49 protein-coding genes (1 of these 49 running past the window's edge) are annotated in these 57,671 nt (G+C 71.5%); 23 read left to right on the top strand and 26 right to left on the bottom strand.

All coding sequences use genetic code 11. The features are described 5' to 3' along the window. From K377_RS35700 to K377_RS35685, 4 genes are all read right to left on the bottom strand, one after another. A protein-coding gene (locus K377_RS35700) for a bifunctional nitrate reductase/sulfite reductase flavoprotein subunit alpha (RefSeq protein WP_258395248.1) crosses the window boundary here: on the bottom strand, window positions 1-3,587 show its 5' portion. It extends 475 nt beyond the left edge of the window; only the first 3,587 of its 4,062 coding nucleotides appear in the window; the start codon lies at window positions 3,585-3,587; its stop codon lies off the left edge, out of view. Between the two features lie 156 nt (window positions 3,588-3,743). Beyond that, a complete protein-coding gene (locus tag K377_RS35695) occupies window positions 3,744-4,400 on the bottom strand; it encodes a hypothetical protein (RefSeq protein ID WP_111667780.1) in 657 nt (218 codons plus the stop codon). A gap of 93 nt (window positions 4,401-4,493) precedes the next feature. Then, window positions 4,494-5,360: a class I SAM-dependent methyltransferase gene (locus K377_RS35690; RefSeq protein WP_111667779.1), complete on the bottom strand. Its 867-nt coding sequence runs from the start codon at window positions 5,358-5,360 to the stop codon at window positions 4,494-4,496. Continuing rightward, on the bottom strand, window positions 5,357-6,367 hold the full coding sequence (locus K377_RS35685) for a carboxymuconolactone decarboxylase family protein (protein WP_111667778.1): 1,011 nt from the start codon (window positions 6,365-6,367) through the stop codon (window positions 5,357-5,359). The genes K377_RS35690 and K377_RS35685 overlap by 4 nt, the downstream gene beginning before the upstream one ends. A gap of 225 nt (window positions 6,368-6,592) precedes the next feature. Here K377_RS35685 and K377_RS35680 point away from each other — a divergent pair, with 225 nt between their 5' ends. The 15 genes from K377_RS35680 (at window position 6,593) to K377_RS35610 (ending at window position 22,341) form a co-directional block, all read left to right on the top strand. Continuing rightward, window positions 6,593-7,753, top strand: coding sequence for a sensor histidine kinase (locus tag K377_RS35680; protein ID WP_111667777.1), 1,161 nt, complete (start codon window positions 6,593-6,595; stop codon window positions 7,751-7,753). Next, the gene (locus K377_RS35675) at window positions 7,750-8,499 is read left to right on the top strand and encodes a response regulator transcription factor (RefSeq protein WP_258395247.1); all 750 of its coding nucleotides are present in this window, start codon (window positions 7,750-7,752) and stop codon (window positions 8,497-8,499) included. Before K377_RS35680 ends, K377_RS35675 begins: the two co-directional genes overlap by 4 nt. Then, a complete protein-coding gene (locus tag K377_RS35670) occupies window positions 8,496-9,152 on the top strand; it encodes a DUF4232 domain-containing protein (RefSeq protein ID WP_111667776.1) in 657 nt (218 codons plus the stop codon). The genes K377_RS35675 and K377_RS35670 overlap by 4 nt, the downstream gene beginning before the upstream one ends. Before the next feature lie 76 nt (window positions 9,153-9,228). Next, a complete protein-coding gene (locus K377_RS35665) occupies window positions 9,229-9,636 on the top strand; it encodes a cold-shock protein (protein ID WP_111667841.1) in 408 nt (135 codons plus the stop codon). A 262-nt stretch (window positions 9,637-9,898) separates the two neighbouring features. Next, a complete protein-coding gene (locus K377_RS35660) occupies window positions 9,899-11,509 on the top strand; it encodes an ABC transporter substrate-binding protein (protein WP_258395246.1) in 1,611 nt (536 codons plus the stop codon). Window positions 11,510-11,559: 50 nt separating this feature from the next. Continuing rightward, complete coding sequence (locus tag K377_RS35655) at window positions 11,560-12,513, top strand: ABC transporter permease (RefSeq protein WP_111667840.1); 954 nt, start codon at window positions 11,560-11,562, stop codon at window positions 12,511-12,513. A gap of 5 nt (window positions 12,514-12,518) precedes the next feature. Further along, the gene (locus tag K377_RS35650; protein WP_202455240.1) at window positions 12,519-13,385 is read left to right on the top strand and encodes an ABC transporter permease; all 867 of its coding nucleotides are present in this window, start codon (window positions 12,519-12,521) and stop codon (window positions 13,383-13,385) included. After that, window positions 13,382-14,407, top strand: coding sequence for an ABC transporter ATP-binding protein (locus K377_RS35645; RefSeq protein WP_111667773.1), 1,026 nt, complete (start codon window positions 13,382-13,384; stop codon window positions 14,405-14,407). Before K377_RS35650 ends, K377_RS35645 begins: the two co-directional genes overlap by 4 nt. Continuing rightward, on the top strand, window positions 14,404-15,426 hold the full coding sequence (locus K377_RS35640; RefSeq protein ID WP_111667772.1) for an ABC transporter ATP-binding protein: 1,023 nt from the start codon (window positions 14,404-14,406) through the stop codon (window positions 15,424-15,426). Before K377_RS35645 ends, K377_RS35640 begins: the two co-directional genes overlap by 4 nt. A gap of 8 nt (window positions 15,427-15,434) precedes the next feature. Then, a complete protein-coding gene (locus tag K377_RS35635) occupies window positions 15,435-17,243 on the top strand; it encodes a gamma-glutamyltransferase family protein (protein WP_111667771.1) in 1,809 nt (602 codons plus the stop codon). A 108-nt stretch (window positions 17,244-17,351) separates the two neighbouring features. Then, window positions 17,352-18,215 (top strand): inositol monophosphatase family protein, encoded by an 864-nt coding sequence (locus tag K377_RS35630; RefSeq protein ID WP_111667770.1) that lies wholly within the window; start codon window positions 17,352-17,354, stop codon window positions 18,213-18,215. Between the two features lie 101 nt (window positions 18,216-18,316). Next, window positions 18,317-19,735, top strand: a complete 1,419-nt coding sequence (locus K377_RS35625; RefSeq protein WP_111667769.1) for an NAD(P)/FAD-dependent oxidoreductase — start codon at window positions 18,317-18,319, stop codon at window positions 19,733-19,735. Further along, window positions 19,732-20,259, top strand: coding sequence for an O-acetyl-ADP-ribose deacetylase (locus tag K377_RS35620; RefSeq protein ID WP_111667768.1), 528 nt, complete (start codon window positions 19,732-19,734; stop codon window positions 20,257-20,259). The genes K377_RS35625 and K377_RS35620 overlap by 4 nt, the downstream gene beginning before the upstream one ends. A 99-nt stretch (window positions 20,260-20,358) precedes the next feature. Continuing rightward, on the top strand, window positions 20,359-21,825 hold the full coding sequence (locus K377_RS35615) for an AlkA N-terminal domain-containing protein (protein WP_111667839.1): 1,467 nt from the start codon (window positions 20,359-20,361) through the stop codon (window positions 21,823-21,825). A gap of 12 nt (window positions 21,826-21,837) precedes the next feature. Further along, the gene (locus tag K377_RS35610; RefSeq protein ID WP_111667767.1) at window positions 21,838-22,341 is read left to right on the top strand and encodes a methylated-DNA--[protein]-cysteine S-methyltransferase; all 504 of its coding nucleotides are present in this window, start codon (window positions 21,838-21,840) and stop codon (window positions 22,339-22,341) included. Here K377_RS35610 and K377_RS35605 read toward each other — a convergent pair. The 5 genes from K377_RS35605 to K377_RS35585 all read right to left on the bottom strand — a co-directional run bounded on the left by K377_RS35605 (window position 22,338) and on the right by K377_RS35585 (window position 27,287). Continuing rightward, window positions 22,338-23,087, bottom strand: coding sequence for a Sir2 family NAD-dependent protein deacetylase (locus tag K377_RS35605; RefSeq protein ID WP_111667766.1), 750 nt, complete (start codon window positions 23,085-23,087; stop codon window positions 22,338-22,340). The genes K377_RS35610 and K377_RS35605 overlap by 4 nt on opposite strands. Before the next feature lie 15 nt (window positions 23,088-23,102). Continuing rightward, window positions 23,103-24,545, bottom strand: coding sequence for an MFS transporter (locus K377_RS35600; protein ID WP_111667765.1), 1,443 nt, complete (start codon window positions 24,543-24,545; stop codon window positions 23,103-23,105). Further along, on the bottom strand, window positions 24,542-25,489 hold the full coding sequence (locus K377_RS35595) for a nucleoside hydrolase (RefSeq protein WP_111667764.1): 948 nt from the start codon (window positions 25,487-25,489) through the stop codon (window positions 24,542-24,544). Before K377_RS35595 ends, K377_RS35600 begins: the two co-directional genes overlap by 4 nt. 146 nt (window positions 25,490-25,635) lie before the next feature. Continuing rightward, entirely contained in the window at window positions 25,636-26,130 is a 495-nt protein-coding gene (locus tag K377_RS35590) for an NUDIX hydrolase (RefSeq protein ID WP_111667763.1), read from the bottom strand. A gap of 80 nt (window positions 26,131-26,210) precedes the next feature. Beyond that, entirely contained in the window at window positions 26,211-27,287 is a 1,077-nt protein-coding gene (locus K377_RS35585) for an ADP-ribosylglycohydrolase family protein (RefSeq protein WP_111667762.1), read from the bottom strand. Window positions 27,288-27,507: 220 nt separating this feature from the next. Here K377_RS35585 and K377_RS35580 point away from each other — a divergent pair, with 220 nt between their 5' ends. After that, window positions 27,508-28,659, top strand: coding sequence for a glycerate kinase (locus K377_RS35580; protein ID WP_161195070.1), 1,152 nt, complete (start codon window positions 27,508-27,510; stop codon window positions 28,657-28,659). A 496-nt stretch (window positions 28,660-29,155) separates the two neighbouring features. On the opposite strand, the gene K377_RS35575 is transcribed toward K377_RS35580, so the two are convergent. Continuing rightward, complete coding sequence (locus K377_RS35575) at window positions 29,156-30,367, bottom strand: helix-turn-helix domain-containing protein (protein WP_111667761.1); 1,212 nt, start codon at window positions 30,365-30,367, stop codon at window positions 29,156-29,158. Between the two features lie 238 nt (window positions 30,368-30,605). On the opposite strand from K377_RS35575, the gene K377_RS35570 reads away from it, so the two are divergent. The 5 genes from K377_RS35570 (at window position 30,606) to K377_RS35550 (ending at window position 35,585) form a co-directional block, all read left to right on the top strand. After that, window positions 30,606-31,442: an ABC transporter ATP-binding protein gene (locus tag K377_RS35570; protein ID WP_111667760.1), complete on the top strand. Its 837-nt coding sequence runs from the start codon at window positions 30,606-30,608 to the stop codon at window positions 31,440-31,442. Window positions 31,443-31,545: 103 nt separating this feature from the next. Then, a complete protein-coding gene (locus K377_RS35565; RefSeq protein ID WP_111667759.1) occupies window positions 31,546-32,337 on the top strand; it encodes an ABC transporter ATP-binding protein in 792 nt (263 codons plus the stop codon). After that, window positions 32,334-33,224: a branched-chain amino acid ABC transporter permease gene (locus K377_RS35560; protein WP_111667758.1), complete on the top strand. Its 891-nt coding sequence runs from the start codon at window positions 32,334-32,336 to the stop codon at window positions 33,222-33,224. Before K377_RS35565 ends, K377_RS35560 begins: the two co-directional genes overlap by 4 nt. Continuing rightward, complete coding sequence (locus tag K377_RS35555; protein WP_111667757.1) at window positions 33,217-34,323, top strand: branched-chain amino acid ABC transporter permease; 1,107 nt, start codon at window positions 33,217-33,219, stop codon at window positions 34,321-34,323. The genes K377_RS35560 and K377_RS35555 overlap by 8 nt, the downstream gene beginning before the upstream one ends. Continuing rightward, window positions 34,320-35,585 (top strand): ABC transporter substrate-binding protein, encoded by a 1,266-nt coding sequence (locus tag K377_RS35550; protein WP_181512730.1) that lies wholly within the window; start codon window positions 34,320-34,322, stop codon window positions 35,583-35,585. The genes K377_RS35555 and K377_RS35550 overlap by 4 nt, the downstream gene beginning before the upstream one ends. A gap of 67 nt (window positions 35,586-35,652) precedes the next feature. On the opposite strand, the gene pssA is transcribed toward K377_RS35550, so the two are convergent. The 9 genes from pssA to K377_RS35500 all read right to left on the bottom strand — a co-directional run bounded on the left by pssA (window position 35,653) and on the right by K377_RS35500 (window position 46,794). Continuing rightward, window positions 35,653-36,435, bottom strand: coding sequence for a CDP-diacylglycerol--serine O-phosphatidyltransferase (gene pssA / locus K377_RS35545; RefSeq protein ID WP_111667836.1), 783 nt, complete (start codon window positions 36,433-36,435; stop codon window positions 35,653-35,655). A gap of 58 nt (window positions 36,436-36,493) precedes the next feature. After that, a complete protein-coding gene (locus K377_RS35540) occupies window positions 36,494-37,150 on the bottom strand; it encodes a phosphatidylserine decarboxylase (protein WP_111667756.1) in 657 nt (218 codons plus the stop codon). A gap of 195 nt (window positions 37,151-37,345) precedes the next feature. Beyond that, complete coding sequence (locus K377_RS35535; protein ID WP_111667755.1) at window positions 37,346-38,551, bottom strand: acyl-CoA dehydrogenase family protein; 1,206 nt, start codon at window positions 38,549-38,551, stop codon at window positions 37,346-37,348. A 2-nt stretch (window positions 38,552-38,553) separates the two neighbouring features. Continuing rightward, window positions 38,554-39,063: a MaoC family dehydratase gene (locus K377_RS35530; RefSeq protein ID WP_111667835.1), complete on the bottom strand. Its 510-nt coding sequence runs from the start codon at window positions 39,061-39,063 to the stop codon at window positions 38,554-38,556. Window positions 39,064-39,068: 5 nt separating this feature from the next. Further along, window positions 39,069-40,034, bottom strand: a complete 966-nt coding sequence (locus K377_RS35525) for a CoA ester lyase (RefSeq protein ID WP_111667754.1) — start codon at window positions 40,032-40,034, stop codon at window positions 39,069-39,071. Next, window positions 40,031-42,079 carry a protein meaA gene (locus K377_RS35520; RefSeq protein WP_111667753.1) on the bottom strand — a complete coding sequence of 683 codons (2,049 nt, stop codon included), beginning with the start codon at window positions 42,077-42,079 and terminating at the stop codon, window positions 40,031-40,033. The genes K377_RS35525 and K377_RS35520 overlap by 4 nt, the downstream gene beginning before the upstream one ends. Window positions 42,080-42,101: 22 nt before the next feature. Next, complete coding sequence (gene ccrA / locus K377_RS35515; protein WP_111667752.1) at window positions 42,102-43,439, bottom strand: crotonyl-CoA carboxylase/reductase; 1,338 nt, start codon at window positions 43,437-43,439, stop codon at window positions 42,102-42,104. 618 nt (window positions 43,440-44,057) lie between these two features. Beyond that, a complete protein-coding gene (locus K377_RS35505) occupies window positions 44,058-44,909 on the bottom strand; it encodes a TetR family transcriptional regulator (RefSeq protein WP_111667751.1) in 852 nt (283 codons plus the stop codon). An 85-nt stretch (window positions 44,910-44,994) separates the two neighbouring features. Further along, on the bottom strand, window positions 44,995-46,794 hold the full coding sequence (locus K377_RS35500) for a 3-hydroxyacyl-CoA dehydrogenase family protein (RefSeq protein WP_111667750.1): 1,800 nt from the start codon (window positions 46,792-46,794) through the stop codon (window positions 44,995-44,997). A 359-nt stretch (window positions 46,795-47,153) separates the two neighbouring features. On the opposite strand from K377_RS35500, the gene K377_RS35495 reads away from it, so the two are divergent. After that, entirely contained in the window at window positions 47,154-47,726 is a 573-nt protein-coding gene (locus K377_RS35495) for an adenylosuccinate lyase (protein WP_111667749.1), read from the top strand. A gap of 19 nt (window positions 47,727-47,745) precedes the next feature. Here the strand turns inward: K377_RS35495 and K377_RS35490 are convergent, their stop codons facing one another. The 3 genes from K377_RS35490 to K377_RS35480 form a co-directional block, all read right to left on the bottom strand. After that, entirely contained in the window at window positions 47,746-49,323 is a 1,578-nt protein-coding gene (locus K377_RS35490) for an alpha/beta hydrolase (protein ID WP_111667748.1), read from the bottom strand. A gap of 186 nt (window positions 49,324-49,509) precedes the next feature. Then, on the bottom strand, window positions 49,510-50,535 hold the full coding sequence (locus K377_RS35485; protein WP_111667747.1) for a 2-oxoacid:ferredoxin oxidoreductase subunit beta: 1,026 nt from the start codon (window positions 50,533-50,535) through the stop codon (window positions 49,510-49,512). Further along, window positions 50,525-52,420 (bottom strand): 2-oxoacid:acceptor oxidoreductase subunit alpha, encoded by a 1,896-nt coding sequence (locus tag K377_RS35480; RefSeq protein WP_111667746.1) that lies wholly within the window; start codon window positions 52,418-52,420, stop codon window positions 50,525-50,527. The genes K377_RS35485 and K377_RS35480 overlap by 11 nt, the downstream gene beginning before the upstream one ends. Window positions 52,421-53,030: 610 nt before the next feature. On the opposite strand from K377_RS35480, the gene K377_RS35475 reads away from it, so the two are divergent. Beyond that, window positions 53,031-53,687, top strand: coding sequence for a response regulator transcription factor (locus K377_RS35475; protein ID WP_309252260.1), 657 nt, complete (start codon window positions 53,031-53,033; stop codon window positions 53,685-53,687). A gap of 572 nt (window positions 53,688-54,259) precedes the next feature. On the opposite strand, the gene K377_RS35465 is transcribed toward K377_RS35475, so the two are convergent. The 4 genes from K377_RS35465 to K377_RS35450 form a co-directional block, all read right to left on the bottom strand. Beyond that, window positions 54,260-54,697 carry a DUF6069 family protein gene (locus tag K377_RS35465; RefSeq protein WP_146614817.1) on the bottom strand — a complete coding sequence of 146 codons (438 nt, stop codon included), beginning with the start codon at window positions 54,695-54,697 and terminating at the stop codon, window positions 54,260-54,262. A gap of 104 nt (window positions 54,698-54,801) precedes the next feature. Continuing rightward, window positions 54,802-56,385 carry an FAD-binding oxidoreductase gene (locus tag K377_RS35460; RefSeq protein WP_111667742.1) on the bottom strand — a complete coding sequence of 528 codons (1,584 nt, stop codon included), beginning with the start codon at window positions 56,383-56,385 and terminating at the stop codon, window positions 54,802-54,804. A gap of 158 nt (window positions 56,386-56,543) precedes the next feature. Continuing rightward, a complete protein-coding gene (locus tag K377_RS35455) occupies window positions 56,544-57,218 on the bottom strand; it encodes a DsbA family protein (protein ID WP_202455233.1) in 675 nt (224 codons plus the stop codon). A 39-nt stretch (window positions 57,219-57,257) separates the two neighbouring features. Further along, window positions 57,258-57,671: carboxyl transferase domain-containing protein (locus tag K377_RS35450; protein ID WP_272920600.1), on the bottom strand; the 414-nt coding region annotated here is incomplete at its 5' end.

Below are 57,671 nucleotides of genomic sequence, written 5' to 3'. Positions count from 1 at the left end.
GCCGCCTTCACGTGGACCGGGACCGCGGTGCCCGGCGCGGCGTCGGCGAGGAACGGGGAGCACACTCCTTGGCGCGGCTGCCCGGCGGCGTTCTCGTAGCGCACGACGGAGACCGTCAGGGAGACGAGGTGTGGATCGGTGAGCGGACTCGACGAGATGGAGTACAGGCGCGGCTGGAGGCGTCCGAGGACGTCGGCCCACTCCTGCGCGTCGGCCTTCACCGCGTGCTCGGCGACGACGTCGACGGCCTGCCGGCCCCACGACCACTGGGCCAGACCGTCCTTGTTGTCCGGGCGCAGCAGCTTCTTCAACTCCCGCAGATCGCGGGCCCGTTCGGTGACGAAGCGCAGCAGGTCCGGGGTGATCCGGGTGATGTCCAGATGGCGCAGCAGGGCCTCGTCGAGGGGGACGGGGCCGATGTCCTTCAGGGTGACCTCGGTGTGCGCGGTGAGCGCGGTGACGGTCAGCCACTGCTCCACCAGGTCGGGGGAGTTGAGCGGCCGGACGCCGAGCGCGTCCCCGGCCTCGTACGCGAACGGGGTCTCGCTGTCCCGTGTGTCGAAGGTGAACCGGCGCACCTCCTTGCCCGAACCCGGGCCGCTCAGCAGCCGGTTGCCGGTGAGGCGGGCGGTGACCGGGGCGGGCCGGGCCGGGCGTGGCGTGCGGGGCTTCGGGGCTGCGGGCAGCGCGGGGCCGGGTTCCGGCGCGGATCGCGGCGCGGGTTTCGGCACGGTGGAGAGCGCCGCGAGGACGTGCTCCAGCCAGGCGTGCGCCGAGTCCTCGTAGTCGGGCTCGCAGTCCGTGCGCGGCGCGAGCTGCGAGGCGCCCAGTTCGCCGAGGCGTTGGTCGAGGCGGCGGCCGTGCCCGCAGAAGTCGTCGTAGGAGGAGTCGCCGAGGGCGAGGACGGCGTAGCGGCGGCCCTCCAGGCGCGGGACGTCGGGTGCGGCGAGCGTCTCCCAGAGCCCGGCGCCGTTGTCCGGCGCGTCGCCGTCGCCGAAGGTGCTGGTGATCAGCAGCAGATCGGCGCCGGCCGGCAGCGCGCCGAGGTCGGCCTGGTCCATGCCGACGAGGGACACGGCGTGCCCGGCGTCGGTGAGCCGCCGCTCGGTGACGCCCGCGAAGTCCTCGGCGTTCCCGGTCTGCGACGCCCACAGGACGACGATCTGCTGACGGGGCGACGCCGCGGCCGGCTCGGGCGCACGCGAGTACATCCCGGCGAGCACCCCGTTCACCCACAGCGCGTGCTCGGCGCCGAACGGCGCCGACGGCGGCAGCACCGGCACGCCCGGTGTCCCGGACGGGATGCCCGCGAGGAAGCCGACCAGATACTGCCGCTCCTGCGCGGAGAGCACCGGAGGCGGCGCGGTCTCCAGGCCGAACGGCCCGACGGCGGTGGCCACTTCGGGCCGTGGTGCCTCGGCCGGTGCGGCCGCCGCCACCTTCGTGAGCGACACCGCGCACACCTTGAACTCGGGCTGGAACGACAGCGGGTCGACGGCGTCGTTCGTGACGGCGTTGACGCTCAGGTACTCGCCGAACAGGTCGTTCCAGTGGAACGGTGCGAAGCAGCACCCCTGCCGCACCCGGTCGGTGACGACCGCGGGCAGCACCGCCCGGCCGCGCCGCGACGCGACCTCCACCGAGTCACCGTCCCGGACCTCCAGCAACTCGGCGTCGAGCGGGTGCAGTTCGACGAAAGGACCCGGATCGAGCTTGTTGAGCTTCGCCACCTTCGCCGTCTTGGTGAGCGTGTGCCACTGGTGCTGCACCCGCCCGGTGTTCAGTGTGAACGGGTAGTCGTCGTCCGGCATCTCCGCCGCCGGTATGTGGGGCCGGGCGTGGAAGACGGCGCGTCCGCTCGCCGTCGGGAACGTCGGCACACCGTCCTCGCCGACATAGCGGATCGGATTGCGTGCGGGTCCCTCCGCGTGCGCGGCGGGCCACTGCACGGGCGTCGCGCGCAGCCGCTCGTAGCTCGCCCCGCGCAGGTCCCAGCCCGTCACGGGATTCCAGGCCCGCTTGATCTCCTCGAAGATCTCCTCGGCGCTCGTGTACGAGAACCCGTCCGCGTACCCCATCTCCCGGGCGACGGCCGCGATCAGCTCCCAGTCCGCCCGCGCCTCGCCGGGCGGATCGACCGCGGGCCGGGCGAGCGTGAGGCTGCGCTCGCTGTTGATGAGGACGCCCTCGGTCTCCGTCCACAGCGCGCCGGGCAGCACCACGTCGGCGTACGCGTTCGTCTCCGTCTCGGCGAACACGTCCTGGGCGACGACGAACTCGGCGGTCTCCAGGCCCTCGATGACCGTGCGGCGATTGGCGACCGACGCCACCGGGTTGGTGCAGATGATCCAGCACGCCTTGATGTCGCCGTCGGCCATCTTCCGGAACATCTCCACGGTGCCACGGCCGACGCCGTCGGCGCGCAGGGTGCCCCGGTCGAGCTGCCACAGGTCCTCGACGAACTCCCGCTCCGCGTCGACGAGCACGGACCGCTGGCCCGGCAACCCCGGCCCCATGTAGCCCATTTCGCGGCCGCCCATGGCGTTGGGCTGCCCGGTCAGCGAGAACGGTCCGCTGCCCGGACGGCAGATCGCGCCGGTCGCCAGATGGAGGTTGATCAGCGCGTTGGTGTTCCAGGTGCCGTGCGTGGACTGGTTGAGCCCCATCGTCCAGCAGCTCGTCCACTCGCCCGCCTCGCCGATCAGCCGGGCCGCCGTGCGCAGGTCGTCCTCGGCGAGCCCGGTCGCCTCGGCGACGGCGGCGGGGGAGTAGTCGGCGAGGAACGGCACCAGCTCCTCCCAGCCCTCGGTGTGCCGGGCGATGAAGTCCGGATCCGTGTGGCCGTTCTCGTACAGCAGGTGGAGCAGGCCGTTGAGCAGCGCCAGATCCGTGCCCGGCCGGACCTGGAGGAAGAGGTCGGCCTTCGCGGCGGTCGCGGTGCGCCGCGGATCGACGACGATCAGCTTCGCGCCCGCCTTCACCCGCTCCATCATCCGCAGGAACAGGACCGGGTGACAGTCGGCGGTGTTGGAGCCGATGACGAGGAAGACGTCCGCCCGGTCGAGATCGTCGTACGAACCCGGCGGCCCGTCCGCGCCGAGCGACAGCTTGTAGCCGGTGCCCGCGCTGGCCATGCACAGCCGGGAGTTGGACTCGATCTGGTTCGTGCGCACGAAGCCCTTGGCGAGCTTGTTCGCCAAGTACTGCGCCTCCAGGCTCATTTGGCCCGACACGTAGAAGGCCAGCGCGTCGGGGCCGTGCGCGTCGACGATGCCCCGCAGCCGCCGCGCCGTCTCCCGCACCGCCGCGTCCACGGCGGCGGGCTCCGGCGCCGCGTCGCGCGCGGGGCGCACCAGCGCCGTCGTGAGGCGGCCGGGGGCGGCGAGCAGATCGGCGGTGGTCGCGCCCTTCGTGCACAGCCGCCCGCGGTTCGCGGGGTGCTCCTTGTCGCCGGACGCCTTCAGGACCGTACGGCGGCCGTCCGGGCCGCTCCCGATGTCGAGGACGAGACCGCAGCCCACACCACAGTACGAGCACACCGTCCGCACCTGCTCCGCACTGCTCTCCCGCGAGTCCGGCGCGGCCACAGGCACCCCGCCCCTTCATGATCGTTCCGCGCCGATCCGCTCGGCCGTCCGGTTCCGACCGTACGAAGGGTCCGTTACGCGGCTGTCTCCGCTGCCCGCCGACAGGGGTTACGTGGGACGCACAGGCGGGACGGGCGCACCGTGAGAGGCGGCCGGTCAGCCCGCCGAGCCGAGGCCGGCCACCGCGTCCCCGGCCGCCTTCCGGGCGCCCTTGATCACGGTGTCGTTCGCCGGTGCGCCCTTGGACTCGAAGTCGCTGCCGTTGTAGGTGACGGTCACCAGCACGTTGCCCTTGCGGACCGTCACCACCGACTCGCGGGTGTCCTGCTTGTCCTTCGTGGTGAGCGCGCTCGTGACCCGCGCCTCGTCCCCGAGACCCTTGAGCGGACTGGCCTTCGCGTCGCTGTTGTCCTTGTACGCCTGCTGCGCCAGCGCGTCGGAGCCCTTCACCTCGAAGGACACGTCGAGCCAGCGGTAGTCGTAGCCCTTCAGCGCGCTCCAGGAGCAGCCGCGGCGAACCGATTCGTCCGTGGCCGCCAGCTCCTTGCCCGCCGTCTTCGCCCCCGGCACCAGCGAGGAGACCGTCTTGGCGTCGACGGTGCCGCAGGGCTCGGGCGGCTTCGCGTACGACTTGGCCGCCACGCTCGCACTGGGACTCGAAGGCGCCGACGACGTCTGCGGCGCCGCGTCGTGCGTGTCCTTGGCCGCGGGCTCGGACATCGGACCGCTGGACCAGGCCCAGCCGACACAGGCGAGGACGCCGACGGGCAGCAGCCGGACGGCCAGGGTGACCGGGAGCGGGAGAGAACGCACGGTGTACGTCCCTTACGTCGGAGGCGGGGTGGGGGAAGCCAGTCTCACACGGGTTGCTGTGCGACCGATACCGCTACTTCTGTCACCTGGGCATCACGCTCGGGCATCGTCCCGGCGTACGGCCGTCACCAGCCACACCCCCGCGCGCGTGCGCACCCCGCGCGGCGTCGCGTACGGACGGAGCGTGTCCTCCAGCACGGCGCGCGTCGCGGCGGACACGCGGCGCGCGGGCGCGCGTGACAGCAGGAAGTCGACCGCGTCGGCGGGCGAATCACCCCAGTGGGTGTGGACGTCCACCGGATTGACCGCGATGCCGGTGAAGGAGCGGTGCAGCGCCGCGTGGATCCGGTAGGGCTCGGACAGCGAGGCCATCGCCGTGTGCGCGGCATGAGCGTCGTGGGCGTCGGGGTCCTGCGCCGCCGGGCCCTCGCTGCCCTCCGCGAGGCGCCGGGCGAACAGGGCGAGTGCCGTCGCCTCCTCGGAGTCCGGGCCGGGCCGGCGCGGGCAGACGAAGACGAGCCGGCCGCCCTCGCGCAGCGCCCGCGCCACGTTCGCGAACGCCGTCGGCCCGTCCTCGAAGAACATCACCCCGCCCCGGCTGATCGCCACATCGAAGCCGCCCGGCGGGAACGGGTGCGCCTGCACGTCCCCCAGCTCGTACGACGCGCCCGGCACCCCCTCCTCCGCGGTGCGGGCCCGCGCCCGGTCCACCAGCGGGGCGGAGATGTCCACGCCGACCGCGTGCCCCGGCGCCGCGAGCCGGGCCGCTGCGCGGGTCGTCGCGCCCGCGCCGCACCCGATGTCGAGGACCCGGTCGCCCGGACCGATCGCGGCGGCGGCGAACAGGGCCGCGTCGGCCTCGCCGAGCAGCGCGTCGAACCGCCGGTGCTGGGCGGCCCAGTGCCGGCCGAGCGGACCGTTCCAGGCATGGGCCTGCCGGTGATTGACGGTGAGGGTCATCGGGTCTCCAGGTGGTCGACGAGGGCGGCGGGCAGCGCGGACTCGATCCGGTCCACGGCGGCGAACGCCCCGTACGCGACCAGGTGCACCAGGCAGTGATCGGTGTACGGCGGCACCCGCCAGGCCGCGACGTCCGCGTCCGTGATCCGGTACGGCGCCAGCGCGGCGAGCAGCGCGAGGCGCGCGCCGGGCCGTTTCTCGCGGTCGGGCAGCTCGGGCCACACGGCGGGCGGATGCGAGCCGTCCCAGCGCGCGACCGTCTGCTGTACGAGGCCGAGGTCGGCGTCGTCGAGCAGCCCGGCGCCCTTCGTGGCGGCCGTGCGCAGCGCCGCGTAGGCGGGCCCGACCGGGCTGCCGGCCGCCCAGCCGGGACCGGGCTCCAGCGCGTCGAGCAGTGGCAGCGACGCCCCCGGCGTGTGCGCGGCCCGCACCGCCCCGGAGACGCCCCGGCCCACGAGGGCGCGGACCGGCTGCCAGCGCTGGGCGCCCGCGGGCAGCAGGTTCTCGGTGAGCAGGGCCGACACGATCCGGTTGACGAAGTGGAAGGTGAGCGCGGTGCCGAGCTGCGCGGCGAGCTCCGCGCGCGGGAACGGCGGCGGCGCGAGGCCGGGCGCGCCGGGGACCCGGGTCTCCCGGCCCCACCGCAGGATCCGCGCCGCCCGCTCGTCCCGCGGATTCGTGCCGCGGGCCACCGACTCGCCGAGCGCCGGGTCGCCGTGCGCGTGCAGCAGCACGGCGTGCGCGTCGACACAGAACGGGCACTTGTTCGCCTGCGACACCCCGGCCGCGACCAGTTCCCGGTCGGCGCGCGAACCACTGCCCGCGATCAGCGACTCGCGCAGCAACGACCAGGTGGGCGCGAGCAGTTCGGGCGCCGAGGCGAGGACGATCAGGGTGGCGGGCTTCGGGATGCCGAAGTCGGTGCCGGCCTGCGCGTAGACGGCGGCCGCGGTGCCGGTGGCGGACTTGGGGGAGGGCGGTTCGGTGTAGCGGTAGGGACCGGACATGAGGACTCCCGGAGGGTTCGGCTCGGCTGCTGCGAACGCGTCCCAGGCTCGCCCCGTGCCCCGGCCCCGGTCGTCGTACGGCGGAGCCCAACGCCGCCTACTCCCCGGGGAGTAGGCGGACCGCCGCTCCCGTCCTCGCGGTGGACGCCGATGTCGGTGGCGGCCTCTAGCCTCGGAACGAGCGGGGGACACGAGCGGGACCAGGGACGGACGAGGGGGATCCGGATGCGGATGTACGCGGCCGACGCGGCACTGGCCGTCGTCATCGGCACGGTGGTGATCCTCGGGGCGGCGCTCGGCGACGGCGCGACCCCGGCCGGGTACGCGCTGACGGCGGCGGCCGCCGCGACCCTGGCCGCCCATCGGCACGCGCCCCGCACCGTGCTGCTCGTGTCGACGGCCCTGACCGCGGCCCACGTCGTGACCGCGCACCCCGGGCCGCTCGCCGCGCTGCCGGTGATCGCTGCCGTGCACACCGCGTCCCGCGCGGGGCACCGGGGGCTCGGCGCGGGCTTCGCCGCAGGGTTCCTCGCCGTGTACGCCACCCAGGACGCCCTGGCCGCCGACGGCGCCACCGGCCGGGCCATGCTGCTCGCCGGCTGGTTCCTGTGCGCGGTCGTCACCGGCCTCGCCGACAAGAACTGGCAGGCGTACCTCCACCAGACCGAACAGCGCGCACTGGAGGCCGAGCGCACCCGCGAGGAGGCGGCCCTGCGCCGCGCCGGGGAGGAACGGCTGCGTATCGCACGGGAGTTGCACGACTCCCTCACCCACAGCATCTCCATCGTCAAGCTCCAGGCCGGGGTCGCGGTGCACCTGGCCCGCAAGCGCGGCGAGGAGATACCGGCCGCGCTGCTCGCCATCCAGGAGGCCAGCGGCGAGGCGATGCGCGAACTGCGGGCGACGCTCGACGTGCTGCGCACCGACGAGCCCACCGGCACCCCCGCGCTGCTCGTGGAGCGCGCCCGCTCGGCCGGGATCCCCGTCACACTCACCGTCACCGGCCGCGAGCGCGCCCTGCCGCCGCAGCTCGACCGCACGGTCTACCGCCTCGTGCAGGAAGCCCTGACGAACGTGGCACGGCACGCGGGCGGCGCGGCCCGCACCGACGTCCGGCTGGCCTACGGGGAGACCGAGGTGACCGTTCACGTGACCGACGAGGGCACGGCGGATCCGGCCCGCCCGGCCGCCGAGGGCACCGGCCTGACCGGCATGCGGGAGCGCGTCACGGCGAGCGGCGGCACGCTGACGGCGGGGCCGCGCGCCGGGGGAGGGTTCGAGATACGCGCGGCGCTGCCGATGGATCCGGCCGGCGCCGACGGCCCGGCCCCGGAGAGCCCCGGCGGCGCCGTTCCAGACCGCACACCGCTGGCGGCCGCCCCGTGACCGACCCCGTGAGCGCCTCCGTGACCGACGCCGCGCCGCACCGCCCGGCCGCCTCCGTCGTACGGGTCGCCCTCGTCGACGACCAGGCGCTGATGCGGGCCGGATTCCGGGCACTCCTGGAGGCCGAGGACGGGATCGAGGTCGTCGGGGAGGCCGGGGACGCCGCGGCCGGGGTCGCGCTCGTGCGGGAGACCGTGCCGGACGTCGTGCTCATGGACGTCCAGATGCCCGGCGAGAGCGGGATCGGCGCGACACGGCGGATCGCCGCCGACCCCGGACTGGCCGCCGTGCGCGTCGTCATGCTCACCAACTACGCCTTCGACGAGTACGTCTTCGAGGCGCTGCGCGCGGGAGCGTCCGGCTTTCTGCTCAAGGACAGCGAGCCCGACGACCTGCTCGCCGGGATCGCGGTCGTGGCCCGCGGCGACGCCCTGCTGTCGCCGTCCGTCACCCGCCGTCTCATCGGCGAGTTCGTCGCACGGCCGCCGGACCGCGCGACGGCCCCCGGTCTCGAACGCCTCACGCCGCGCGAGTGCGAGGTCACGGCGCTCGCGGCCCGGGGCCTGACCAACGAGGAGATCGCCGCGCACATGGTGATCAGCCCGTTCACCGCCAAGACGCACATCAGCCGCGCCATGACCAAGCTGGGCGCCCGCGACCGGGCCCAACTCGTCGTGTTCGCCTACGAATCGGGCCTGGTGACCGCGCGCGCCCGGAGCGCCGGGGAGCCTAGGATCGGCGCATGACGATCAGGGGGAGGGCGGCGCTCACGCGCGCCGCGGGGTTCACCGCCGTCGCGCTGCTCGTGGCGGGATGCGGAACACAGACGTCCGGCGCCGGAGCGCGCGCCGAACCGTCGAGCAGCGGCACGGGCCTCGGCCGGGTGCACCTCGACACGCTCGACCCCAGCGCGCCGCAGTACGGCAAGCTCCAGACCGCGCCGCCCACCACCGCCGCGCCGACCGGCCCCTGTCCCGACTCCGGTGTGCGCGTCACGGCGGGTGTGGCCGAGGCCGCCATGGGGCTGCGGGCCCTTCGGCTCACCCTCACCAACTGCGGCACGGGCACGGTCGCCCTCTCCGGGTATCCGCGGCTGCGGCTGGCCGAGTCCGACGGCACCCCGGTCGAGGGCGTCCGCATCCTCCAGGGCACCGAACAGATCACCACGGGGGTGAAGGACCCCTGCCCGCACCGCCTCACCCTGCGCCACGGCGAGAGCGCGGCCACCGTCCTCGCCTGGCGCAACACCTACACCGACACCACGCACCCGCCCGTCACCGTCGACCGCGTGACGGTCGCCCCGGGCATCGGCGGCGGCGTCCGGACCGTCACCCCCGACCCGCCGCTCGACCTCGGCAGCACCGGACGACTCGGCACGACGGCCTGGCACGAGCGCTGAGACCCGCCCGCTAGGATCCGCACGAAGGATGCTGAGAAGGCGGACGTCTGGTCCGCCGCGGTGGTTGGGGATCGACGTGGTGGCTGGTCGTGTGGTGCGCTTCGACGGAGCGCGGGGTTACGGATTCATCGCGCCGGACGACGGCGGCGAGGACGTCTTCCTGCACGTGAACGACCTCCTCATCCCCGAGTCCTATCTGCGCACCGGGCTGAAGGTCGAGTTCGACATCGAGGAGGGCGACCGCGGCCCGAAGGCGTCCTCGGTCCAGCTCGCCGAGGGCGCGTCCGCGCCGGTGGCGGGCGGCCGGCACGGCGCGGCCGACGGCGACGACGTGCTCTGCGACGTGCTGCGCGTCGACGAGTTCACGGGCGAGGTCACCGAACTGCTGCTGCGCGCCGCGCCCTCCCTGACGGGCGAGCAGATCCTGGCGATCCGCCGCGAGCTGGTGCAGAGCGGACGCAAGCACGGCTGGGTGGACAGCTGACCCGCCGCACCCGCTGAGACGCCCGGGCCCGGGCCGAGTCGATGGACTCGGCCCGGGCCCTGTCCGTTCTCGGCCTTCTTCGCCCTTGATGTCGGGCCCAGCCATTCAATCTTCACAGAAAGCGGTCCGGCATCCGGACAACCCTCTTGTCCTGCGGACTGTATGCGAAATACGTTCTGCGGTATTCCTTGATCGCCCACAGGTTTCCCGTGCTCACCCATGGATTCCTGCGGATCCTCTTCCCTGGCGGAGGTATGCCCTCGTGCGCCGAACAGCGGTTGCCTGCACGGCAGTTGCCCTGGTGATGTCCCTGACGGCGGGCTGCGGCTCCCTGCAGTCCTCGGCCACCGAGGTCGGCGGGGAGCGCATGACCGACGACCGCCCCGTACGCGACGGCGGCACCCTCACGGTCGCCCTCAACGCGGACCCCGACAAGCTGGACCCGACCCTCGCCCAGACCCTCGTGGGCCGCACCGTCTTCGCCGGCATGTGCGAGAAGCTCTACGACACCGACGCCGACGGCGAGATCGTCCCGCAGCTCGCCACGGCCGAGCCGAAGGTCTCCGCCGACGGCCGCACCGTCACCTTCGACGTCCGCAAGGACGCCACGTTCAGCGACGGCACCGAGCTGGACGCCGACGCCGTCGTCACCTCGCTGCTGCGCCACCGCGACCTCGCGGGCTCCGCGCGCGCCACCGAACTCGCGCCGCTGAAGTCGGCGAAGGCCACGGGCGCGTACAGCGTGAAGCTCACCCTCAAGCAGGCGTACGTACCGCTGACCGCCGTCCTCGCCGACCGCGCCGGCATGGTGATGTCACCGGCCGCGCTCAAGAAGTACGGCAAGAACTTCACCAACCACCCGTCCTGCGTGGGCCCGTTCAGGTTCGCGGAGCGCGTCGGCGGCGACCGCATCGTCCTGACCAAGGACGCGCACTACTACGACGCCGACGCCGTCCACCTCGACAAGGTGATCTACAAGCCGATCCCCGACGGCAGCGTCCGCCTCGCCAACCTGCGCTCCGGTGACGTCCAGGCCGGCGACCAGATGGGGCCCGTCGACGTGAAGAGCGCACTGACCGACGAGAAGCTCCAGCTGTTCAACTCGCCCTCGCTCGGCTACCAGGGCATCGGCATCAACGTCGGCAACGTCAAGGGCCTCGGCGCGAAGCCCGGCACGATCGACAGCCCGCTCGCGAGCGACGTCCGCGTCCGCGAAGCCTTCGACCTGGCCATCGACCGCGACCTCATCAACAAGGTCGTCTTCCAGGGCATGTACGAGCCCGCCTGCGGGCCCGTCTCCCCGGAGTCCGCCATCGCGCCCGGCGTGCGCGCGTCGCAGTGCCCGAAGCGCGATGTGGCCGCCGCCAGGAAACTGCTGAAGCAGGCGGGCGTGAAGACGCCGGTGCGCATCGAGCTGAAGACCTCCACCACCCCCGAGTGGAGCCGCATCGGCCAGGTCGTCCAGGCCATGGCCAAGGACGCCGGCTTCGCCGTCACCCTGCGGCCCACCGAGTACGCCACGATGCTGGAGGAGACCGACGCGGGCCAGTACCAGGCCTTCAACAGCGGCTGGTCCGGACGGCTCGACCCCGACGGCAACATCGCCAGCTTCCTGCAGACCCGGGGCGCCATGAACGCCTACGGCTACGGCGACCCGAAGGTCGACGCCCTCATCGCACGCGGCCGCACCGAGTCCGACACCGGCGAACGGAACGAGATCTACGCCGAGTTGACCCGCCGGGTGAACGCCGCGCACGCCCTCATCTACCTCTACCGCCAGAAGAACTACGTCGTCGCAGGGAAGGACGTCGCCGGCCTCCACGTCTACGGCGACGGCCTGATCCGCGTGAAGGACGCGGGGTACGCCAAGTGACGACCGCCCAACTGACCGCAAAGCGCCCGGGGCTGCTCACCGGCCACCCGATGGCCAAGTACGTCCTGACCCGCGTCCGGCAGTCCCTCATCACCCTCTTCCTCGTCTCGATCGTCGTCTTCGCCGGCATCCGCGCCCTGCCCGGCGACCCGGCGCTCGCCCTCGCCGGAGAGGAGCGCAGCCCCGAGGCGCTCGCCGCGATCCGCAGCGAGTACGGGCTCGACGACAACATCGTGATCCAGTACGGGCGTTTCATCGGCCACGCGCTCCAGGGCGACCTCGGCACCTCCTCGCGCACCGGCCTGCCGGTCGCCGACGCCATCGGCGCAGCCCTCCCCGTCACCCTCGAACTCGCCGCCCTCGCCCTGCTGCTGGCGATCGTCCTCGGGATCGGCGCCGGGGTCGTCGCCGCCGTGCGACGCGGAAAGCCCGCCGAGTGGATCGCCAACGGCCTCGCCCTGCTGGGCCTTTCGATCCCGACGTTCTGGCTCGGCATCGTCCTGGTGCTCGCCTTCGCCATCGCCGTCCCCGTCTTCGCGGCCTCCGGCTACGTCCCCTTCGGCACCGACCCCGTCGACAACCTGCGGCGCATGGTGCTGCCCGCGATCGTGCTCGGCTCCGGACTCGCCGCCGTCGTCATGCGGCAGACCCGCGCCGCCATGCTCGACTCGCTCTCCGCCGACTACGTCCGCACGGCACGCGCCAAGGGACTCTCCCGCCGGGAGGTCGTCGGCGGCCACGCGCTGCGCAACTCCCTCGTCACCGTCGTGACCGTACTCGGCCTGCAACTCGGCCACCTGATCTCCGGAGCGGTCGTCACGGAGCAGATCTTCGTCCTCCCCGGCTTCGGCAAACTCACCATCGACGCCGTCTTCACCCGTGACTACGCGACCCTCCAGGGCGTCGTCCTCGTCACCTCGTTCGCGTACATCTTCATCAACCTGCTGGTCGACGTGGCGTACTCGGTCATCGACCCGCGCATCCGGCTCGGAGGTGCCCGGTGACCACGCTGGCTCTCACAGGACTACGCGCCCGGGCCACCGGGAACGCCAGGCTGCGCGCCCTGCGCGGCAACAAGCTGGCCATGACCGGCGCCGTCATCGCGCTGATCTTCGTACTCGCCGCACTGCTCGCCCCGCTCGTCGCCCCCTACGACCCGGCGCGGCCCGACTTCGACAACGTGCTCGCCGCGCCCAGCTGGGCCCACTGGCTGGGCACCGACGACCTCGGCCGCGACCAGTTCTCCCGCGTCGTCTACGGGGCCCGGGCCTCGATGCAGGTCGGCGTGCTCGCCGTCGTCCTCGCCTTCCTCGTCGGCGTCCCCCTCGGCCTGCTCGCCGGCTACTACGGAAAGATCGCGGACAGCGTCGTGTCCCGGGTCACCGACACGATGCTCGCCTTCCCGTTCCTGGTCCTCGCCGTCGGCCTCGCCGCGGTCCTCGGCCCGTCGCTCACCAACGCGACGATCGCGATCGGCATCTCCCAGATCCCGGCCGTCATCCGCATCACCCGCGCCGAGACGCTCCGCCTCAAGCACGTCGACTACGTGGCCGCGGCCGTCGCCAACGGAGGCGGCGACGGCACCGTGCTCTTCCGGCACATCCTGCCCAACGCGACCTCCGCGCTCACCGTGCAGGCCACCGTCGGCATCCCCGCCGCCATCATCGGCGAGGCCCTGCTCAGCTTCCTCGGCCTCGGCGTGCAGCCGCCCGAGCCCTCCCTCGGCGTGATGCTCTCCTCCGCCCAGTCCTTCCTCGCGCCCGCGCCCTGGCTCGCGGTGTTCCCCGGCCTCGCGGTGGTCGCCGCGACCCTGGCGTTCAACCTGCTCGGCGACGGCCTGCGCGACGTCCTCGACCCCCGTGGAGCCACCCGATGAGCGCCATCGACACCCGTGAGCCGGTGCTGAGCGTGCGGGACCTGTCGGTCTCGTTCGGAAACGGCCGGCCCGGCACCCGCACCGTGCACGCCGTCGACCACCTCTCCTACGACCTGCACGCCGGTGAGGTCCTCGCCGTCGTCGGCGAATCGGGCTGCGGCAAGTCCGTCACCTCGATGGCCGTCATGGGACTGCTGCCGCCCACCGCGCACATCACCGGCTCCATCCGGCTCGGCGAGCGGGAGCTGGCGGGCGCCGACGACAAGGCGTACGGGAGGATCCGCGGCAAGGACATCGCGATGATCTTCCAGGAGCCGATGACGTCCCTGAACCCGGTGCTCACCGTCGGACGGCAGATCGGCGAAGTGCTCCGCCGCCACCAGGGGCTGAGCAAGAAGGAGGCACGCGCGCGGGCCGTGGAACTCCTCACCCTCGTCGGCATCCCGGCACCGGCCCAGCGCGTCGACGAATACCCGCACCAGCTCTCCGGCGGGATGCGCCAGCGCGTGATGATCGCCATCGCGGTCGCCTGCGACCCGACCGTCCTCATCGCCGACGAGCCGACCACCGCCCTCGACGTGACCGTCCAGGCGGGCATCCTCGAAGTCCTCCAGTCGCTGCGCGAACGGCTCGGCACCGCCATCGTCCTCATCACCCACGACCTCGGCGTCGTCGCCGACATCGCCGACCGGGTCCTCGTCATGTACGCGGGCCGCCCCGTCGAACAGGCGCCGGTCGACGAACTGTTCGCGGCGCCCCGGCACCCGTACACCCGCGGTCTGCTCTCCGCCGTGCTGCGCCCCGGCACCCCGAAGGAGCGGCTGCCCGAGATCCCCGGCCTGGTGCCGAGCCTCGACGCGCAGCCCGACGCCTGCACCTTCGCGCCGCGCTGCGCCCGCGCCGACGACACCTGCACGGGGGCGCGCCCCGGCTTCAAGGCCGTCAGCGCCGAAGCGGGCGCCGACGCCGCGCACCGCGCCGCCTGCTGGCACCCGCACACCCTCCAGGAGACCGCCTCATGAGCACCGCTCCCGTGCTGGAACTCGCCGGCCTCGAACGCCACTTCGCAGGCGCGGGCGGCACCGTGCGCGCCGCCGACGGCGTCACCCTCACCGTCGGGCGCGGCGAGGTCGTCGGCCTCGTCGGCGAGTCCGGCAGCGGCAAGTCGACCGTGGGCCGCTGCGCCGTCCGCCTCGACGAGCCCACCGGCGGCACCGTCCGCATCAACGGCACCGACGTCACGACCCTCTCGCGGCGCGCCCTGCGCCCCCTGCGTAAGGACTTCCACCTGGTCTTCCAGGACCCGTCCTCCTCGCTCGACCCGCGGATGACCGTCGGCGAGATCGTCGCCGAACCGCTGCGCCTGCACGGCATCGCCAAGAACAAAGAGGCCGCCCACGCGCGCGTACGCGAACTTCTCGCCCAGGTGGGACTGCGGCCCGAGCACGCCGACCGGCACCCGCACGAGCTCTCCGGCGGTCAGCGGCAGCGCATCTCCATCGCCCGCGCCCTGTCCGTCGACCCCGATCTGCTGGTCGCCGACGAACCGACCTCCGCGCTCGACGTCTCCGTGCAGGCCTCCGTCCTCAACCTGCTGGCCGACCTCCAGCGCGACCGCGGTTTCGGCTGCCTGTTCATCACGCACGACCTGGCGGCCGTCGAGTACCTGGCCGACCGGATCGCCGTCATGTACCTGGGCCAGATCGTCGAACAGGCCCCCACGCGCGAGCTGTTCGCCGACCCCAAGCACCCCTACACGCAGGCACTGCTCTCGGCCGCGCCGGTCCCGGACCCGGTCACCCAGCGCACCCGGGAACGCATCGTCCTCAGCGGCGAACTGCCCAGCCCGCTCGCCCCGCCGCCCGGCTGCCGCTTCCACACCCGCTGCCCGCTCGCCGTGGACCGCTGCCGCACCGAGGTACCGGCCCTGCGCACCCTGGACGGCGGCCGAGAGGTCTCCTGCCACCTCGTCGCCGACGACGGGACAGCGCCGGACGCGGCCTCTCGTACGATCCCGAACACCCGCACCGCCACCCGCTAGGAGCCTTCTTGTTCACCACCCGGCCGACCCTCCAGGGCACCTTCGGCATGGTGTCCTCCACGCACTACCTCGCCTCCCAGTCCGCGATGGCGGTCCTGGAGAGCGGCGGCAACGCCTATGACGCGGCCGTCGCCGCGGGCTTCGTGCTGCACGTCGTCGAGCCGCACCTGAACGGCCCGGCCGGCGAGGTGCCGATGATCATCGCCCCGGAGGGCGGCGAGGTCCGCGTGCTGTGCGGTCAGGGCGTGGCCCCGGCCGGAGCCACCGTCGCGCACTACAAGGCGCTCGGGCTCGACCTGGTCCCGGGCACCGGCCCGCTCGCCGCCGCCGTGCCCGGCGCCTTCGACGCCTGGATGCTGCTCCTGAAGGACCACGGCACCAAGTCCCTCGCCGACGTCCTCGCATACGCCGTCGGCTACGCGGAGGACGGCCACGCCCCCGTCGAGCGCGTCGGCCAGACCGTCGAGACCGTGCGCGAGCTCTTCGCGACCGAGTGGCCGTCGTCCGCCGAGATCTACCTCGTCGACGGCAAGGCCCCGCAGCCCGGCGAACTCCTGCGCAACCGGCAGCTCGCCGCCACCTGGAAGCGGCTCATCGCCGAGGCCGAGGCGGCGGGCGGCACCGATCGCGGCGCGCAGATAGACGAGGCCCGCCGCATCTGGCGCGAGGGCTTCATCGCCGAGGCGCTGGTCCGCCAGTCGCAGCGGCCGACCATGGACACCAGCGGCGAGCGCCACTCAGGCACGCTGACCCTGGCGGACCTGGCCTTCTGGGAGGCGACCTACGAGGCCCCGGCCACCTACGACTGGAACGGCTGGACCCTGTGCAAGGCCGGCGGCTGGAGCCAGGGCCCCGCCTTCCTCCAGCAGCTCGCCCTGCTCCCGCCGGAACTGCCCGCCCACGGGTCGGCCGACTACGTCCACCTGCTCATCGAGGGCTGCAAGCTGGCCATGGCCGACCGGGAGGCCTGGTACGGGGACGCCGAGCAGGTTCCCGTGGACGCGCTCCTCTCCGACGAGTACAACGCGGCCCGCCGCTCCCTGATCGACCCCGAGAAGGCCTCGCACGACCTGCGTCCCGGCAGCCCCCTGGGCACCGGGCCCCGGCTGAGCGCGCACGCCCACGCGGTCGCCTCCGGCGAGGAGGGCTTCGACGCGATGGGCATCGCGGGAGCGGGCGCCGGCGAGCCGACCGTGGCCAAGGACGGCGGCACCCGCGGCGACACCTGCCACCTGGACATCGTCGACCGCTGGGGCAACATGGTCGCCGCCACCCCCTCCGGCGGCTGGCTCCAGTCCAACCCGGTCGTGCCCGAACTCGGCTTCCCGCTCGGTACGCGGCTCCAGATGGCCTGGCTCGACGAGGGGCTGCCCAACTCGCTCACCCCCGGCCGCCGCCCCCGCACCACGCTCACCCCGTCCCTCGCCCTGAAGGACGGGATCCCCGTCATGGCCTTCGGCACCCCCGGCGGCGACCAGCAGGACCAGTGGCAGGTGCACTTCTTCCTGGCCGTGGCGCTGGGCGGAGAGGTCCGCGGCGGACTCGACCTGCAAGGTGCCATCGACGCCCCGAACTGGCACAACGACTCCTTCCCCGGCTCCTTCTTCCCGCGCGGCATGCGCCCGGGATCGGTCACCGTGGAGTCGCGCATGGCCGAGGACGTCATCGCCGAGCTGCGCCGCCGCGGCCACGACGTGACCGTCGGCGACGCCTGGTCCGAGGGCCGCCTGTGCGCCGTCGCCCGCGACCCGCGCACCGGCGTCCTGCTCGCGGCGGCGAACCCGCGCGGGATGCAGGGATACGCCGTGGGCCGCTGACCTGCGGTGACCGCGACCCGAGGGGTGGAACCGCCGATTTCACGGTGGGTCCACCCCTCGTTCATCTCCTCGGTACGCGTTGTCAGCGGGGCGTGTTCTCATGGAGGCATGATCGAAACAACGACGGAAAGCATCGACGACTTTCTGACCAGCAAGGTCACCGACCAGCTCCTGAGCGACGTGGAGCGGACCGTCCGCGCCGCGGCCGCCGCCGAGATCACCCCGCGCTTCCGGCAGCTCGCCTCCCACGAGATCGAGGAGAAGAGCGCCCCGCACGACCTCGTGACCGTCGCCGACAAGCGGGCCGAGGAATACCTCACACGCGAGCTGCCCGCCCTGCTCCCCGGCTCGGTCGTCGTCGGCGAGGAGGCCGTCGCCGCCGACCCCGCGCGCTACGAGGAGATACGCGGCACGGCCCCCGTCTGGATCGTCGACCCGGTCGACGGCACCCGCCAGTTCGTCCACGGCGACCCCGGCTTCTGCACCCTCGTCGCCCTCGCGCTCGACGGCGTCGTGCTCGCCTCCTGGACCTGGGCGCCCGCGCTCGACGAGTTCGCCGTGGCCGTCCGCGGCCGGGGCGCCCGGCTCAACGGCCGGACGCTGCGCGCCGGTTCACCCGAGACGGGCCGGGACCTCCGGATCGCCACCTCGCACCCCGACTACACCACCGACGAGCAGAAGCGGGCCCTGCTCGGCCTGCGCACAGACGGCATCGCCCCGCGCCCCTGCGGCTCGGCGGGCCTGGAGTACCTGGCCGTCGCCCGCGGCGCCCTCGACGCGCTCGCCTTCAGCTGGGAACTGGCCTGGGACCACGCGGCCGGACTCCTCCTGGTCGAGGAGGCGGGCGGCACCCACCTCACCCGCGACGGCGCCCCGTTCCGGATCACCGGGGGGAACGCGCTGCCGTTCACGGCGGCCCGGGACGCGGCCACCGCGGAGCGGGTCAGGGGACTGCTCGCCGGCCGGGCCTGACCGGCGCGACCCACGGCGCACGCCACCCGCACTCCGGCGTTGTCGGCGGCCCGGCATATCCTGTCCGGGCAGTGGCCATCGGCTGACGAAGGAGTCCGAAGGTGCCGTCGATGCTCGACGCCGTCGTGGTGGGTGCGGGGCCCAACGGGCTGACCGCTGCCGTCGAACTGGCCAGGCGCGGATTTTCCGTGGCCCTCTTCGAGGCCAAGGACACCGTGGGCGGCGGCGCGCGCACCGAGGAGCTGACGCTGCCCGGCTTCCGCCACGACCCGTGCTCCGCCGCCCACCCCCTCGGCATCAACTCCCCGGCGTTCAGGGCGATGCCGCTGGACCGGTACGGCCTGGAGTGGGTGCACGCCGCGCTGCCCATGGCGCACCCGTTCCCCGACGGGACCGCGGCCGTGCTGTCCCGCTCCGTCGCCGAGACCGCCGCCTCGTTCGGGCCGCGCGACGCGGGCGCGTACCGCCGCCTCGTCGAGCCGCTGCTGCCGCGCTGGGACACCCTGGTCCGCGACTTCATGTCGCTGCCGCTCAGCGCGCTGCCGCGCGACCCGGTCACGCTCGCCCGCTTCGGCCTCGTCGGCCTCCCGCCGTCGACCTGGCTGACCCGCCGCTTCCGCGACGACCGGGCCGCCGCCCTCTTCGCGGGCCTCGTCGCACACGTCATCGCCCCGCTCGGCGGCTTCGCCACCTCCGCCATCGGCCTCGTCTTCGCCCTCGCCGCCCACGCGCGCGGCTGGCCGCTCGCCCGGGGCGGCTCCCAGGCGATCTCCGACGCCCTCGCCGGGTACCTGAAGGACCTCGGCGGCGCGATCCACACCGACTACGAGGTGAAGCGGCTCGACGACCTGCCGCCCGCCCGCGCCTACATCTTCGACACCTCGCCCACGGCCCTCGCCCGCATCGCGGGCCTCGGCCGCTACTACGACCGCTTCCGCTACGGCTCCAGCGTCTTCAAGGTCGACTACGCGCTCGACGGCCCGGTGCCGTGGACCGCCGAGCAGGCCCGCACGGCCGGGACCGTCCAGGTGGGCCCGTACCGCCGCGACATCGCCAAGGCGCTGCACGCCGCGTCCCGCGAGGACCGGGCACCCGAGGCGCCGTTCCTCATCACCGTCCAGCCGACCGTCGTCGACCCGACGCGCGCGCCCGAGGGCAAGCACACGTTCTGGGCGTACGGTCATGTGCCCAACGGCTGGGACGGTGACCTGACCGACGCCATCGAGCGTCAACTGGAGCGGTTCGCACCGGGGTTCAGGGACCTCGTGCTCGCCCGCGCCACGGCGGGCCCGCCGGAGCTGGCCGTCCGCAACGCCAACTATGTGGGCGGAGACATCGCAAGCGGCGCCGCCAGCGGACTCCAGCTGCTGCTGCGGCCCAAGCTGTCGCTGTCCCCGTACACGACCCCGCACCCCGCCGTCTTCATCTGCTCGTCCGCGTCCCCGCCGGGCCCCGGAGTGCACGGCATGTCGGGGCACAACGCGGCCAAGGCCGTCTGGCGCAGGCTGCGGGCGACATGAGCGCGCCCGAGGGGCCCCGGCTCGTCCTCGTCCGGGGCGACATCACCGAGCAGGACGTGGACGCCGTGGTGAACGCCGCGAACTCCTCGCTGCTCGGCGGCGGGGGAGTCGACGGCGCCATCCACCGCCGCGGCGGTCCCGAGATCCTCGCCGAGTGCCGTCGGCTCCGCGCGTCCCACTACGGCAAGGGGCTGCCCGTCGGCCGGGCCGTCGCCACCACCGCCGGACGCCTTCCGGCGCGGTACGTCATCCACACCGTCGGGCCGCGCTGGTCGGAGACCGAGGACCGGTCCGGACTGCTCGCGTCCTGTTACCGGGAGTCGCTCAAGGTCGCCGAGCAGCTTCAGGTGCGGAGCGTGGCGTTTCCGGCGATCTCCACGGGGATCTACGGATGGCCGCTGGACGACGGGGCGCGGATCGCGGTGGAGGCCGTTCGGGGGGCTCCGCACGGGAGCGTGCGCGAGGTGCGGTTCGTGGTGTTCGACGAGCGGGCCCGGGACCTGTTCGCGGAGTGTCTGGGCTGACGGAGCCGACTCCACGTACATGTCGGATTTCCGCCAGCCGAGGCGTTCACCATCGGTGATGCTTGAGACATGTCCACCGAACAGGTTCAGGCCGACGCCATGCACACCGACTTCGAGCGGTGCGTGCGAGCTGTGCAGGCCAAGGACACCCGGTTCGACGGGGTGTTCTTCACCGCCGTCAAGACCACCCGCATCTACTGTCGGCCCGGCTGCCCGGTCGTGCCGCCCAAGCCCCGGAACATGGAGTTCCACCCGAGCGCCGCCGCCTGCCAGCAGGCCGGATTCCGGGCCTGCAAGCGGTGCAGGCCCGACACCAGCCCGGGCTCCCCGGAGTGGAACCGGCGCGCCGACCTCACCGCCCGCGCGATGCGGCTCATCGGCGACGGCGTCGTCGACCGGGACGGTGTGCCGGGGCTCGCCCGGCTGCTCGGGTACAGCGAGCGGCAGATCGAGCGCCAGCTCCTCGCCGAGCTGGGCGCCGGCCCGCTCGCGCTCGCCCGCGCCCAGCGCGCCCAGACCGCGCGGCTGCTCGTCGAGACGACCGCCCTGCCCATGGCCGACATCGCGTTCGCCGCCGGATTCGCGTCCGTCCGCGCCTTCAACGACACCGTCCGCGAGGTCTACGCCCTCACCCCGAGCGAACTGCGCACCCGCGCCCCGCACAGCCGCACGAGCACCCCCGGCGCGCTCACCCTGCGCCTGCCGTTCCGCAAGCCCCTCAACCCCGACAACCTCTTCGGCCACCTCGCCGCGACCGCGGTGCCGGGCGTCGAGGAGTGGCGCGACGGTGCCTACCGGCGCACGCTCCGGCTGCCGTACGGGCACGGCATCGTGAGCCTCACCCCGGGCCCCGACCACATCGGCTGCCGGCTCGTCCTCACCGACCAGCGCGACCTCACCGTCGCCATCAGCCGCTGCCGCCGGATGCTGGACCTCGACGCCGACCCGGTCGCCGTCGACGACCGGCTGCGCACCGACCCGCTGCTCGCCCCGCTCGTCGACAAGGCGCCGGGCCGCCGGGTGCCGAGGACCGTCGACGAGGCCGAGTTCGCGGTGCGGGCCGTGCTCGGGCAGCAGGTCTCCACGGCCGCCGCCCGCACCCACGCCGCCCGGCTCGTCCTCGCCCACGGCGAACCGGTCGAGGACCCGGAGGGCGGGCTCACGCACCTCTTCCCGGCCCCGGCCGCCCTCGCCTCGCTCGACCCGGAGACCCTCGCGCTGCCCCGCAGCCGCCGCACCACGCTCCTCACGCTCGTACGGCAACTCGCCGACGGGGAGCTGACGTTGGGACCCGAGTCCGACTGGGACGAGGCGCGCGCCCGGCTCGCCACGCTGCCCGGCTTCGGGCCCTGGACGATCGAGGCCATCGCGATGCGGGCCCTCGGCGACCCCGACGCCTTCCTGCCCACCGATCTCGGAATGCGGCGCGCCGCACAGCAGTTGGGCCTGCCCCACACCCCGGCGGCGCTCACCGCGCGGGCCGCCGCCTGGCGCCCCTGGCGCGCGTACGCGACCCAGTACCTGTGGGCCACCGACGACCACCCGATCAACTTCCTCCCCGCGTAAGGGATGCACACCATGACCGCCACGACCACCCGCAAGCAGCACACCGTCATCGACAGCCCCTACGGGCCGCTCACCCTCGTCGCCGACGCCGACGGCATCCTCTGCGGCCTGTACATGACCGACCAGCGCCACCGCCCCGCCGAGGAGACCTTCGGCGTCCGCGACGAGCGTCCCTTCGGCGCCGTCATCGACCAGCTGAACGCCTACTTCCAGGGCGAGTCGACCACCTTCGACCTGCCGCTCGCCCTGGACGGCACCCCGTTCCAGCGGTCCGTCTGGGCGCAGCTCCAGCGGATCCCCTACGGCGAGACCCGCACCTACGGTGAACTGGCCGAGGCCCTCGGCAAGCCCAACGCCTCCCGCGCGGTCGGCCTCGCCAACGGCAAGAACCCGGTCGGCGTCATCGTCCCCTGCCACCGCGTCATCGGCGCGAACGGCGACCTGACCGGCTACGGCGGCGGCCTCGACCGCAAGCGCCGCCTGCTCGACTTCGAGCGGGGCACCGCGCTGTTCTAGGCGGTGGCCCCGGGGACGTCCCGCACCGCCGACAGCAGCCGTGGCAGTGCCGTGCCGATCGGCTCCCGTACGACCTCGTCGGCGACGTCGTCGTACGGGGTCGGCTCGGCGTTCACCACGACGAGCCGGGCGCCGTGCTCGGCTGCGAGACCCGCGAGGCCCGCCGCCGGATGCACCTGGAGCGTCGAGCCGACCGCGAAGAACACCTGGCACGCCTTGGTGACCGAGACCGCCTCGGCGAGCACCACCGGGTCCAGGTTCTCGCCGAACATGACGGTCGTCGACTTCAGGACCGAGCCGCAGATCAGGCACCCCGGGTCGTCCTCACCCGCCTCGACCCGCGCGAGCGCCGCGTCCATCGGGCCGCGCTCCCCGCACCCGGTGCACACGAACTCCCGCGCCGAACCGTGCAGTTCCAGCACCTTGCGGGCGGGCATCCCGGCGCGCTGGTGCAGCCCGTCGACGTTCTGCGTGATGACCCGGACGGGCACGCCGGAGCGTTCGAGGTCCGTGATCGCGCGGTGGGCGCCGTTCGGCTCGGCGGCGAGGGTGCCGCCGCGGCGCCGCACCTGCCAGGCGCGGCGCCGGATCTCCGGGTCGTTCATGTAGTACTCGTACGTGACGAGCTTCTCGGCGTCGGGATCCTTGCGCCACACCCCGTTCGGCCCCCGGTAGTCGGGGATCCCGGAATCGGTGCTGATCCCGGCGCCGGTGAGGATCGCGACGAGCGGCTTGGACGTGGTCATGACGCCGAGGGTAGGTCAGCCCGCCGCTTCCGCGTCCACCGGTTTCGGGATCAGCGTCGAGACGAGCAGGGCCGCCACGATGAGGACCAGGCCAGCGATCACGCCCGCGCTGTAGCCGCCGACCGACGTGCCGCCCGACGGGGCGACCGCGTCCATGGCCGCGTACAGGACGACGAAGCTGAGGCCCGCGCCCAGGTTGAAGCAGCCCGCGTTCAGGCCCGGCAGGAAGCCCGGGTTCTCCTTCGGGGAGAGCACGATGCCGAAGCCGTTCAGCATGATGTTGACTGTGCCCGCGTAGGTGACGCCCAGCAGGATCGACACGGTGAGCAGCAGCCCCGAGGAGTCCGTCCGCAGGGTCAGCAGGGCGAGGACGGTGGCGACGGCCGTGGCGATCAGGCCGACGCGCAGGATGCGGCCGTAGCCGTACGTCGCCGCGAGGCGTCCGGAGACCGGGCCCATGGCGAGGCCCGCGAGCGCGTACGGGGTGAGCGTCCACCAGGTGGCGCCCTCGGCGCCGAGGCCGAGGCCGACCGAGGTGTCCTGGGCGAAGCCGGGCAGCAGCCCGTTCATGATCGCGAAGACGCCGGTCATGGTCAGCATCGTCGACAGCAGCAGCGACCAGGTGGCCCGGCGCTTGAGCAGGCCCGTGGTGACGAGGGGGTGCTTCGCGCGGGTCTCCATCCGCCAGAACGCCCAGAAGGCGAGCCCGGCGAGGACCAGCAGGCCGACGGCGAGCGGCCAGTTCGCGTCGCCGAGCTTGCCCGCCTCGTTGAACGCGATCAGCAGGGCGCCGACCGAGACGACGAGGAGGGCGACGCCCGGCCAGTCCATGGGCGGGCGCAGCTCGGCGCGCGACTCGGGGGCGAAGAGCCGGACGAGCAGGGCCGCGACGAGCGCGAAGGCGGTCATGACCCAGAAGATCGACGCGTACCCGGCGTGCTCGGCCAGCGAACCGCCCGCGAAGGAGTCGACGCCCGCGATGCCGCCGTTGACGGCCGTGACGACGCCCATGAGGGTGCCGTACTTCTTCGGGTCGGGGACCTCGACGCGCAGCATGATCAGCGCGAGCGGGATGGTCGGGCCCGAGGCGCCCTGGATGACACGGCCGACGGCGAGCATGCCGACGGACCCGGCGAGCGCCGAGATGACGCAGCCGACGGCCATCAGGACCATCATCCCGGTGAGCACCTTGCGGCGGCCGATCAGGTCGCCCAGGCGCGGCAGGAACAGCGAGAACAGGGCGGCGGCCGTGAAGAAGGCGGTCTGGGTGACGCCGACCGCCGACGCGGTGGTGTCCAGCTCGTCCGCCATCGTGGCCAGCGCCGGGCTGAGCATCGAGGCGTTGAGCTGGAAGGCGAAGCTGGCGGCGAGCAGGGCCACCATCAGCGCGCCGATCCGGACCGGGCGTCCCGCGCGGGAGCCGTCGGCCGGGGTGTGGGGGGAGGCGGTGGTGCTCATGCGGCGGGCTCTCCGATGCGGACGAGGGCGTCCACGACGAGATCCCAGAACCGCTCGTGGTCCAGCTCCACCGCGACCTGGGTGTGGCAGTCGGCGGGCGCGGGGGAGCGCAGGTCGGTGACGGTCATGCCGAGGGTGAGCGCGCCGCGCAGTTCGATGTCGACGGGCGCCTTGCGTACGGTCATGACGTCCGGGTCGATGACGTACGCGACCGCGCACGGGTCGTGCACCGGAGGGTGGTCGAAGCCCTGGTTCTCGCGGTAGGCCTCGCGGAAGAAGTCGAGCAGTTCCAGGACGAACGCGGCGGGCTTCGTGCCGACCGCGCGGATCTTGTCCTCGACGGCGGGGGTCGCGAGGGCCTGGTGCGTGAGGTCGAGGCCGACCATGGTCAGCGGCCACTTCTCGTTGAAGACGATGTGCGCGGCCTCGGGGTCGATCACGATGTTGAACTCGGCGACCGGGCTCCAGTTCCCCTCGTGGAAGCCGCCGCCCATCAGCACGACCTCGCGGACCCGCTCGACGATGCGGGGCTCCTTGCGGGCGGCGAGCGCGATGTTCGTCAGTCCTGCCGTCGGCACGATGGTGATCTCGCCCGGCTCGTGGCTCATCACCGTGTCGATGATCAGGTCGACGGCGTGCCGCCGGTCGAGGCCGAAGGCGGGCGCGGGCAGCTCGGGCCCGTCGAGCCCGGTCTCGCCGTGGATCTCCGGCGCCGTCTCGATCTCGCGGACCAGCGGCCGCGGGCAGCCGGCGGCGAACGGCACCCCGGTGATCCCGGCGATCGCCGCGACCGACAGCGCGTTGCGGGTCACCTTCTCCAGGGTCTGGTTGCCGACGACCGTGGTCACCGCGACCAGGTCGATGTCGGGATTGCCGTGCGCGAGCAGCATCGCGACCGCGTCGTCGTGCCCCGGGTCACAGTCGAGGATGATCTTCCTGGCCACCGTCTTGAGCCCCTTTGCTCTGGTTTGCTCCAGTGAGAAAAACTGTCCCCGTAAAGGTCACCCGGCGCCAGGCGAGTTGTCAACGCGCGTAGATAGGTGGGTGCGAATCAGGAGGTACGGGAACTCAAGGGGCATTCAGCGATCCATCAGCCCGTGACGGGCTCGCCGCACTCCAGCTCCACGGCCCCGGCGCCCCGGTCGAGCACGCCGAGTGCGGAGCGCACCCGCCGTCCGAGCGGGCCCAGCAGATACGCGTCCAGGTCGTCGCGGGCCACGAACCGCCACGACAGCAGCTCCTCCTCCTGGAGCCGGATCGCCTCGATCTGCTCGGCGGCCAGCACACCGCCGTCGTACAGATACGCCACGATCGGCGGCCGCCCGGTGCCGGGCACCCAGTCCACGGCGAGCAGCCGGCCCGGCGCCACGTCGAGCCCGATCTCCTCCAGCGTCTCGCGCCGCGCGCCCTGCCGCGGACTCTCCCCGGTGTCCGACTCCACGGTGCCGCCGGGCAGCGCCCAGCCGTCCCGGTAATTGGGTTCGACCAGCAGGACCCGCTCCTCGCTGTCACGGAACAGAACGGCGGCGCCGGCCAGGACCCGGGGGAGTCCGGCGATGTACGTGGCGTAGTCGAGGATCGTCATCGGCCCACTCTAGAACCCGCGGACCCGCGCGCCCGGCGGGACGCGAGCGACGGGAGCGCCCGACGGGGCGTGTCCCTTGCTCAGCGCCCCGCCAACTCGACGGTGCGCCGGGCGAGTTCACTGATCCGTACGCCGTCGAACCCGAACACCGCGCTGCGCACCCGGTCTTCGAGCGGTTCCGTCCACTGCACGGGGATCGCGTCCGCCCCGCACAGCACTCCGGCCACCGAACCGGCCGTCGCGCCGTTGGAGTCCGTGTCGAGCCCGCCGCGCACCGTCAGCGTCACGGTGCGGGTGAAGTCGCCGTCGCCGTACAGGAGTCCGGCCGTGATCACCGCGGCGTTCGGCACGGTGTGGATCCAGCCGAGGCCCGCGGTCTCCTCCTCGACCGTGGCCAGCGTCTCCTCCCAGGTCAGCCGTGATTCATGGAGCGAGATCACCCGGCGCACGACACGGGCGAGACGGCTGCTCGCGGGGATCACCGTGAGCGCCGCGTCGAGGGCGGCCCGCGGAGCCCGCGCCGTGAACGCCGCCGCCACCAGCGCCGCCGCCCACATCGCCCCGTACACGCCGTTGCCCGTGTGCGACAGGACCGCGTCGCGGCGGGCCAGGGAGGCGGCGCGGCGCGGGACCCCCGGGTTGGTCCAGCCGAAGACGTCCGCGCGGATCAGGGCGCCGATCCACTCCTGGCACGGGTTGTCGTACGTGGCCGTCAGCGGCGGCTTCAGGCCGTTGACGAGATTGCGGTAGGCCGCGCGCTCCGCCGTGAACGTCTGGAGGTAGGGCAGCCGCAGCAGCCACAACTCGCCCACCTGTTCCGTCGTGAAGGCGGAACCGTGCGTCTCCAGCAGATGCAGGCCCAGCACCGCGTAGTCCACGTCGTCGTCGCGGCAGCTGCCGTGGATGCGTCCCCGGACACATGCCCGCCACTCGGAGCGCAGCGCCGACTCCATCTCCCGCGACGGAGGCTCGGGCAGATAGTCGGTGAGCGGCAGGGCCTCGGCATGGCGCAGATAGCGGTCGATGCGCTCACGCGTCCACACCTCGCCCTGCTCGACCGGCTTGCCGAGCATGTTGCCCGCGATCCGGCCGAGCCAGCCGCCGAGCACACGGTCGGCGAGGACGTGCTCGGTGAGCTGGGGGCTCGTAGGCGTCATGACTGCGGTCTACCCGTTTCGCCGCGCGATGTGCGGGACCGCTTGATCGATCGTTTCGGCCCTCGTGGCGCCCTGTATGTCATGACATGGAAGGAGATATCGACCCGGCGTGATGTTCCGCTGACCGGACGACCATGGGCAGCGGACCCCTCCTGCGGTTATGGTCGCAGCGGCGCGACTGCCTTGACGCGAGCAAGGCCCGAACAGCAAGGGGAGCAAGGTGGCGGACGCTGCACAGGCCGCGCGGCACGTGTTGATCGCGGCGGACAAGTTCAAGGGCTCGCTGACCGCCGTGCAGGTCGCACAGCGTGTGACGGCCGGTCTGCGCCGGGTGGCGCCCGAGGTGACCGTCGAGTCCGTGCCGGTCGCGGACGGCGGCGACGGCACCGTCGCGGCTGCGGTCGCGGCCGGGTTCGAGCGCCGCGAGGCGCGGGTCACCGGGCCGCTCGGTGAGCAGGTGACGGCCGCGTGGGCGCTGCGCGACGGCACGGCCGTGGTGGAGATGGCGGAGGCGTCCGGGCTCCAGTTGCTGCCCGAGGGCGAGTTCGCTCCGCTGACGGCCACGACGTACGGCTCCGGTGAGGTCATCGCGGCCGCGCTCGACGCGGGGGCGCGCACGATCGTCTTCGGCGTCGGGGGCAGTGCCACGACGGACGGCGGCGCCGGGATGCTGGCCGCGCTCGGGGCACGGTTCCTCGACGGCTCGGGCGCTCCGGTCGGCCCCGGCGGCGGGGCGCTCGCCGCGCTCGCCTACGCCGATCTCTCCGGCCTCGACCCGCGCCTTGCCGGCACGGACATCGTCCTCGCCAGCGACGTCGACAATCCGCTGACCGGCCCCAAGGGCGCGCCCGCCGTGTACGGGCCGCAGAAGGGGGCATCGCCGGAGGACGTCGCCGAGCTGGACGCCGCGCTGGGCCACTACGCGAAGGTGCTGTCGGAGTCGGTGGGGTCCGTCGCCCTGGAGCACGCCGAGGCTGCCGGGGCCGGGGCCGCGGGCGGGATCGGTTACGGGGCGCTGGTCGGGCTCGGCGCGCGCTTCCGGCCCGGGATCGAGGTCATGCTCGATGTTCTCGGGTTCGCGCCCGCGCTGGACAGGGCGACGCTGGTGATCACCGGTGAGGGGTCGCTCGACGAGCAGACCCTGCACGGGAAGGCGCCCGCCGGGGTGGCCGCCGCCGCGCGGGCCGCCGGGATCGAGGTCGTCGCCGTGTGCGGGCGGCTGGCTCTTCCGGCGGAGGCGCTGGGGCGGGCCGGGATCCGTCGGGCCTACCCCCTGACCGACGTCGAGCCGGACGTCTCCCGCTGCATCGCGGACGCGGGCCCGATCCTGGAATCCGTGGCGGAGCGCATCGCGGCAGATTACCTGCGCTGACCGGCCCCGGTCGCGCAGTCCTTCGCCCGCGGGCCGGTGGGGGCTGGCCGCGCGGTTCCCCGCGCCCCTGGGCCGTCTTTCGGGTGCGGCCCGGTGGCCGCTTCTCGCGCAGTTCCCCGCGCCCCTGAGATGCGCACTTCGTGCGCCATCTCATCACCAGAGGCGTGGCGAAGCCGCAGCCTCAAGGGGAAGGCGCGCGAAGCGCAGCCTTCAGGGGCGCGGGGAACTGCGCGAGAAGCGGCCACCGGCCGTCAGTCGACGAACGGCCCAGGGGCGCGGGGAACTGCGCGAGAAGCGGCCACCGGCCGTCAGTCGACGAACGGCCCAGGGGCGCGGGGAACTGCGCGAGAAGCGGCCACCGGCCGTCAGTCGACGAACGGCCCAGGGGCGCGGGGAACTGCGCGAGAAGCGGCCACCGGCCGTCAGTCGACGAACTGCCCAGGGGCGCGGGGAACTGCGCGGCCAGTCCCCACCGGCCCGCACCCGACAGCCACCCCTAAGTCCCCCCACCCACCCCCGAAGACAACCGATACGCATCCAGCGCCAGCGTCATCTCCATGAGATCCCGCGGGCGCGACAACGACCGCGCCGTCAGTTGTTCCAGTCGCCGCAAACGGTTGAAGACCGTGTTGCGGTGGCAATACAGGCGCCCCGCAGCGCGCCCGGCGGAACCTTCGCAGGCCAGCCACGCGTCCAGCGTCTCCAGGAGCACGGCACGATCGGCCGGTTCCAGGGTGAGGAGTTCGCCGAAGACCCCGGAGACGAGCCGCTGCGCCAGATCCGGCTGGCTGACCACCAGCGCCGTCGGCATCCGGTGATCGAGCCGGACGACACCCGTGATGTCCGGAGGACAGGTGCGCAGGGCGAGTTCGGCGAGCCGCCGCGCGTGCCCGAGTTCGCCAAGGCCGCGCACGACGGGACTCAGCCCCCCGGGCCCCGGGCACCGCCCGTCGAGCAGCACCGCGACATCGTCGAGGGTGCGGCCCGCGCCGAGCGCCACCACGCCCACCTCGCAGTCGGCCCGCATGCGCCACACGAACCGGAAGTCGGGGTCCTGGACCCGCCGGTGGAACGTCTCCCGGCTGTCCCGGCGCTCCACCCGCAGCACCACCACGGCGTACGGGCCGTGCTCGGGAAGGTCGAGCCCGGCCGCGGCCCGGGCGGCGAGCCCGGGCGTCGGACGGCCTTCGAGGAGCGCGTCGAGCAGCGCCTGCATCTGCTCGTCGGTGCGGCGCCGCAGCTCCAGCTCCGTCGCCCGGTACGCCTCCGAGGCCGCCGCGGCCTGCGCGTCCACCGCCGCCCACACCATCGTCGCCGACCGCATCAGCGCCTTCAGCCGCTCGGGCTCACCGCCGGCGCTCTCCATCAGCGCGTCCCACACCAGATAGCCCGCGTTGCGGTACGCGTGCACGAGCAGATCCAGCGGCAGGCCCTGGCCCGCCCGGCGCCGGCCCGCCTCCTCCGCGTACGCCAGATCCCGCCGGGGCGCGTCCCGGGGCGCGGTGATCGTCTCCACGCCGATCCGCATGGCCTCCTCGGCCTCCCGCCACTGGCCGTCGTACGGCAGCACCCGCGCGTAGACGTCCGAGTACGCGAACAGTTGCCGCAGATGCTCGTCGACCAGCTCGGGCACCCGGTCGAGAAGGGTCGTGCACGCCTCCCTGAGCAGCTTCCAGTCCTGTCCGGTGCGGTTCCTGCGTCCGCCCATCGTCTCTCCCCAACAGCCCGTAAAGCGACGGCAAAGGACTCGTTCGCTGCTGCGGAGGATGCCATCCCGGGCGGCTGTCCGGCAGGCCCCTGACACGGGGTCTTGTGCGCGCGCACAACGGGGACGGGTGGGCGCTGGGCCTGCGCAGCGTTTCCCCGGCACTCCGTGGACGGGCCGCCCGTGCGGTGCTGTCGTGAGCGCCACCGGTCCCGTACCGGTCCAGGGAGGGACACACACAGTGACCGATGCGACCGATGCAGATGAAGCAGCCGGGCTCGCCGTCGACGGCGTATCCGTCGGCTACGGACCCGTACGCGCCCTGCGCGACGTGACGTTGAAGGTGCCGCAGGGCGCCGTCGTCGCCGTGCTCGGCGGCAACGGCGCGGGCAAGTCCACGCTGCTGCGGGCGATCTCGCGCACCCTCGACTTCCACGGCGGCGCCGTGACGTCGGGCGAGGTGCGGTTCGGCGGGCGCCGCGTCAGCGGGCTCGGCCCGGACCGGATCGTCGCCGCCGGGGTCTGCCAAGTACCCGAGGGGCGGCAGGTGTTCGCGCGGATGACCGTCGCCGACAACCTGCGCGCCGGCGCCCTCGGCTCGACCGGCTCACGGGCCGCGAAGGCGGCGGCGCTGCGCCGCGTGCACGAACTCTTCCCGGTCCTCGCCGACCGGGCCCAGCAGCGGGCCGGACTGCTCTCCGGCGGCGAACAGCAGATGCTGGCCGTCGGCCGCGCCCTCATGGCCGAGCCGCGACTCCTGCTCCTCGACGAGCCGTCGCTCGGGCTCGCCCCGCTGATGGCGGCCCGCATCGCCGACACCGTCCGGGAGATCAACGCCCAGGGGGTGTCGGTGCTGCTCGTCGAACAGAACGCCGCGCTGGCGCTGCGCCTGGCTTCTTACGCGTACGTGCTCGATGTCGGGGAGGTCGCGCTGCACGGGCCCGCCGATGAGCTGGCCGGGTCCGACGAGGTGCGGCGCCGGTATCTCGGAGTCGTCGACGAGGACGCCGTCGCCGACGCCTCCGGTGCGGTGCGGGAAGCGCCCGTGCTGCGGGCCTGGGGAGGCGCTGACCGGTGAATGGATCGTCTGCCCCTGTGCGTGGACGCGCGGCCGACGGCCGGTGGCCCCGCCTCGCGCAGTTCCCCGCGCCCTTGTGGGGCGCAATCGAGGAAGGCCAGCGATGAACGACGTACCGCCGCTCCATGTGAAGGACCTGACCGTGCGGTTCGCCGGGCTCACCGCGCTCGACGGGATCGGGTTCACCGTCGGGCCCGGCACCGTGCACGCGGTCATCGGGCCCAACGGCGCCGGGAAATCCACCACGTTCAACGTGCTGTCCGGGGTGTACCGGGCCACCTCCGGCACCGTCCACCTCGGCGACACCGAACTCACCGGGCTGCCCCCGCACCGGATCGCCGCGCTCGGCGTCGCCCGGACCTTCCAGAACCTCGCGCTGCCGCCGCGCACCACGGTCGCCGACAGCCTGCTGCTCGGCCGGCACCGGCTGACCCGGGCCGGATTCGTCGCGGCGGGGCTGCGGCTGCCCGGCGCCGTCCGCGAGGAACGGGCGCACCGCGAACGCGTCCGGGAGATCGCCGAGTTCGTCGGCATCGCCGACCAACTCGACACACCGACCGGCGCGTTGCCGTACGGCGCGCAGAAACTCGCCGAGCTGGCCCGCGCCCTGTGCATGGAACCGAAGGTGCTGCTCCTCGACGAGCCCGTCGCCGGGATGACGGCCGACGAGCGGCGCCGCACCGCCGCCGTGATCGCGGGCGTCCGCGACAGCCTCGGCATCTCGATCGTCCTGGTGGAACACGACATGGGAGTGGTCATGCGCCTCGCCGACGAGGTCACCGTCCTCGACTTCGGAAAGCGGATCGCCGGGGGACCGCCGGCCACCGTCCAGAACGACCCGGCGGTGATCCAGGCCTACCTGGGCGCCCCCGAAGAACCGGAGAACGCCGCATGAGCTCCTTCCTCGAACTGCTTCTCAACGGCGTCTCGATGGGCTCCGTCTACGCCCTCATCGCCCTCGGCTTCGTCGTGATCTTCCGCGCCACCGAGGTCGTCAACTTCGCGCACGCCTCCCTGCTGCTCGCCGGTGGCTACGTCACCGCCTCGCTCCACGACGACATCGGCTTCTGGCCCGCGCTCGGCGTCGGCATCGCCGCCGCCGCGGTCGTCGGCGCCGCCGTCGAGTTCCTCGTCATGCGGCGCTACCGCGGCCACGACCACAGCGTCCTCGCCATCGTCACCATCGGCGTCGACATCCTGCTCACCACCGAACTCACCCGCCGCCTCGGCACCGACGTGCTCACCCTCGGCGACCCGTGGGGCGACGCGGTGCTCACCGTCGGCGGCATCTCCATCGCGCACACCCGGATCGCCGCGTTCGTGGCCGCGGCCCTGCTCATCACGGTCTTCCTGCTCACCTTCCGCTACACCTCCTGGGGCGTCGCGATGCGGGCCGCCGCCGAGAAGAGCGAGACCGCCGCGCTGATGGGCGTACGCCTGGGACGGGTGTCGCTCGGCGCCTGGGCCGTCGCGGGCGCCCTCGCCGCCGTCGCCGCGCTGTTCCTGACCGTCTTCCCCACCCCGGGCCTGGAGCGCGCCACCTCGCTCGCCGCCCTGAAGGCCTTCCCCGCCGCCATCCTCGGCGGCCTGGACTCCACCACCGGCGCGCTCGTCGGCGGACTGATCGTCGGCGTCACCGAGTCCCTCGCCACCGGCTACCAGAGCGAACTCGCCTTCATGGGACGGGGACTCGGCGACCTCGCCCCGTACCTCGTGATGACGGTGATCCTCCTGCTGCGGCCCTCCGGACTCTTCGGCACCAAGGAGCTCGCCCGTGTCTGACACGCTCGCCCCGGCCCGGGCCACCCCCGCCGCCCCGTCCCGTACGTTCCGCACGCGCCGCCGCCTGTGGGCCGCCGGCGTCCTCGCCCTCGTCCTGGTCGCCCTGCCGTTCTACGTCGACCGGTTCTGGCTCCAGGCGGGACTGTTCGCCATGGCCGCCGCGATCGGCGCCATCGGCCTCAACCTGCTCACCGGCGCCACCGGCCAGCTCTCCATGGGCCACGCCTTCTTCCTCGCCGTCGGCGCCTACGGCTACTGCGTCCTCGCGGGGGAGAAGGGCCAGACGGTCGACGGCCTCGGGCTCCCGCCCTGGCTCGCCGCCGTGCTCGCCGTGCTCCTCGCGGGGCTGGCGGGCGGCCTGTTCAGCCCCATCGCGGGACGCCTCCAGGGCGCGTACCTCGGCATCGCCACCCTCGCGCTGATCTTCATCGGGCAGCACGTGCTGTTCAACGCCGAGGACCTCACCGGCGGCGCCAACGGCCGCGACGTCCCCGTCATGAACCTCTTCGGCCTCTCCTTCGACGACAGCGAACTCACCGTCGCCGGTGTGCCGTTCGGCTCCGCGGAGAAGCTCTGGTACCTCGGGCTCGTGCTCCTGCTCGGCTGCGGGCTCTTCGCCCGCGGCGTGCTGCGCGGACGCCCCGGGCGCGCCATGAACGCCATCCGCGACCACCGCATCGCCGCCGGAGTCCTCGGCGTGCCCGTCGCCCGCTACCGGGGAGCCGTCTTCGTCCTCTCCTCGATGTACGCGGGCCTCGCCGGAGTCCTGCTCGCCATGGTCTTCCAGCGCACCGTCCCCGACTACTTCGGCATCACGCTCTCCCTCGAATACCTGGCCATGATCGTCATCGGCGGTCTCGGCTCGGTGTCGGGCGCGGTCGTCGGCGCCGCGTTCGTCTCGCTGCTGCCCCAGCTCCTCACCCGCTACAGCGACGCACTGCCCCTCGTCTCGGCTCCCGGCACCGGCGGCATCGCCCCCGGCGAGGCATCCCGCTACCTCTACGGCGCCGCCGTCGTGGCAGTGGTCCTTTTTCTGCCCGGTGGCCTGGTCCGGATCGCCGCCCGGCGCGCCCGGAAACACCCTCAGGAGGACGCATGAACACCCGTACCCGCACCCTCACGGCGGCAGCCGTGGCGGGGCTGCTCTGCCTCACGGCGGCCTGCAGCTCCAAGGCGAAGGACGACAACGAAGGCGACCAGCAGAGCGCGGGCGGGGTGAAGACCGGCCAGGGCATCTCCGGCAAGACGATCAACCTGGGCGTCCTCACCGACATGACCGGCGTCTACGCCACGCTCGGCAAGAGCGTCACGCAGGCGCAGCAGCTCTACGTGAAGCAGACGAACGCCGCCGGCGGTGTCTGCGGCTACCAGCTGAAGCTGACCGTCCGCGACCATGGCTACGACCCGCAGAAGGCCGTCGCCGGCTACACCGAGCTGGAGCCGGACGTGCTCGGCTTCACCCAGTTCATCGGCTCCCCGTTCGTCGCCGCCGTCGAGAAGCGCATCAGCCAGGACAAGGCCCTCGTGCTGCCGCAGGCCTGGTCGGCGAATCTGCTCGGCGACCCCTACGTCCGCGTCATCGGCTCGACGTACGACTACGAGACCATCAACGCCGTCGACTTCCTGATCAAGGAGAAGGGCCTCAAGAAGGGCGACAAGCTCGGCCACGTCTACTTCGAGGGCGACTACGGCGAGAACGCGCTCAAGGGCTCGAAGTTCATCGCCGAGAAGGCCGGGCTCACCGTCGTCGAGCAGAAGATCAAGCCCACCGACAACGACATGACCGCCCAGGTCGCCGCCCTGAAGAAGGCCGGCGTCAAGGGCGTCGTGATCAGCGCGGGCCCGCGCCAGGCGGCCTCCCTCGTCGGGGTCGCGGCGGCGGCGAAGCTGGCCGCGCCCATCATCGGCAACAACTCCGCCTTCGCGCCCCAGCTGCTCGCCACCCAGGCCGGACCGGCGCTGGAGAAGAACTACTGGGTCGCCTCGCCGTCGCTGCCCATCGGCGCGGACACCGAGCAGGCGAAGAAGCTCGTCGCCGACTACAAGAAGGCGTACCCGAAGGACTCCCTGGACAACGGCGTCGTCGCCGGCTGGACCGCCGCGTCCGCCTTCGGCGACGCCCTGAAGAAGGCCTGCGCCGACAAGGACCTCACCCGTGAGGGCGTCGACAAGGCGCTGCTGACCCTGAAGTCCTTCGACAACGGCTTCGGCACCGCGCAGGACTTCACCGACCCCGAGGCCCCGTCCTCCCGCGAGTCGGTGATCCTCCAGCCCGACAAGTCGGCGGTCGGCGGCATGAAGGTCGTCCGTGAGGCGGGCGAGGCCGAGGAGGCCAAGGACTACACCCCGTCGGCCGGCTGATCCCGGCCCCGCACACGAGAAGGGCCCCGAACCGACCGGTTCGGGGCCCTTCTCACGTCGTACGGGACTACGGCAGCTGTGCCGCCCGAGCCTCGCGACGGTTGTCGCGGAAGTTGTTCACCCGGCGGGCCGTGGCGAACAGCGGGATGACCGCGCCGAGCACCAGTTGCAGCGCACAGCCGGTCTGGAGCAGGAGCTGGCCGCCGGGGGCGTCGAACGCCCACGCCGCGAGCAGCGCCATGCTCAGCACGATCCACGACAGCATCGCGACGGCGAGGCGGCCGCGCGGCTTCGGGTACTCGACCCGGCTCACCATCAGCCACGCCGTGCCGATGATCGCGAGGAGCGTCGCCACGAAGGGCAGCTCCAGCAGGACGATCGAGACGACCGTCAGCGCGCCGAACGGCGACGGCATGCCCTGGAACGTGCCGTCCTTCACCGTCACGCACGAGAAGCGCGCGAGGCGCAGGACGACCGCCAGGAGGACCACGATGGCCCCCACCGCCGCCACTCTCTGGTGCGCGTCGTCGGCGACCATGCCGTAGACGAGCACGAAGTAGGCGGGCGCCAGGCCGAAGCTGATGAGGTCGGAGAGGTTGTCCAGCTCCGCGCCCATCGGCGACGAACGCAGCTTGCGGGCCACCAGACCGTCGAACAGGTCGAAGATCGCGGCGGCCAGCATCAGGATCACGGCCGTCGCGGCGGAGTGCCGCGCCATGCCGGAGTCGTTGCTGCCCTGGATGTGCGGGATCAGGATGCCGGTCGTCGTGAAGTAGACCGCCATGAAGCCGCACGTGGCGTTGCCGAGCGTCAGGGTGTCCGCTATCGACAGACGCAGTGAGAGCGGCATCTCCTCCGCATCGTCACCGCCGTCGCCGGCGTCACCCGCCCAGGTCTGGGCCTCGGAATCAGTCACGGTCAATGCGAGTCACCCCCGCTGTCGTCTTCTGGCCGACCTCGACGTCGACCTCGACCCCTTCGGGAAGGTAGATGTCGACGCGCGACCCGAAGCGGATCAGCCCGATGCGCTCGCCCTGCTCGACCTTCGTGCCCTGAGGGATGTACGGCACGATACGGCGGGCGACGGCACCGGCGATCTGGATCATCTCGATGTCACCGAGCTCGGTGTCGAAGTGCCACACCACCCGCTCGTTGTTCTCGCTCTCCTTGTTGAAGGCGGGAACGAAGCCACCGGGGATGTGCTCGACCGACGTCACCGTGCCCGCGAGGGGAGCGCGGTTCACGTGCACGTTCAGCGGGCTCATGAAGATCGCGACGCGGGTGCGACCGTCCTTCCACGGCATGATGCTCTGCACCACGCCGTCGGCCGGGGAGATGACCCGGCCGGGGGCGATCTCGCGCTCGGGGTCGCGGAAGAACCACAGCATGCCGGCCGCCAGAGCGGTGGTCGGGACGGCGAGTGCTGCGGCTTTCTTCGAGCGACGCGAGCGCGCCAGGCTCAGTGCGGCCGTGGCGACGGTCGGAAGGAGCCACGGCGATGCTCCGCGCGCAAGGCGACCACCGAGGACGCCGTCGCGGGATGCAGAGGTTTGGCTGTGGGGCATGGATGACCTTCGTAGCGGATGAGGCCGCGCTGGTTACGGGGGGACGGCGGCTTTTCCCGGGATGGTATCGGTTGCGAGCCACAACTGGGCAAGCCAGGAAGCGACATCAGGCGGTGAGGCTCGGCCGAAGAGTGCCTACGGGGTGTGATCTTCTTCGCGAAGAAAACACCCCCAATGAGGACACTTCGGACGGACTCAGCCCTGGAACCTGTACTCCTCGAGCAACCGGCGTCCAATGATCATTTTCTGGATCTCGGCGGTACCTTCGCCGATCAACAGCATCGGAGCCTCGCGGTACAGGCGCTCGATCTCGTACTCCTTCGAGAACCCGTAACCGCCATGAATGCGGAACGCGTCCTCCACGACTTCTTTGCAGTATTCGGAGGCCAGGTACTTGGCCATTCCCGCTTCGAGGTCGTTTCGTTCCCCGGAGTCCTTTTTGCGTGCTGCATTCACCATCATCGCATGGGCGGCTTCCACCTTGGTAGCCATCTCGGCCAGCTTGAACTGGATCGCCTGGTGCTGAGCGATGGCCTTTCCGAAAGTGTGTCGTTGCTGGGCGTAAGCGACACCCAGCTCGAACGCACGCTGTGCGACGCCACAGCCACGCGCCGCGACATTCACGCGTCCGACTTCGACACCGTCCATCATTTGGTAAAACCCTCGGCCCGTGGTGCCCCCCAGCACACGATTGGCTGGAATACGTAGCCCGTCCATGATGAGTTCGGTGGTGTCGACCCCCTTGTAACCCATCTTGTCGATCTTCCCGGGGATGGTCAGGCCCGGCCGGACCTCGCCGAACCCGGGCTCCTTCTCCACCAGGAACGTGGTCATCGACTTGTGCGGGGCCGTGCCCTCGGGATGACCTTCGTCACTTCGCGTGAGAACCGCCACAAGCGTTGACGTTCCGCCGTTCGTCAACCACATCTTCTGGCCGTTCAGGACGTATTCGTCGCCGTCCCTGACCGCCTTCGACGTGATCGCCGACACATCGGAACCGAGGCCCGGCTCGGACATCGAGAACGCGCCACGCACCTCGCCGAGCGCCATCCGCGGCAGGAAGTGCTCCTTCTGCTCCTGCGTCCCGTGCTGCTTCAGCATGTAGGCGACGATGAAGTGGGTGTTGATGATGCCGGAGACCGACATCCAGCCACGCGCTATCTCCTCCACGCAGAGCGCGTAGGTGAGCAGCGATTCGCCCAGACCCCCGTACTCCTCGGGGATCATGAGACCGAACAGGCCCAGCTCCTTGAGCCCGTCGACGATCTCCTGCGGGTACTCGTCGCGGTGCTCCAGCTCGGTCGCGACCGGGATGATCTCCTTGTCCACGAAGTCCCGGACGGTGGAGAGGATCTCCTGCTGCACGTCGTTGAGGCCGTGGGTCTGGGCGAGTCGGCTCATGGTTACTTGCTCTCCCGAAGTTCCGGGCGGCCGGGCTGCTCGCCGCCGCGCTCCTTGATGTACGTCTCGGTGGGCACCATCACCTTGCGGCGGAACACGCAGACGAGCGTGCCGTCCTGCTTGTAGCCCTTGGTCTCCACGTGGACGATCCCGCGGTCGCTCTTGGACCGCGACGGGGTCTTGTCGAGGACCGTCGTCTCGCCGTAGATGGTGTCGCCGTGGAAGGTCGGCGCCACGTGCTTCAGCGACTCGATCTCCAGGTTGGCGATCGCCTTGCCGGAGACGTCCGGCACGGACATGCCGAGGAGCAGCGAGTAGATGTAGTTGCCCACGACGACGTTCTTGCCGAAGTCCGTCGTGCTCTCGGCGTAGTTGCTGTCCAGGTGGAGCGGGTGGTGGTTCATCGTCAGCAGGCAGAAGAGGTGGTCGTCGTACTCCGTGACCGTCTTCCCGGGCCAGTGCTTGTAGACGTCCCCGACGGTGAACTCTTCGTAGGTGCGGCCGAATTGCATGGTCGTCACGCCTCCGGGGCTTCGAACTTCGACGTGCGCCGCATGCCGGCCGCGCGTCCCTTCCCGGAGATGACCAGCGCCATCTTCCGGCTGGCCTCGTCGATCATCTCGTCGCCGAGCATCGCCGAGCCCTTCTTGCCGCCCGCCTCGGACGTGTAGTAGTCGTACGCGTCCAGGATCAGCTCGGCGTGGTCGAAGTCCTCCTGGGACGGCGAGAAGATCTCGTTCGACGCCTCGACCTGGCCCGGGTGCAGCACCCACTTGCCGTCGAAACCGAGGGCCGCGGCGCGCTGGGCGACCTCGCGGTAGCCGTCCACGTTGCGGATCTGGAGGTACGGGCCGTCGATCGCCTGGAGGTCGTTGGCACGGGCCGCCATCAGGATCTTCATCAGGATGTAGTGGTAGGCGTCGGCGCCGTAGCCGGGCGGCTGCTCGCCGACGACCAGGGACTTCATGTTGATGGACGCCATGAAGTCGGCCGGGCCGAAGATGATCGTCTCGACGCGCGGGGAGGCCTCCGCGATCGCGTTGACGTTGTTGAGACCCCGGGCGTTCTCGATCTGCGCCTCGATGCCGATCTTGCCGACCTCGAAGCCCATCGTCTTCTCGATCTGCGTGAGCAGCAGGTCGAGGGCCACCACCTGGTCGGCCGTCTGGACCTTCGGCAGCATGATGCAGTCGAGGTTCGGGCCCGCGCCCTCCACGACGGTCACGACGTCGCGGTAGGTCCACTCGGTCGTCCAGTCGTTGACCCGCACGACGCGCGTCTTGCCCGTCCAGTCGCCCTCGTTCAGGAACTTGACGATGGTGTGCCGCGCCTCCGGCTTGGCGAGCGGGGCGCAGGCGTCCTCCAGGTCGAGGAAGACCTGGTCGGCCGGCAGACCCTGGGCCTTCTCCAGGAAGCGGGGGTTGCTTCCCGGCACCGCGAGACAGGAGCGGCGCGGGCGGAGACGGTTGACGGGGCTGGTCATGCGGGGACCTCCAACGGGTCGAGGTGGTTCGCTTTCCGGATCTCGTCGACGATACGGCCGATGATCTCCGTGATGCCGAAGTCCTTGGGGGTGAAGACGGCGGCGACACCCGCCCGCTTCAGCTCCTCGGCGTCGGCGTTCGGAATGATGCCGCCGACGATCACGGGGATGTCGGTGGCGCCCGCCTCGCGCAGCCGGTCGAGGACGTCGGGCACCAGCTCGGCGTGCGACCCGGAGAGGATCGACAGGCCGACGCAGTGCACGTCCTCGGCGAGCGCGGCGGACACGATCTGGTCGGGGGTGAGACGGATGCCCTGGTAGACCACCTCGAACCCGGCGTCGCGGGCCCGGACGGCGATCTGCTCGGCGCCGTTGGAGTGGCCGTCCAGGCCCGGCTTGCCGACGAGGAGGCGGAGCTTGCCGCCCAGCTCGTCCCCGGTGCGGCGGACCTTCTCGCGGACCAGGGCGAGCGGGGTGCCCTCCTCCGCGGTCACCGCGACCGGCGCCGAGGAGACGCCCGTGGGCGCCCGGAACTCGCCGAAGACCTCGCGCAGCGCCCCGGCCCACTCGCCGGTCGTGACCCCGGCGCGGGCGCATTCGAGCGTGGCCTCCATGAGGTTCTCCGTACCCTCGGCGGCCTCCTTGAGACGGTCCAGGGCCTGCTGCGTGGTCGGGTAGTGGAACGGGTCGCCCATGCCCTGGCGGTCCGTCGACTCCTGACGGGTGGTGCGCCACTCCTCGATGGCCGCGATCACGCCCGCCTCGACCCCGTGGTCCACCGTCATGATCGCGGTGTCCAGGTCGGCGGTGAGCGGGTTCGGCTCGGTGCCCTCGTAGCAGTTCACACCGATGATCTTCTCCTCGCCGGCCTCGATCCGCGCCCTGCGCTCGGCGTGCGAGGAGACCAGCTGGGACTTCAGATAGCCCGACTCGACGGCGGCCATCGCGCCGCCCATCTCCTGGATCCGGTCGATCTCGGCGAAGGACTCGGCGACCAGCTCGTCGACCTTCTTCTCGATGACGTGCGAGCCCGCGAAGATGTCCTCGTACTCCAGCAGGTCGCTCTCGTGCGCCAGGACCTGCTGGATGCGCAGCGACCACTGCTGGTCCCAGGGCCGGGGGAGGCCCAGGGCCTCGTTCCAGGCCGGGAGCTGGACGGCGCGGGCGCGCGCGTCCTTCGAGAGCGTCACGGCCAGCATCTCCAGGACGATCCGCTGGACGTTGTTCTCCGGCTGCGCCTCGGTCAGGCCCAGCGAGTTGACCTGCACCCCGTAACGGAAGCGGCGCTGCTTCGCGTTCTCGATGCCGTAGCGCTCGCGCGTGATCCTGTCCCAGATCCGCCCGAACGCCCGCATCTTGCACATCTCCTCGATGAAGCGGACTCCCGCGTTCACGAAGAAGGAGATGCGGGCCACGACGTCCCCGAACTTCTCGGCGGGGACCTGCCCTGAGTCGCGTACGGCATCGAGAACGGCGATGGCGGTGGACATCGCGTACGCGATCTCCTGGACCGGTGTGGCCCCCGCCTCCTGAAGGTGGTACGAGCAGATGTTGATCGGGTTCCACTTGGGGATGTTCGACACCGTGTAGGCGATCATGTCGGTCGTCAGGCGCAGGGAGGGACCCGGCGGGAAGACGTGCGTCCCCCGCGACAGGTACTCCTTGACGATGTCGTTCTGCGTGGTGCCCTGGAGCGTGGCGATGTCCACGCCCTGCTCCTCGGCGACGACCTGGTAGAGCGCCAGAAGCCACATGGCCGTGGCGTTGATGGTCATCGAGGTGTTCATCTGCTCCAGGGGGATGTCCTGGAACAGGCGCCGCATGTCACCGAGGTGGGACACCGGGACGCCGACCCGGCCGACCTCGCCGCGGGCGAGGATGTGGTCGGGGTCGTACCCGGTCTGGGTCGGCAGGTCGAACGCGACCGACAGACCCGTCTGGCCCTTGGCGAGGTTGCGGCGGTACAGCTCGTTGGACGCCTCGGCCGTGGAGTGACCGGCATAGGTGCGCATCAGCCACGGCCGGTCCTTCTGACGCTCAGTCATGAGCCGGTGAACCTCCGTGAGATCAGACGTTGCGGAAGCGGTTGATGGCGTCGATGTGCTGGGCGCGCTTCTCGTGGTCGCGCACGCCCAGGCCCTCCTCGGGGGCGAGCGCGAGGACGCCGACCTTGCCCTGGTGGGCGTTGCGGTGCACGTCGTGGGCGGCCTGGCCGGTGTCCTCCAGCGAGTACACCTTCGACAGGGTCGGGTGGATCTTGCCCTTGGCGATCAGGCGGTTGGCCTCCCACGCCTCGCGGTAGTTGGCGAAGTGCGAGCCGATGATCCGCTTCAGCGACATCCACAGGTAGCGGTTGTCGTACTCGTGCATGTAGCCCGAGGTGGAGGCGCAGGTGGTGATGGTGCCGCCCTTGCGCGTGACGAAGACCGAGGCGCCGAAGGTCTCGCGGCCCGGGTGCTCGAAGACGATGTCGATGTCCTCGCCGCCGGTCAGGTCGCGGATGCGCTTGCCGAAGCGCTTCCACTCCTTGGGGTCCTGGGTCTGCTCGTCCTTCCAGAACTTGTACCCCTCGGCGCTGCGGTCGATGATCGCCTCGGCGCCCATCGAGCGGCAGATGTCGGCCTTCTGGTCGCTGGAGACGACACAGATCGGGTTGGCGCCGCCGGCCAGGGCGAACTGCGTGGCGTAGCTGCCGAGCCCGCCGCTCGCGCCCCAGATCAGGACGTTGTCGCCCTGCTTCATGCCGGCGCCGTTGCGGGAGACCAGCTGGCGGTACGCGGTCGAGTTGACCAGACCGGGCGCGGCGGCCTCCTCCCAGCTCAGGTGGTCCGGCTTCGGCATCAGCTGGTTGGACTTGACGAGCGCGATCTCGGCGAGGCCGCCGAAGTTGGTCTCGAAGCCCCAGATGCGCTGCTCGGGGTCGAGCATCGTGTCGTTGTGGCCGTCGCTCGACTCCAGCTCGACGCTGAGGCAGTGCGCGACGACCTCGTCGCCGGGCCGCCAGGCGTTGACGCCCGGGCCGGTGCGCAGGACGACGCCCGCGAGGTCGGAGCCGATGATGTGGTACGGCAGGTCGTGGCGCTTGGCCAGGTCGTTCGTGCGGCCGTAGCGCTCCAGGAACCCGAAGGTGGAGAGCGGCTCGAAGATCGAGGTCCACACCGAGTTGTAGTTCACGGAGGAGGCCATCACGGCGACGAGCGCCTCGCCCGGACCGAGTTCGGGCACCGGGACCTCGTCCAGGTGGATCGACTTGCGCGGGTCCTTCTCGCGCGTGGTGAGTCCTTCGAACATCTCCGTCTCGTCCTTGTGCACGGTGATCGCGCGGTACGAGTCGGGGATCGGCAGAGCGGCGAAGTCGGCAGACGTGGCGGTCTGCGACTGAATCGCGTCCAGGATGTCCTTCACGGTGTTGCCTCCGGCGAAGAGCGTTGAGGGAACGCTGGTCGGGGTGTGGCTGTACTGGGGCTGCGGTGGTGCTGATGAGGGGTGTGCCGTCGGTTCGGCGGGGTGGTGCTCCGGCAGCGCTTGGTGTGGCGCGGAAGGGTGCCTGTGACGCAGGCGTCCGGGCGCGCGGGCCGTGGCTCGCGGGGACAGTCGGCTTCCGGAAGTTCTCCGTCCGCCGGCCGCCCGGACTCCTTCAACGTATGGCACACCGTGACAGCTGGCAAGGCACTGCGTGCCATTGGTTTCGCTCAGATGAAATCTTTACGCTTCAGGCGAGCGATGATCGATCATTCCAGGTCAGGGTGGGGTTCTCGCAGGTCCGGGGGATCGATGATCGATCACTGGGTGGGGTGGTGGGTGTGCCCGGGCATGAAAAAAGGCGTCTGACGTGGCACTGCGTGCCATGTCAGACGCCTGGGGTCTCGTGTCGATGTGCGGGCCGGTGGGGGCTGGTCGCGCAGTTCCCCGCGCCCCTGAGGCATGCGCTTCGCGCAGCCTTCCCCTGGACGAGCGGAGCTCGTTTCAGGGGCGCGGGGAACTGCGCGAGAAGCGGCCACCGGGCCGCGGGTGGCGAATCGGCTAGCGGTCGCCGAGGGCCTGTTCGATGGTGCGCATGATTTCGGGGAGCGGAGCGTCCACGCGGGCCACCGTCACCAGCACCTCACCGGAGTGCGACACCTGCGCGGCCGGCGCCGCGGCGGCGGGAGTGCGGCCGGCGCCGATGCCCGTACCGAAAGTGCGCCGCACGATGGCGAAGGCATGGTCCAGCTGCGTCTCCACATCGCCCTGCCCACCGGCCCGCAGCCAGCGCCGCAGCACATGATTGTGGGCGGTCACGACGGCGGACGCGGCGACCTCGGCGAGCAGCGGGTCGTCGTTGCCGTCGTGGTGCGCCTCCTCGTCGAAGTGCCCGAGGAGATAGCGCGTGAAGAGCCGCTCGTAGCGCGCGACCGACGCGATCTCGGCCTCGCGCAGCGTCGGCACCTCACGGGTCAGCCGGTACCGCTCGACGGCCACCGTCGGCGACGACGCGTACATCTTCATGACTTCCTTGATGCCGCGGCACACCGTGTCCAGCGGATGCTCGTGCGGCGGCGCCGCGTTCAGCACGGCCTCGGCGCGCACCAGGGTGTCGTCGTGGTCCGGGAAGATGGCTTCTTCCTTGGAGCGGAAGTGCCGGAAGAAGGTACGGCGCGCGACCCCGGCCGCCGCCGCGATCTCGTCGACCGTCGTCGCCTCGTACCCCTTGGTGGCGAAGAGCTCCATCGCCGCGGCCGCCAGCTCGCGGCGCATCTTGAGCCGCTGCGCGGCGGCCCGGCTGCTCGCCGCGCTCTCCGGAGCCTCCGAACCGCCGGCAACGGCGCTTGTGGCGGATGTGCGGGAGGACCGGTCGGCCTTGGCAGCGGGCGTCATGCCCCGAACGTACTGCATGTACGTTCCAAGTCGCTCCCCGGTTGACGGGCCGCCCGATGCTCCGAGCAGCCCGCCCCAACCGGCCCCCGACTCCGCGTCCGGCTCAGCGCCGGGCATATTCGCGGAAGCCACGGCCGGTCTTGCGGCCGAGGCAGCCCGCGGCCACCAGGTGCTCCAGCAGCGGCGCGGGCGCGAGACCCGGGTCGCGGAACTCGCGGTGCAGCACCTTCTCGATGGCGAGGGAGACGTCCAGGCCGACCACGTCGAGGAGTTCGAACGGGCCCATCGGGTATCCGCCGCCGAGCTTCATCGCGGCGTCGATGTCGTCCAGCGACGCGTAGTGCTCCTGCACCATCTTGACCGCGTTGTTCAGGTACGGGAACAGCAAAGCGTTCACGATGAACCCGGCGCGGTCCCCGCAGTCCACGGGGTGCTTGCGCACCTTCAGGGTCAGATCGCGGACGGTCGCGTGCACGTCCTCGGCCGTCAGCACGGTCCGCACGACCTCGACGAGCTTCATCGCCGGCGCCGGGTTGAAGAAGTGCATCCCGATCACGTCCTGCGGCCGCGAGGTGGCCCGGGCGCACGCGACCACCGGCAGCGAGGAGGTGGTCGTCGCCAGGATCGCGCCCGGCTTGCACACCTTGTCGAACGTGGTGAACAGCTGCTGCTTGATCTCCAGGTCCTCCGCGACGGCCTCGAGCGCGAGGTCGACATCGGCGAAGGCGTCGTAGGAACCGGCCGGGGTGATCAGGGCCAGCGTCGCGTCGGCCGCCTCGGCCGTCATCCGGCCCTTGTCGACAGAGCGTTTCAGGGACTTGCCGATCCGGGCCTTGGCCGCCTGGGCCTTCTCCTCGCTGCGGGCGGCGAGCACGACCGCGTACCCGGCCTTCGCGAACACCTCGGCGATGCCGGAGGCCATGGTCCCCGAGCCCGCGACGCCGACGGACTCGACGGTCCGGGAGGGCGCGGCGACGGCGTCGGTCAGCGGCGTCAGCGCGTCCCGCACCACCACGGAGCTGCCCGGCGCCTCGTACGTGTAGAAGCCGCGGCCCGTCTTGCGCCCGGTCAGTCCGGCCTCGCTGAGCTGCTTGAGGATCGGCGCGGGGGCGTGCAGCCGGTCCCGGGACTCGGCGTACATGGCGTCGAGGACGGTCCGGGCGGTGTCGATGCCGATCAGGTCGAGCAGGGCGAGCGGGCCCATCGGCAGCCCGCAGCCGAGCCGCATCGCGGCGTCGATGTCCTCGCGGGAGGCGTACTTGGCCTCGTACATCGCGGCGGCCTGGTTGAGGTAGCCGAACAGCAGCCCGTCGGCGACGAAGCCCGGCCGGTCGCCGACGGCCACCGGCTCCTTGCCCAGTTCCAGGGCGAGGTCGGTGACGGCGGCCACGGCGGCCGGCGCGGTCAGCACGGACGAGACGATCTCGACGAGCTTCATCGCGGGCGCCGGGTTGAAGAAGTGCAGGCCCAGGACCCGTTCGGGCCGCGCGGAGTCGGCGGCCAGCCGGGTCACGGACAGCGCGTTGGTCCCGGTCGCCAGGATGGTCTCGGGGCGCACGATCGTGTCGAGCGCACGGAAGATCTGCTGCTTGATCTCGTACGACTCCGGGGCGACCTCGATCACGAGATCGGCGTCGGCCGCGGCCTGCAGATCGGTGAACGTGCGGAACCGCGCGAGGAGGTCGGCCCGCTCCTGCTCGGTGAGGTGCTCCCGGCGCACCGCACGCGCCGTGGAGGCCTCCAGGGAGGCGACGGCCTGCGCGGTGGCGGCCTCGCTGATGTCGATGCCGATGACCTCGCGGCCGGCACGGGCCAGGACCTCGGCGATGCCGGTGCCCATGGTGCCGAGGCCGACGACGGCGACCGTCGCAAGAGGGGCGGTACGGGACAGAGGAGCGTCCATCCGGGGACTCCAGGAAGTGAGGGTGACGACGAGGGGCGCACGCGGCCGCGCCAACGGGCGTGCGGCGTACGGGAGATGAGCGGGCGACGCGCATGCCCGGACTCATGTGAGGAGAACCACGCGCGAAGAGCCACGCGCGGTGCGGAGGTGGAACCGACCGGCCCTGTCCCAAGCCGTGTCGTACCGAACCGACGAACACTCACGGCGGCTGCGTCACCAGGCCGCCGGGAGGCGTGCTGCGGGAAGTGTGCCCCGCTCACATGAGATTAACCCGCGAGTAACGAGCGCGCCAGCCCTCGCCGTTGACGAGTCCGTGTGATCTATGTCGCCGCAGACCCGGGGGGACGTAGCCTCAATGCATGGACGAAGAGTCGCGAACGGTGACAGAGCGCATCCGGAAGGAATCCGGCGGAACCCCCGCCTTCGAACAGCTCGCCGCCACAGACGACCTGGATGCGCTGGCCGCGGTCCTCACGGCGCCGGAACAGCCCTTGTGGGCGCGTGAGTTCGCGGCCCATCGGCTCGGTACAGCGGGTGACCGCCGCGCCTTCGAGTCCCTCGTCCTGCTGCTCAATCACCGTGATCCCGAGCGCTGCGCCGGTGCCGCGCACGCCCTCGCCGTCCTCGGCGACCCGCGCACGGCCCGCGCCGCGGCGGCCCTCGCCACGAACGAGCTGCGGGTGGCCTACGCCCTGCACCCGGTCCGCCTGCTGACCCAGCTGCGCGCCCCCGAGTCCGCCCCGGCCCTGATCACCACCCTGCGCCGCCGTCTCGCCCCGCACGATCCGTACCGCAAGGTCGCGCTGGCCTGCGTGGAGGGCCTGGGCAGCCTGGCCGATCCCCGGTCCCGCGACGTCCTCAAGGAGGCGGCCACCCACCCGAGGCTGGCGATGGCGGCGGAGGCGGCCCTGGCCCGGCTGCCCCAGGGCTAGAGACCGCCTCCGCTTCCCGCTACCGGATCCCCAGCAGCCGGTGCAGCGTCGCGCCGCTCGTCGCGCCCGGAGCCGCGGTCTCCCGGGTCGCCAGCGGCTTCGGGTCCGGCTGCTTCTGGCACACCGCGTCGGCGGTTCCGTGGCCGCGCGGCACCTTCCCGGTCGCCAGGTACGCGGACAGGTACCCGTCCAGACAGGTGCTGCCGCTGAGCGTGATCCCGTGGTTGCCGCCGCCCTGCTCCACCACCAGGCTGGAGCCGCGCAGCAGTTGATGGACCCGCGCACCGCCCTCGTACGGGGTCGCCGCGTCGTCCGTCGCCTGGAACAGCAGCACCGGCGGCAGGGCGTCGTTGGCGACGTCGGTCCGCTTCAGCGGCGGGACCGGCCAGGACGCGCACGGCGCGTTGTACCAGGCGTTGTTCCAGGTGGAGAACGGGGCCTTGGCGTTCACCGCGGCGTTGTCCCGGTGCCACTGACGCCAGTCGCGCGGCCAGTCCGCGTCCCGGCACTGCACGGCCGTGTAGACGCTGTAGCCGTTGTCACCGGCGGCGTCGACCGCGCCGAAGTTCTCGTACGCGCCGACCAGCGCGTCCGCGTCCTTCTTGTTCACGTACGCGGAGAACGCCTCGGCGAGATGCGGCCAGTAGCCGTTGTAGTAGCCGCCGGGCAGGAACGTGTCCTCCAGCTCGCCCGCGCCGACCGTGCCGCCGACCGGCTTCTTCGTGACGGCGTCCCGCATCGCGTACCACTTGGCCTCGACCTTCGCCGGGTCCTTGCCGAGCTTGTACGTCGCGTCGTACTTGGCGACCCACGCCATGAAGGCCCGGTGGCGGTCGTTGAAGGCGAGGTCCTGGTCGATGTTGTCCCGGTACCAGGCCCCCTCGGGGTCGACGATCGAGTCCAGGACGAACCGCCGCACCCGCTCCGGGAAGTACTTCGCGTACACCGCGCCCAGGTAGGTGCCGTACGAGTAGCCGAAGTAGTTGATCTTCTGGGCGCCGAGGGCGGCCCGGATCAGGTCCATGTCCTTCACGGTGCTCACCGTGTCGATGTACGGCAGCAGGTCGTGGTACTTGGTCTCGCAGGCCCGGGCGAAGGCGGCCGCGCGCTCGGTGTTGGTCCGCTCGATCGCCCGGGTCGTCGGCACGCTCGACGGCCGCACCGGGTCGAAGTGGCCGGGGTCGCAGTCGAGCGCCGGTTCGCTCTTGCCGACCCCGCGCGGGTCGAACCCGATCACGTCGTACTGCGAGGCGACCTTCTTCGGCAGGCTCGACGCCACGAACCCGGCGAGCGAGAGCCCGCTGCCGCCGGGGCCGCCCGGATTGACCAGGAGCGGACCCTGCGAGGTCTTCGCCGTGTGCGGAATCCGCGACAGGGCGATGCTGATCCACCGCCCGTAGGAGTTGTCGTGGTCGAGCGGCACCTTCAACGACCCGCACTGCAACGTCGGCCGGTCCGTGGTGCCGCACTTCTTCCAGGTGATGTGCGGACCGCCGTGCGGCGTCGCCCGAGCGGGTGCGGCGTCGGCGGCGGGTGTGACGATCGCGGCTGCCGCCAGGGCGGCGATCCCGCACAGGGCTCCTGCGAGTTTCTTCATGGGGCCTCCCGAGACGGAGAGGGTCAAGGCCGCGAATCCACGGCTCCCGGCTGCATGTTCCCGGAAACCCCGCCCAGAAGAATCCGTTCTGCGGAACTTGACCCGATTGCAGCCACGCCGCGCGCACGGGGCCGACGCCCGGCTCCTCGGCCGGGGCGCCGGCCCTGCGGGAGCCGCCGGCGTCCTTCAGCCGACGACGGTCCACGTGTCGCCGCCCGCGAGCAGCGCCGCCAGGTCGCCCTTGCCGTGCCGCTCGATCGCGGCGTCGAGCTGGTCGGCCATCAGGGTGTCGTAGACGGGTCGTTCGACGCTGCGCAGGACGCCGATGGGGGTGTGGTGCAGGGTGTCCGGGTCCGCGAGCCGCGAGAGGGCGAAGGCCACGGTGGGGGACGCGGAGTGCGCGTCGTGGACAAGGACGTCGGCTTCGTTCTCGGGGGTCACGGCCACCACCTTCAGGTCGCCGGTGCCCCGGTCACGCACCACCCCCTTGCTCAGACCGCCGCCGAACCGGATCGGCTGCCCGTGTTCGAGCCGGATGACCGCCTCCTCGGCCTGTTGCTTGTCCTTCAGCACCTCGAAGGCGCCGTCGTTGAAGATGTTGCAGTTCTGGTAGATCTCGACGAGCGCCGTGCCCTGGTGGTCGGCGGCCGCGCGCAGTACCGAGGTGAGGTGCTTGCGGTCGGAGTCCACGGTGCGGGCCACGAAGGACGCCTCGGCGCCGATGGCGAGGGACACCGGGTTGAAGGGCGCGTCGAGCGAGCCCATCGGGGTCGACTTGGTGATCTTGCCGACCTCGGAGGTGGGGGAGTACTGGCCCTTGGTGAGTCCGTAGATGCGGTTGTTGAAGAGGAGGATCTTGAGGTTGACGTTGCGGCGCAGGGCGTGGATGAGGTGGTTGCCGCCGATGGAGAGGGCGTCGCCGTCGCCGGTGACGACCCAGACGGTCAGGTCCCTTCGGGAGGAGGCGAGTCCGGTGGCGATGGCGGGGGCGCGGCCGTGGATGGAGTGCATCCCGTACGTGTTCATGTAGTACGGGAAGCGCGAGGAGCAGCCGATGCCGGAGACGAAGACGATGTTCTCCTTCGCCAGGCCGAGTTCGGGCATGAAGCCCTGGACGGCGGCGAGGATCGCGTAGTCGCCGCAGCCGGGGCACCAGCGCACTTCCTGGTCCGACTTGAAGTCCTTCGCCCGGAGTCCGAGTTCAGTCTTCACGCAGCGCCTCCTCCACCATACGAGCCAGTTGTCCAGCCTTGAACGGCATGCCGTTGACCTGGGTGAGCGCCCGCACGTCGAACAGGTACCTTGCGCGCAGCAGCGTCGCCAACTGCCCCAGGTTCATCTCGGGCACGATGACCCGCTCGTACCGGGCGAGGACCTCGCCGAGGTCGGCCGGGAACGGGTTGAGATGGCGCAGGTGGGCCTGCGCGACCGGCTTCCCGGCTGCCCGCAGCAGGCGCACCGCCGCCGTGATGGGCCCGTAGGTGGAGCCCCAGCCCAGCACCAGGGCCCGGGCGCCGTGCGGGTCGTCGACGTCCAGGTCGGGAACGTCGATGCCGTCGATCCTGGCCTGCCGGGTGCGGACCATGAAGTCGTGATTGGCGGGGTCGTAGGAGATGTTGCCCGTGCCGTCCTGCTTCTCGATCCCGCCGATCCGGTGCTCCAGACCGGGCGTGCCGGGCACGGCCCACGGGCGGGCCAGGGTGTGCGGGTCACGCTTGTACGGCCAGAACACCTCCCTGCCGTCGTCCAGGGTGTGATTGGGACCCTGCGCGAACGGGACGCGGAGGTCCGGTAGTTCGCCGGTCTCGGGGATGCGCCACGGCTCGGAGCCGTTGGCCAGGTATCCGTCCGAGAGCAGGAAGACCGGAGTGCGGTACGTGACCGCGATCCGCGCCGCCTCCAGGGCCGCGTCGAAGCAGTCGGCGGGTGTGCGGGGTGCGATCACCGGGACCGGCGCCTCACCGTTGCGCCCGTACATGGCCTGGAGGAGATCGGCCTGCTCGGTCTTGGTGGGCAGGCCGGTGGAGGGGCCGCCGCGCTGGATGTCCACGATGAGCAGGGGGAGTTCGAGCGAGACCGCGAGCCCGATCGTCTCCGACTTCAACGCCACGCCCGGCCCCGAGGTCGTCGTGACGGCGAGACTGCCGCCGAAGGCCGCGCCCAGGGCTGCCCCGATGCCCGCGATCTCGTCCTCCGCCTGGAAGGTGCGCACGCCGAAGTTCTTGTGCTTCGACAGCTCGTGCAGGATGTCGGAGGCCGGGGTGATCGGGTACGAGCCGAGGTAGAGCGGCAGATCCGCCTGCCGGGACGCGGCGATCAGGCCGTAGGACAGGGCCAGGTTCCCGGAGATGTTGCGGTAGGTGCCGACGGGGAAGGCGGTGGCGGCCGGGGCCACCTCGTAGGAGACGGCGAAGTCCTCGATCGTCTCGCCGAAGTTCCAGCCGGCTCGGTGGGCGGCGATGTTGGCCTCGGCGATGTGCGGCTTCTTGGCGAACTTCCGCTTCAGGAAGGCCTCCGTGCCTTCCGTGGGCCGGTGGTACATCCAGCTCAGCAGGCCCAGCGCGAACATGTTCTTGCTGCGCTCCGCCTCTTTGCGGGACAGGCCGAACTCCGCGAGCGCTCCCACCGTCAGCGTGGTCAGCGGCACCGGGTGGACGTGGAAGCCGTCCAGTGATCCGTCTGCGAGCGGATCACCGTCGTAGCCGACCTTGCGTAACGCCCGCCCGGTGAACTCGTCCGTGTCGACGATGATCTCCGCGCCGTGCGGCAGGTCGTCGACGTTCGCCTTCAGCGCGGCCGGATTCATCGCCACGAGCACGTCCGGAGCGTCGCCGGGGGTGAGGATGTCGTGGTCCGCGAAGTGCAACTGGAACGACGACACCCCGGGCAGAGTCCCGGCCGGGGCACGGATCTCGGCCGGGAAGTCGGGCAGCGTCGACAGGTCGTTGCCGAACGACGCGGTCTCCGCTGTGAATCGGTCACCGGCGAGCTGCATGCCGTCCCCGGAGTCTCCCGCGAACCTGATGATCACGTGGTCCAGCCGGCGGACCTCCTTCCCTTCCGGCGCCGCACGACTCACCGCATCTGCTGAGGTCATGTACTCGTTCCCTCTCCCTCGGACGATGTCAAGATCAGGTTTTGCGCCCGCCGCCCGTGCGCTGGCCGATTCATCTCTGCTTCCTCATAAAACAACTCGATAAGGTGCCCTTTTGGCTGAGAACGTATGGTCCCCGGTCGGGTGGGGTGACCAGACACACGTATACGCAGTACGCGCCACCGTGTACGATGTATCAAAAGTGTCTTATGTGACTACAGGGGGCGGGCTGTCCAGTTAGGCTGGTTCCGTTGGGCGCGTTGTCGCCTGCGGAAATCGACCGAAACCCGGAGCGCGTGGCCGGCCTTCATCTCTGTGGAGTTTATTGGGAGCGAACCCCATTTTGTATCGGCAGTGTTTCCCAATTGTTGGTTTCCGTTATTCGCTGGCGTCGGTCGTTGAATCTTTGCGGGTTGACCACCCGGGCTGTACGCTCTACGGGAATCGTATTCTCTGTGGATTGGTGCAACGCTCTGTTTTTTCGGATGAATATGGGGGAGTTTTTCGGATGGGGCATCAGACCATAACCCTTGTAGAATCGCGCATTCCGCAACAGCTCACCGGCCCCGGTGGGTCCAGGTCCGAGGAGAAGAGAGCACGCAGGGCCCTGCGTGTGCTCGCGGTCGAGAGCGAGCCTCGGGTCGCCAAGGCGCTCGTCCGCGACCTGGCCCGGCACGGATACCAGGCGGAGAGCGTGCCGACCGGGGCGCAGGCCCTGCGGAAGTACCGGGGCGCCGACCTCGTCCTCGTCGACCTTGACCTGCCTGACCTCGACGGCGTCGAACTCTGCCGCAGCATCCGGGCCGTCTGCGACGTCCCGATCATCGTCGTCACGGCGCGTGACTCGGAGCTGGACCGGGTGATGAGTCTCCGCGCCGGTTCGGACGACTACGTGACCAAGCCCTACAGCCTCGCCGAACTGATCGCCCGGATCGAGGCCGTCATGCGCCGGGCTCTGCGGCAACCGGTGTCCGCCCCGGAGGCCATTACCGTCGGACGGCTCGGTATCAACCCGGGCACCCGGCAGATCAGCCTCGACGGTCGGCCCGTAGAGGTGACACGCAAAGAATTCGATCTGCTGTATCTGCTCGCCTCGCGTCCGGGCAGTGTCGTCACCCGTAAACAGATCATGGCGCAGGTCTGGAGGGATTCCCGGTCGGAGCCGGGCCGCACCATCGACACACACGTCAGCAGCTTACGAAGCAAGCTGGGATCGAGCAGCTGGATCATCACCGCCCGCGGCGTCGGATTCCGCATGGGCCACGCCTGATTCTCCGGGACGTCACCCCGGGTTGTCCCGGGCGGCGAATGACCCTTCCAGGGGATTCACCCTGCCGTTCGAGCCGAAACCGGCCAGAGCGCATCCCGGAGCGGAGAGCGAATTCGGGGACACCCGGTCAAAGGCGACCGGTGCTCCTCCCCGTCCGGGCCCGTCGTGACGTACCGACGGGACAGTTGACCATTCCACGAATTTCTCGGTGGGGCGTGTTCATGCCATGCCACGCCATCCCGGCGGCGGACCCGAGGCCCATGACGTGGCCGTCCTGCGCCGGGCCGAGGACAACGGCCACGGAGCCCTGCCACGAGAGCCCGCGCCTGTCCCTCGCGTCGCCCAGACGGCGCGCGGGGAGGTGAGGACGGCAGAGAGCGCAACCGCGACCGCGGCGACCTCCTCGGCCGTGGGGGCGCCGCTGATGATGCGCCAAGATGTGGCGGCCTGCGTCCGGGAGGCGTCCGCCCCGGTGTCTTCCTCTGCTGTCATCGGTTCCTCTTCCTGAGACGTGGCACGGCCCTCCGGAACCCGTGTCGGGTTCCGGAGGGCCGTTTGACGGATCCTCTGCGTCAGACGCGCGAGCGGCGGACGACCTCCAGCGCGGCCACCGCGACGCAGCCGACGAACAGATGCATCGTGATCAGCGTGGCGGCGGTGCCGCCGTCGGTGTCCAGAGTGAGCGGACCGATGGCGGTGAGGGCCGCCACCGCGCCGCTCACGACCTGGCCCACCCGCAGCAGCACCGGCTTCCAGCGCGCGAGGAGCAGGACGGCCGTGATGCCGATCGCCGGCGCGACGAGCGACATGAAGATCACGTCACCGGCGCCGATGTCGTCGGACTTGCCGTTGAGCTTCAGGGCCAGCGACGCGCCGGCCGCGTCCCCGATGTACAGGACGATCAGATTGACGACCGTGGCGAGGACGGCGGCCCCCGCCACGGCCTGCCACGCGGGCAGTGCCCGCCGCCTTGGAGCGGTATCGGTGGCAGCGGGGTTACTGCTGGTCATGGAGCCTCCGGGCTGTCGTGCCGCGCCGGGAGCGGGTACGGCGCGGTGTTCGTCGAGAGGGGGTGTGCGCTTCCGGCGCGAGGACCGGCCGCCTGAACGGTGCGTCAGGAGGGGGTCAGAGAAAGACTGTGCCGGAAGACGTTCTTGGGGTCGTAGGTGTTCTTCACCCGCTGCAGCCTCGGGTAGTTGTCCTTCCAGATGAGCGAGTACCAGGGCACCCCGGACGTGTTCTGTGCCGGGTCGCGCATGTCGACGTCCGGATAGTTGATGTAGCCGCCGTCCTGCTGGTCGTTGGGCACCGGGAAGCCACCGGTCGCGCCGTGGACGTTCTTGCGCAGCGTGCGCAGCCACTCGATCTCGACCGCGTCGTCGGCCGGCACGGCCCAGTTGTTGGAGTACCAGAGCTTGATGACGGAGTCCCGCTGCACGATCGCCCTCGCCGACGACGGCAGGGTGTTGATCTGGCAGCCGTACGCCGCGAGATACACCAGGCCGACACCGTTGTGGGTCGGGTCGGTCAACGAGCGGTAGATCGCGCCGATCTGAGTGGACGTCAGCGGCTTGCGCAGATGGCCGCCCATGGACTTCTGGCGCGAGTACCCGGCGGAGTCGGCGGTCGGCTCCAGGGCGATCTCCAGCCAGGTGCCTTCCTTGACGTCGATCGTCGGCTGCACCCCGACGCCCGCGTTCACCGCGCTGATGTAGTCGTCGTGCAACCGGGCGGTGTTCGCCGACGTCGCGTCCATGCGGATTTCCAGTTGCACCGTCTGCGCGAGCGACGAGTGCAACTGCAGAGAGCTGTGGAGCACCTGGTACGGGGAGCCCGGCGCGCTGTTCGCGGCGTGCCAGGCGTTGTGGTTCATCACCAGACGCGTGAAGGCCGCCTCGGTGAGCTGCGCCCAGGGCCACGTCACGAAGGTCTCGCGCATCCGCGCGGGCGGCTTGGGCAGCAGCGAGGAGGGGCCGCCGGTGGCGCCGGGACTGCGGAACCAGAACCGCGTCACGATGCCGAACCCGCCGCCCCCGCCGCCGGTGTGCGCCCACCACAGCTCCCGGTGCGGGTCGTTCGCCTCCCGGGTGGCGACGATCGTACGAGCCCTGCCGCGGCTGTCCGCCACGACGATCTCGATGGCGTACAGGTGGTCCACGACCAGGCCGAAGCGACGGGACAGCGGGCCGTATCCACCACCGGAGACATGGCCGCCGACGCCCACCTCGGGGCACACACCGCCCGGGACGGTGACACCCCAGCCCTCGTACAGCGCCTTGTAGACCTCGCCCAGCCGGGCGCCGGCCTGGACGGCGAAGGCGTTCATCGCCGGGTCGAAGGTGACTCCGTTCATCTCGGACAGGTCGACGAGAAGCCGGAACTGGGGGTCGTCGACCAGGTTCTCGAAGCAGTGACCGCCACTGCGCACCGTGATCCGCTGGTGTTTGGCGACGGCCTGATTCACGGCCTTCTCCACCTGGGCGGCACAGTGCACGAGCCAGATCTCGTCCGGGGCCGCCGCGAAGCGGGTGTTGTAGCCGCGGTGCGTGAGTTCGGCGTAGCGGGCGTCACCGGGCCTGACGATCACCTCCGGGTCGACCTTGACGGTGGTCTGGGCGGCGGCGGGCAATGGGGTGAACCCCGCGGTGGCACCGGCCACCGCTATCGCGGAGCCCAGAAAGTTGCGTCGGGAGAACATGTCAAGCCCTATCTGTACGGAGATATGGACAGATCACCGCATTGGCGGATGCGTTCCGGGGATGAAGTTGAGCCAACCAGGTCCCGGAACGCGTCACCATGGGCTTGACGTGGATCTGTCCTGCCTCGATACCAGAATTGAGGTTCCGGCCGCGCAGGTCAGGTGTCCGAGGCGCTCGTCACCGCCTCGCGCAGTGCCGCGAGCAGGGTCGCCTCCGACTGGGACCCTGTCAGTGGCCGCAGCCCGTCGATGAAGAACACCGGCACACCGCTGACGCCGAGCCCCCGCACGCGGTCGATCTCGGCCCGCAGCCGCTCTGTCTCGCCGGCCGACGCCGGTGCCGCGGGACCCGAACCGGAGTCGTCCGCCGTGACACCGGCCTCCTCGGCGAGCCGGGTGAGCGTGGCGCGGTCACCGATGTGCAGTCCGTCCGTGAAGTGGGCGCGAAACAGTCGCTCCACCATCTGCTCGGCCCTGCCCTGCCGCGCGGCGCGGGCGATGAGCAGATGTGCCTCGAAGGTGCCGGTGGCCACGGCGCGCTCATAGCGCAGTTCCAGTCCGTCCGCGCCCGCCTGCTCGGCGAGTTGGAGCGTCTGCCGCACGGCTTGCGGTCCGAACGTCCGCTCCAGTACGGGGAGCAGGGGCTGCCCCTCGGTGCCCGCGCCCGGAGCGAGCTCGAAGGGCAGGAACGCCACCTGGACGGGGTGGCCCTCGGCGCGCAGTCGGTCCGCCGCGCGGGAGAAGCGGGTGTATCCGAGATAGGAGTGCACGCAGATCACGTCCAGCGCGATCCGTACCCGCACCGTCGTGGCCGTCGGCGGCAGCTTCTTCACAGAGATCTTCTCCTCGTACTGATCGGGACAAGTGCCCTCTCACTGTGGCTGGTTGCCGTGTTTGCGGGACGGCAGGTCGGCGTGTTTCGTGCGCAGCATGGCCAGGGACTTGATGAGCACCTCGCGGGTCTCGGCGGGGTCGATGACGTCGTCGACCAGGCCGCGCTCGGCCGCGTAGTACGGGTGCATCAGTTCGGCCTTGTACTCCTTGACCATCTTCTGGCGCATGGCCTCGGAGTCCTCGGCCTCGGCGATCTGGCGGCGGAAGATCACGTTGGCCGCGCCCTCGGCGCCCATGACCGCGATCTCGTTGGTGGGCCAGGCGTAGGTGAGGTCGGCGCCGATGGACTGGGAGTCCATGACGATGTAGGCACCTCCGTACGCCTTGCGGAGAATCAGCGAGATCCGCGGCACGGTGGCGTTGCAGTACGCGTACAGCAGCTTCGCGCCGTG

This window comes from Streptomyces sp. PsTaAH-137 (genome assembly GCF_003259365.1).
GTDB lineage: Bacteria > Actinomycetota > Actinomycetes > Streptomycetales > Streptomycetaceae > Streptomyces.
This window is presented reverse-complemented; position numbering and strand designations above follow the sequence as displayed.

Coding starts and splice junctions, on each gene's coding strand:
- K377_RS35540 (WP_111667756.1), bottom strand. CDS start 37,150: ATGCCCCACAGCCAAACCTCTGCATCCCGCGACGGCGTCCTCGGTGGT.
- K377_RS35585 (WP_111667762.1), bottom strand. CDS start 27,287: ATGACGCCTACGAGCCCCCAGCTCACCGAGCACGTCCTCGCCGACCGT.
- K377_RS35530 (WP_111667835.1), bottom strand. CDS start 39,063: ATGCAATTCGGCCGCACCTACGAAGAGTTCACCGTCGGGGACGTCTAC.
- K377_RS35615 (WP_111667839.1), top strand. CDS start 20,359: ATGCACACCGACTTCGAGCGGTGCGTGCGAGCTGTGCAGGCCAAGGAC.
- K377_RS35500 (WP_111667750.1), bottom strand. CDS start 46,794: ATGGACGCTCCTCTGTCCCGTACCGCCCCTCTTGCGACGGTCGCCGTC.
- K377_RS35565 (WP_111667759.1), top strand. CDS start 31,546: ATGAACGACGTACCGCCGCTCCATGTGAAGGACCTGACCGTGCGGTTC.
- K377_RS35495 (WP_111667749.1), top strand. CDS start 47,154: ATGGACGAAGAGTCGCGAACGGTGACAGAGCGCATCCGGAAGGAATCC.
- K377_RS35480 (WP_111667746.1), bottom strand. CDS start 52,420: ATGACCTCAGCAGATGCGGTGAGTCGTGCGGCGCCGGAAGGGAAGGAG.
- pssA (WP_111667836.1), bottom strand. CDS start 36,435: ATGCCGCTCTCACTGCGTCTGTCGATAGCGGACACCCTGACGCTCGGC.
- K377_RS35670 (WP_111667776.1), top strand. CDS start 8,496: ATGACGATCAGGGGGAGGGCGGCGCTCACGCGCGCCGCGGGGTTCACC.
- K377_RS35590 (WP_111667763.1), bottom strand. CDS start 26,130: ATGACGATCCTCGACTACGCCACGTACATCGCCGGACTCCCCCGGGTC.
- K377_RS35460 (WP_111667742.1), bottom strand. CDS start 56,385: ATGTTCTCCCGACGCAACTTTCTGGGCTCCGCGATAGCGGTGGCCGGT.
- K377_RS35630 (WP_111667770.1), top strand. CDS start 17,352: ATGATCGAAACAACGACGGAAAGCATCGACGACTTTCTGACCAGCAAG.
- K377_RS35520 (WP_111667753.1), bottom strand. CDS start 42,079: ATGACTGAGCGTCAGAAGGACCGGCCGTGGCTGATGCGCACCTATGCC.
- K377_RS35575 (WP_111667761.1), bottom strand. CDS start 30,367: ATGGGCGGACGCAGGAACCGCACCGGACAGGACTGGAAGCTGCTCAGG.
- K377_RS35605 (WP_111667766.1), bottom strand. CDS start 23,087: ATGACCACGTCCAAGCCGCTCGTCGCGATCCTCACCGGCGCCGGGATC.
- K377_RS35690 (WP_111667779.1), bottom strand. CDS start 5,360: ATGACCCTCACCGTCAATCACCGGCAGGCCCATGCCTGGAACGGTCCG.
- K377_RS35620 (WP_111667768.1), top strand. CDS start 19,732: ATGAGCGCGCCCGAGGGGCCCCGGCTCGTCCTCGTCCGGGGCGACATC.
- K377_RS35680 (WP_111667777.1), top strand. CDS start 6,593: ATGCGGATGTACGCGGCCGACGCGGCACTGGCCGTCGTCATCGGCACG.
- K377_RS35550 (WP_181512730.1), top strand. CDS start 34,320: ATGAACACCCGTACCCGCACCCTCACGGCGGCAGCCGTGGCGGGGCTG.
- K377_RS35640 (WP_111667772.1), top strand. CDS start 14,404: ATGAGCACCGCTCCCGTGCTGGAACTCGCCGGCCTCGAACGCCACTTC.
- K377_RS35645 (WP_111667773.1), top strand. CDS start 13,382: ATGAGCGCCATCGACACCCGTGAGCCGGTGCTGAGCGTGCGGGACCTG.
- K377_RS35505 (WP_111667751.1), bottom strand. CDS start 44,909: ATGCAGTACGTTCGGGGCATGACGCCCGCTGCCAAGGCCGACCGGTCC.
- K377_RS35560 (WP_111667758.1), top strand. CDS start 32,334: ATGAGCTCCTTCCTCGAACTGCTTCTCAACGGCGTCTCGATGGGCTCC.
- K377_RS35490 (WP_111667748.1), bottom strand. CDS start 49,323: ATGAAGAAACTCGCAGGAGCCCTGTGCGGGATCGCCGCCCTGGCGGCA.
- K377_RS35465 (WP_146614817.1), bottom strand. CDS start 54,697: ATGACCAGCAGTAACCCCGCTGCCACCGATACCGCTCCAAGGCGGCGG.
- K377_RS35685 (WP_111667778.1), bottom strand. CDS start 6,367: ATGTCCGGTCCCTACCGCTACACCGAACCGCCCTCCCCCAAGTCCGCC.
- K377_RS35535 (WP_111667755.1), bottom strand. CDS start 38,551: ATGAGCCGACTCGCCCAGACCCACGGCCTCAACGACGTGCAGCAGGAG.
- K377_RS35655 (WP_111667840.1), top strand. CDS start 11,560: ATGGCCAAGTACGTCCTGACCCGCGTCCGGCAGTCCCTCATCACCCTC.
- K377_RS35600 (WP_111667765.1), bottom strand. CDS start 24,545: ATGAGCACCACCGCCTCCCCCCACACCCCGGCCGACGGCTCCCGCGCG.
- K377_RS35610 (WP_111667767.1), top strand. CDS start 21,838: ATGACCGCCACGACCACCCGCAAGCAGCACACCGTCATCGACAGCCCC.
- K377_RS35525 (WP_111667754.1), bottom strand. CDS start 40,034: ATGACCAGCCCCGTCAACCGTCTCCGCCCGCGCCGCTCCTGTCTCGCG.